Below are 57,671 nucleotides of genomic sequence, written 5' to 3'. Positions count from 1 at the left end.
GATGGCTCAACAGACAGTACCCCAGAAATTGCCCGCGAATATGAAAAGCGCGATCGCCGTGTGCGGGTTGTAGTAGCAGAACATCAGGGGCATGGATTGGCGTTAAAAGCGGCAATAGCCCAAACTACAGCCCCCTATATCGGTTGGGTAGACAGTGACGACTTACTCGCGCCGACAGCACTGGCAGAAACCGCAGCGGTTCTAGATGCACAACCAGAAGTGGGTTGGGTTTACACCGATTATCTAGATATCGACGAACAGGACAACATCCTCAGCTATGGCTATCGTTGTCTCGTCCCCTACAGCCGAGAAGAATTGTTAAACAGGTTTATGACATTTCACTTTCGACTGATCCGTCGGGAAGTATTCGACTTGGTGGGGGGGATTAATGAGTCGCTGAAAATAGCAGAAGATTATGACTTGTGTCTGCGTCTTTCAGAAGTTGCCCAAGTGCAGCATATTTTTAAGCCGCTTTACTACTACCGCACCCATCCAGAAAGCATATCCCGGCAACGACAACAAGAGCAAATTAGACAATCGCATCAAATAATTACCAAAGCACAAAAACGCCGCAAGCTTTGGGTAAGTTCTGTAGCAGCAAGTATTTTACCTTTAATGCTGGGGTTTCTTCCCAATTTCGCTCAAGCACAATCAATTACTCCAGCTAACGATGGTACTGGCACAGTTATCAATACACAAGGTAACAACATTGATATTAGTGGCGGTAGTTTGAGTAGCGATCGCACTAACTTATTTCACAGTTTCTCGCAATTTGGAGTTGATGCCAACCAAACTGCTAACTTCCTTTCTCAGCCATCGATACAAAACATCTTAGGGCGTGTCATCGGTGGCAACGCTTCCTTAATTAACGGACTAATTACAGTCACAGGCGGTAATGCTAACTTATATTTAATTAACCCGGCGGGGATTCTATTTGGGGCGAATTCCAGTTTAAATGTGCCAGCATCTTTTACAGCTACAACAGCCAATGCAATTGGGTTTGATAACCAGCAATGGTTTAATGCTATTGGCGCTAATAACTACAGCAATTTAAATGGCAATCCCACGGAGTTTGCGTTTACAACTAGCCAGCCAGGAAATATCTTCAATGCCGGAAATCTGGGAGTAGGTGAGGGGCAAAACCTGATGTTACTCGGTGGGACAGTCATAAATACGGGGACGGTTTCGGCTGCCAACGGTAAGATCACAATCATGGCAGTGCCGGGAGAAAAACTGGTTCGGCTAGCACCAGCAAATAGTTTATTGAGTTTAGATTTACCGATAGAAACGAAAGCCCAAATTAACCCACAACCATTTTCACCACTCTCTCTGCCTGCATTACTTACAGGTGGTAATCTCAACAGTGCCACAGGGGTAACAGTTGAAAATGGCGAGATCAAGCTGACAAGTACAAATACACCAATTCCTACTGATGCTGGTACAACCATTATTAGTGGTCAGGTGTCTGTCGCCAATCTCAGTAATAGTATCGCTGACAGCACAGGTCAAATTAATATTTTAGGCGATCGCGTTGCCCTCCTCAAAGCTAACCTCAACGCTTCTGGTATCAACGGCGGTACAGTCCTGATTGGGGGTGATTATCAAGGTCAGGGAACAGTCCCCAATGCCAGCCGTACCTTTGTTAGCAGTGATTCTGTGATCAATGCCGATGGGTTGAAAAATGGTAACGGTGGCAAAGTCATTGTCTGGGCAGATGATACCACCCGCTTCTTCGGCACAATTACCGCTAAAGGTGGTAACGGTGGCTTAGTGGAAACCTCTGGGAAAAATTCCCTGGATGTGACGGGTGCTAAGGTAGATGCCAGTGCCATAAATGGACAAGCGGGGACTTGGTTACTCGACCCGACCGATATCAATATTATTAAGGGTGGTAGTGGGACGATACAAGCAGGACTATTTGACCCATCCAATAATAGCGATATTGATCCGGCAACCATTGTATCTGCCTTGGATAGTGGTACGAATGTCACCATCACAACGAATGGTGGGACGGGGGGTAGTGGTGATATTACCCTAACGGATTCGATTAACCAGACGGGAGGTGGGAATGCTTCGTTGACGCTGACAGCACGGCAATTTTTCTTGAATCCCTATGGTCAAATCAATATGACTAGTACGGGTGACCTGACATTTAATCTCAATCAGGTCAATCCAGACTTGACTAATGCGTCTACCAGTTCAATTCAGAATGCGATTAATGCAATTGGCTCCGTAGCAGGAAATACCACAATTAACTTGGGTGCAGGCACTTACACAGGCGACACTATATTGATTAATAAACCTCTAACCTTAAATGGTGTTGGGGCAAGTAACACCAAGGTAGATGGTGAAAATGATCATGGTGTGTTTAATATTTCGGATACGGGAGGGATAGTAACTCTCAATGATTTGGCGATTATTAATGGCAAAGCCGTTGGCAGTAATGGTGGTGGCATTGTCAACTCAGGGGTGACGCTGAATATCAATAACGTTATCTTCAGTAGTAATTCGACAACCTTCGACATAGAAAGTGGTGGTCTCGGTGGCGCTATCTATAACTCATTTGGCGATGTGACCGTGAACAATAGTACCTTCAGTAGCAATTCTGCCAGCAGCAACGGCGGTGCCATCTATAACCAAGGTGGCGAGGGAGGTACAGTGACTGTGAACAATAGTACCTTCAGTGGTAATTCCGCAACCAATAGCGGCGGTGGCATCTACAACTCATTTGGTGATGTGACTGTGAATAACAGTACCTTCGGTGGTAATTCCGCAGCCTTTGGTGCTGGTTTTTATGCTTATGGTGGTGCAGTCAATGTCAACAGCAGCACCTTCAGCCTGAATTCAGCCAGCAGCAACGGCGGCGGCATCTACAGGGATATAGTAGGTGCAAAGGTGACACTGAAGAATACTATTGCGGCAGGCAATACAAGTCCAACGAGTCCCGATATCTTTGGCTTGCTGGATGCAGCTAGTAGCTATAACCTCATCGGAGATGGCACTGGTGTCACAGGCATTAACAATGGAGTCGATGGTAATCAGGTAGGTACGGCGGCTGTGCCGATTGATCCAAAACTCTCAGTTCTAGGCGACTACGGCGGATCTACCCAAACCTTTGCCCTGTTACCAGGTAGTCTAGCAATTGACGCTGGAACACCTGATCGAAACATTACTACGGATCAACGTGGTATCAGCCGACCTCAAGGCACAACACCTGATATTGGTGCGTTTGAGTTGGTGGGTTATAATCTCATACCTACTGCTGGGTCAGGACAAAGTACCACTGTTAACAATAATTTTTCCACAGACTTACAAGCACAAGTAACAGAAACCGGCTTCAATAAACCTGTTTCTGGGATCACAGTTAATTTTAATGCCCCAAGTAGTGGTGCAACTGCCAGCTTCACGGGAAATACTACCCTGACTACCGATAGCAGCGGTATTGTTTCTATTCCCGTGACGGCGAATACAGTGGCAGGTAGTTATAGTGTCAGTGCGAATAGTGGTAGTCTCACCCCGGCTAACTTCAGTTTGACGAATAACCCAGATGTTGCAGCCAGTATCATCGCTACAGGCGGAACACCGCAAACTACTGTTGTTAACACTGCTTTTGCTAATTTGCTGCAAGCCACCGTTAAAGACCAATACGGCAACTTAATCTCCAATGCCACAGTTAATTTTAATGCCCCAAGTAGTGGTGCAACTGCCAACTTCACGGGAAATACTACCCTGACTACCGATAGCAGCGGTATTGTTTCTATTCCCGTGACGGCGAATACAGTGGCAGGTAGTTATAGTGTCAGTGCGAATAGTGGTAGTCTCACCCCGGCTAACTTCAGTTTGACGAATAACCCAGATGTGGCAGCCAGCATCATCGCTACAGGTGGAACACCGCAAGCTACTGTTGTCAACACTGCTTTTGCCAACTCACTGCAAGCGACAGTTAAAGACCAATACGGCAACTTAATCTCCAACGCCACAGTTAATTTTAATGCCCCAAGTAGTGGTGCAACTGCCAACTTCACGGGAAATACTACCCTGACAACCAATAGCAGCGGCGTTGTTTCTATTCCCGTGACGGCGAATACAGTGGCAGGTAGTTATATTGTCAGTGCGAATAGTGGTAGTTTAATTCCTGCTAATTTCAGTTTGACCAATAATAATAATTTAGATAATCTTCCTAATCCAGAGCAGTTGGCACAATTACCCAATACGCAACTACCACTGGTTACCTTACCCATTGCAGCCGACAATGCGGCATTGGGAATTGAGCAAAAGTTCACCAACCAGTTTCAGCAATATTTAGGTATTACTGCCAAAACTGAGATGACAACTGTCAGCCAAGCCAGTGATATCCTGCAAAAAATTGAAAATGCGACTGGCGTTAAACCTGCACTCATATATATTAATTTTGTCCCTGAAACCCTTGCAGGCTCTAATGATCTGTCAAAAAATCAACCAATACCCATAACATCGCCAAGCGATCGCTTGGAACTACTGGTTATTACCGCCAAGGGGAAGCCAATTCGCAAAGTGCTGAAGGTGACGCGATCGCAAATTCTCGCAGTTGCCCAAACCTTCAAAAACCGAGTCACAGATCCGGTATTGCGTCAGGACTACAAAGACTCAGCTAAACAGCTGTATGAGTGGTTAATTACACCGATAGAAACTGAACTGCAAGAGCGAAAAATTAACAATTTAGCATTTCTCATGGATACGGGATTGCGATCGCTTCCGATTGCTGCCCTTTATGATGGGAAACAGTACCTGGTAGAACGCTACAGCGTCGGTTTAATGCCCAGTCTCAGCCTCTCCGATACAAACTATGTTGACATTAAAAAAGCTGAGGTTCTGGGTATGGGTGCATCTAAATTTGCCAACCAAAACCCTTTACCAGCCGTACCTATAGAATTAAAAACCATTACTCCCCGACTATGGCAGGGTAAATCCTTTTTAAACGAAGGCTTCACCCTGAAAAATCTCCAAGCGCAGCGTCAGCAAACACCCTTTGGCATTATTCACCTAGCCACCCACGGCGAATTTAAGCCTGGTGCGCCTAGTAACTCCTACATTCAGTTGTGGGATACGCAATTGAGAATGGATCGAATCCGAGAACTGGGCTGGAATAACCCCCCCGTGCAGCTAGTGGTGCTGAGTGCTTGTCGTTCCGCCTTGGGGGACGAAAACGCAGAGTTGGGCTTTGCTGGTTTTGCCATCCAATCTGGTGCTAAGTCTGCACTCGCAAGTTTATGGTATGTGTCAGATGAAGGCACTTTAGGATTGATGAGTGAATTCTATGAGCAATTGAAAACAGCCCCCATCAAAGCGGAAGCACTCAGGCAAACACAAGTGGCAATGCTAAAAGGGCAAGTGCAACTGGCGGACGGTAAACTAAATACTTCTCGTGGCGATGTAACTTTGCCACCGGTACTGAAGGAACTCGGTGACAAAAACTTGCAACATCCCTATTTCTGGTCTGCTTTTACTCTAATTGGCAACCCGTGGTAGAGCTAAAAAGTCTTTAATTTTGAATTACCATCTGGGCAACTTTCTCCATAACTTTACTGAAGGAATGATCTGGAAAGCGCAGGCAGAAAATATCGCTACTTGCCATTTGGATCATTTCTTCTGAAAGTGGCATAATACCAGCAACAGGTGTATTGTAAAGTTTTTCTACCTGTTGTCGCAAGGCATCAAAATCAAGTACTGGTAATGCTTTGTTAATTAACAGGAGCAATTTTGGCACTTCCAATTTGCGGGCTACCTCAACTGTCACGGCTGTACCTTGAAAGTCTTGGCGATCAGGACGCAAAATCAAAACTAAGATATCAGAGATGGCTATTGAGAGCAAAGTTTCTTCATTAAGTCCTGGATGAGTATCAATAAAAAGATAATCCAAATTTAGAGCATCGATCAGTTCTTGGAAACCTTCGTTTAGCAAATTAAAATCAAATCCTTCCCGCAGTACTCTGGTAATGTCTTTAGCCTTAATACTGGAGGGAATCAGATAAAGCCGACTATTTGGCTTTCCTATTTTCCCCAAAATTGAGCTAACGTCATAGGCCGCTTCTTCAATTGCACAATTTCCCCAAAGATAATCGTTGAGGGCGTACTTAATTTTCTGATCATCAAAACCAAAAAGAACGTGAATCCCTGGAGATTGGATATCAGTGTCAACGATGCCAACTCGATACCCAAAACGTGCCACAATCGCAGCTAGATTAGCGGTTGAGTTTGATTTGCCCGTACCACCCCGAAACGAGTGAATAGACACAATTTTTGACATAACTGCAAAAAAGTAAAATGTTGAAAGGTAAAACGCACTCTGAACAGTCTCAAGTTAATAGACTTCTGGCAAAAGTAAAATATTTTTCCATGTTCGGATATTTTTCCCACCAACGATCAGCTCAACATGAGAGTTTAAGCATTTATGCAAGAAGTCTAATAAGCAAAAGTAAACAACTTTAGAGTTTGTCCCAGATATTTTTAGATAGCTTACTTTTTTGTTTACCGACAAAGCGAGGTTGGTAGTAAACTGAGCCATTATCATTTAATTCTTGAATAAAGCCTTGTGTTATCAAGGTTTGGAGATTCTGCTGGGCATCTGACTCTGCCAAATTTGTGTAAACTGCAACTTCCGCCAAAGTCACTTTTTTCTGATGAGTTATCCAGTTAACAAGTTGCCGTTGGTCTTCAGGCAAATCTATGACATCAGCTATACTTTTTGGTGATGATGGTTCAGAGTCTGGGTTATTCATATTAGATTTTGGTTTGTTGACTAAAAAGGATATTGATTAATGTCTAAAGAACTTAGGCAATATTTATTTTTTACCTTCTCTCATCTTCTTGCCTCGGCGCTGTAATTGTTCTAAATATGCCATTTCTTCTTGATTTTCGGTTTGACTCGGTTCCTGTTTGCCATCTACTATTTCTGCGGGGATTGTTTCCGGGATGCTGGCATCGCTAACCTGTGCTGATGCCTTGAGTTTATTACGCTTGTCGCGCACCTGTTGCAAGTAGTCTACGAATTCTATAGGCTGTGTTGGTTGAACAGTCGGAATAGTGTTAATTATTTCTGTGCTTCTTCTGGATTGTATAGGTTGAGTCGTTGGTGTGGTGTCAATTACTTTTTCTTTAAACTTGCCAGCAAGAGGCGGTTCAACGGTGGCTGAAACTTCGTTTTTATCTCGACTCTTCAGACCTTTGGCCTTTTGCTGCAAGTCTAAAAAATAATCGCTTTCTACAATGGCAGCTACTTCCTCATTCTTTTTTTTTTCATCAATCTCAACGTTGATTTTGAGGAAGCCTTTAACTGTTTTGACAATCGTGGCGGCGTACCTATCTATCAATACGACACTGGTGACACTTGCCAAGAGTCCGATTAATGGTGGTACTAGCGGTATCCACCCAGCCTGGATAAATATTAAATAGCTAGTCCCAACTAAAATAGCGATCGCCACACCGCCACCCAGCACCAACAGCCAAGGAGTACGAATTCGCCACGCTAGAATAGCTCCCAATACTGTCCAACCAAAAATCCAGAGGCTTTCCTGCCAATCATTCCAGTACCAAAGCAGCGGTTTCTGATCTAAAACTGCACTCAATATCTGACTAGCATTCTGGGCGTGAACTACTACCCCAGGCATTTTTTGATTATCTGCGGAACCAGCGCTGTAGGGCGTGTAAAAAGTATCTTTGACAATATCTGCTGTGTAGCCAACCAGGACAATCTTGTCTTTGATGGCAGTTGCGGGCACTTTATCTGCCAGTAAATCTCTCAGAGATACTTGCTTAACTGCATTTTTGGGAGAACGGTAGTTAAGCAGTATTTGGTAAGCTCCGGGATTGAGTTGGCGATAGGCACCTGCCTTGGTTTGTAGGCGATGGAGAATAGTGGACTTGAATTTAATTTCACCAGATTTTATCTGTTCTGGCTCAATATCCTTTGCTTGCAAGTAACGCACAACCATTTGAAAACTCAAGGATGGTAGTTGATTTTCGGGATCGGCGTTATTGCAGATATGTTCGACTGGTAGTGGGATGTTCGATTTCTGAGGAATGGCAAGTATCATACCTTGCCTGATAGTTCCCCCGGCATCTACAGGTAAATCAGCCACTCCCACTCGGTCTTCTGGGATGCCTGGTGCGGCTGGAGTTCCGGGAGCGTCAGCCCTGCTGAGTTCACACACCGCCACGATGCGCTCGCTCTGGGTTAGCAAATCGACTAACTCTTGACGACCGGCGGCGGCACCTTGCTTAACATCCCTTAAAATATCTATGCCAATTACTTCTGCTCCCTGATCTTCCAGTTTCGTCAAAGCCTTGGCCAAGGTGCCATCTTCAATTGGGTACTCTTTGCGTGTCTGGATATCTACATCATCAATGCCAACTACTAAAAAGCGATTGTCTGGCCCTTTGTCGGGAAGCGATCGCATCAGCCCATCAAAAGCACCTAATTCCAGTCCTTCTAACTTGCCTAATTCTCGCAATCCAACTATTAACCCAGTTACTACTAGGCTGGTCAAAACTACAGTACCGCCAAAGGTCAATACTGCTTGGGGTAAATTGCGAAATCTTGAACTGGACTCTTGCATATATATGTCGCTCCTTTCTATAAGTTAGAGAGTGACTAGAATTTATGGATCAATAGCCGATTGAGTTTGAGTTCTGGTTTGAACCCTAACCGCATAAGTTAATTTTAGTTAGCGATTTTTAGCAAAACACTTACTGTTGATTAATCCTGAACCCACCTAATTTCAGGTTTTAGGGGGCTAGGGTAAATTTTGTGCCACTCTCAGGGAATATTATTATTACTTAGGTAAGTTTATAACATTTATCATTTGATTTTTACTAAAGTTAATTAAAACTGCTGTTCATCATGACACCGTAGGCTGTCATGTAAAGTTTTACTAAGTTTAGCCCACGCCTTACGGAAAACACCGAAAACTTGCTGAAATCTAAAATATACTGGTACTGGTGTTTTTTTAAATGTTAAAACACTGAAATCCTAGTTGTATATAAATGTACGTCAACAAAAAATCGGATATTGAGTTAAAGAAAGGTTTAATTCAAGACCCCCACCGCAGCTTTCCGATGGCTGAATTATCACAAACTAGACTAAGTGAAATTTGTAGGTGGATGTATTCGCCAGAAACTAAAAAGTCGTTTTTACGTCAATCAGACAAGATGATTAAGCAAGCTGCCCTATTATCCAAAACTATGCTAAAAAAACCTTTGTTGCTCATAGCACTGAGCTTAACCTTATCCACAGATATGTTGTTTACCTCGTTGGCAGTAACAGCAATGCCGTCAGGCACAACTGTTGCTCAAGTAAATCGCCAACCGGCAAAACCAGCATTTAAACCAAAGCGCCGTTCCTTATTGAGATTTAAAGTACCTGGAGTTAGGAGTGGCCGCAACCTAGAAGCAGGAGCAGCAAGAGGTCAATGCAGCCCTCAAGCGATTAGTGCAGTCTTGTCACCAAAATCTTTAGCGATGGGAAAAACAGAAATTCCTGTGGAATTAACTGTTAGCGATCGCCCAACATTTTTTGTGAATGTGCCCGAAACTTCGGCAAAACAAGCATCGTTTCTGCTGATGAATGAAGCCAAGGATCAGGTGCTGCTAGAGAAAACTTTGTCTTTAACCACCACCAGCGGGATTATAGCCTATACCTTGCCTGCGGATTTCCAGGGATTAGAGGTTGAAAAGAAATATAGTTGGCGCTTGTCACTACTTTGCGATCCGACGGGAAGCGATCGCAGTGGTGATGCTAATGCCAGTGGTTGGATAGAACGAGTCACACCCACCCCGAAAGTAGCCCAAGAGTTAGAGAATGCAACGGACGCCATAGACCGTATAGCCATTTATGCCGAAAACGGTTATTGGCAAGACACTCTGAAAGCTCTAGCTGATTTACGTGCCGCTAATCCCAATGATCCCGATTTAGCAAGTAATTGGTTAAATCTTTTTAAATCAGTGTATTTACCAAAGCTTGCTCAACAACCCATAATTCAGCTAGACACTGTATCTGCCAGCCAATAGACCTATAGTATGTTCTGTCCAATTACTCCAATTCAAACTAAATTTAAAGTTCCTTAACCCTGCTTAAATTTTGAATTTTAAATTTTGAATTGGAGCGCAGCGAAATTCATCGGTAGATCATAACACAATTTCCTGGCCTCGTTCGGTGAAATTCACCTGTTTAATATTCCATTGGGTATTACTGGTGAGAGTTTTGCGGAGACTACCAAACAGAGCAAACTGCTCACAACTAGAAAGAGAAGTTAATTGCCGCTTTGACTCAGGAGATATTCGCAAATCAACAGTAGCAACGCCTTCTTTAACATTGACACGATAACCAGACAAGCTAAAGTCACTGGTGTCTCGTTGCTCTAAAATTTTACCCACTGTACCTTTTATCGGTTCCGCCGCAGGCACCGAAGTTTGTTGTGGAATTAGCTCTTGACATTGGGTATCACTTGTATATATGGTGACATTGATACTTTTGCTAGCAGTAGCTTGAGAAGTTGAGGAAGGCGTATTTTCCCCAACAGCAGATTTAGCTTTTAGTTGAGCTATGGTTGTTTTTTTGGTTGGGCTTGGGCTTGGGGTTGGGCTTGGGCTTGGGCTTGGGGTTGGCGAGGATATCATGTTTGGTGTAGTTATCGGTGCGGGCGCTTCGCTGTCAAGATTACGAGAGGTAGGACTAGAACTACAACTGCCCAAACCAGCAAAAATTGTCACAAGAATAAAGGGTAAGAGATATCTTTTGTTGGTGTTCATAATTTTGCTCATATTACTGTTTATGCTATCAGCTTCAGTGTTGTCATGATTAATTAGGCGTAAAGCTGGCAAATTTAGCCTAATTTTTGCGAAACTTTACTTTTTGTGTTTATTGGCTGTGATCAAAACCAATACATAACGTTGGAGAGTATCTAATTTTCCACTCCGCCTCGGCTTTTGTTGTTGTTTGCTGCCAGTCATTGGGAAATATATAACTACAGTCAACTTCAGATCCTTGGTGGACAAACGACGAAACTATGGCTCGTGATCTCGTCACTCTAGATAAAAGTACTTACGAATCTCTTCAAAAAGAACTGATAGAACTGCGTCAGGTAGTCACCAATTTGGGTCAGACTAAGCCCTCTAGCAGCCTGAAATATAGCCAAGAGCAGATGGCTTTGTTTATGGAATACATGCCAGCTGCGATCGCTATCTTTGACTGTCGAATGCACTACATATTAGCGAGTCGCCGCTGGAGGGAAGATTACGGACTGGGTGATGAGGAAATTATCGGCCGCTCTCATTATGAAGTTTTCCCAGAAATTTCCCAGTATTGGCGGGAAATTCACCAACGCTGTTTAGCGGGAACCATCGAAAAATCTCAAGAAGATGCCTTTCCCCGTACAGATGGAACAACCGATTGGGTGAAATGGGAGATACATCCTTGGTATGAAAACATTGGCAAAGTTGGGGGTATCATCATATTTACTGAGGTGATTACCGCTCGTAAGCAGGCAGAAGCAGCGCTGCGCGATGGGCTACGCCCCGCTGGAAGCGATCGCCAACAAGCAGAGCAACAACTTCAAGAGCAAGTACAATTTTTGCAAAGCATTTGGGAAGGTGTAGACTATGGCATCTTAGTTTTAGATGTCTTGGATGATGGTGCAGAGTTTCGCTACGCCAAATTCAATCCAGTCATGGCAATAACCAGTGTGATTCCAGTCGAAAATATGCTGGGAAAAACCCTAACAGAGATACTACCTGCCGATATGGCAGTTATCTATCGTCAACGCTATAGCGAATGTGTCCAGTCTGGCAAAAGCATATTTTTTGAAGAGTCTTTCTGTATTAATGGTCAAGAAACTTGGTGGTCTTTGAATGTTACACCCCTTTTAGATAGGGCTTCACGCATTTCTCAGCTAGTTGTTACGGCAAATGAAATCACAGAACGTAAACAAGCTGAACAAGAACGGCAAATGTTCGTTTCACTGATTGAAAATAGTAGTGACTTCATTGGTTTCGCCACAATAGAAGGACAACCACTGTTCATTAATGAAGCAGGGCTAAAGTTAGTTGGCATCGAAAGCTTAGAATTTGCTCAAAACCTCAGGATTTTTGATTTCACCTATTCAGAAGACAGAGAAGACACACAGCGGCGCGCTATACCTGCGGTGATGAAGCATGGGCTTTGGCGGAGCGAATCTCGTTTCCAACACTTTCAGACTGGAGAACCAATCCCAGTTGATTTCAACATGTTTATGGTTAAGAATTCTCAAACTGACGAACCTTTGTGTTTAGCGACAATTTCTCGCGATATCCGCGAACGCAAACAAGTAGAAGCTCAACTACAAGAGCAAGCGCAGTTCTTACGCAGTATTTATGATGGTTGCGCTCAAATAATCTGCGTCATCAATGTTCTGGAAAATGGAGATTTTTGCTATTCTAGCTGGAATGCAGCAGCAGAACAAGCAACAGGAATTAGTCAAGCGCAGGTTATTGGTAAAACACCAGAAGATTTGCATGGCACTGTTGATGGTGCAGCAGTACGTCAGCGATATCAAAGCTGCTTAGAAGTCGGGGTCAGCATTTCCTATGAAGAATGTCTGACTTTTAATGGTCAAGAAACTTGGTGGATGACTAAGATAAATCCCCTGAAAAATAGTGAAGGTCGAATTGATCGACTGGTAGGGACAACCTTGAATATTACAGAGCGTAAACAAGCAGAAGAAGCACTAAAACAAAGCCAGCACTTCGTTCAACGTATTGCCGATTCTTCTCCGAATATTCTCTATATCTTCGATATAGAAGAACAGCGCAATGTTTACGCGAATCATGAACTTGGCACTCTTCTCGGTTATTCTAGTGAAGAAATTCAACAGATGGGGTCACAACTTCTTGCCAATATTACTCATCCAGATGATTTGCAAAAAACTGTAATTCACTTGCAAAACTTTATTGCTGCCAAAGATGGTGAGATTTTTGAGCTTGAATTTCGGGTGAGACAAGCAAATGGTGAATGGTGCTGGATTTACTGTCGAGAGACGGTGTTCAGCCGTGCTGATGACGGCAGGATAAAGCAAACTCTTGGTGTAGCAACTGATATTACTGCGCGCAAACAAGCCGAAATTAAATTGCAACAACAAGCCGAAAATTTAGAGCATACTCTGCGTGAACTGCAACAAACCCAAGCCCAACTTATTCACAGTGAAAAAATGTCCTCAGTCGGTAATATGGTTGCAGGTGTTGCTCATGAAATTAATAATCCAGTCAATTTTATTCACGGAAATCTTCTTCCAGCGAGTGAATATACCAAAGATTTGTTGCGAATAGTAGCACTCTATCAAAAATATTATCCTAATCCCCCAGAAGAGATTTCAGCAGAAATTGAAGCTATCGACCTTGAATTTCTCAAAGAGGATTTAACTAAACTTATTCAGTCTATGTGCGTAGGAACCGAGAGAATTCGGGAAATTGTCCTGTCGCTGCGGAATTTCTCCCGTCTAGATGAAGCTGAATTTAAGCAGGTAGATATCCATGAAGGTATCAACAGTACTTTGATGATTCTACAAAATCGCCTGAAAGCGAAACCAGACCATCCAGAAATTTTGGTGATTAAAGACTATGGCAACCTTCCCCCCATTGATTGCTATCCTGGTCAACTAAATCAGGTATTTATGAATCTTCTCAGCAATGCTATTGAAGCTTTAGAAGACCCGTCGCTGGGGGAAACAAGACAAATTTTTATTCACACTGAAGTTCTTAATAGCAACCGGATAGCAATCAAAATCTCAGATAATGGTCTGGGAATTCCTGAAGAAGTACTTTCAAAACTATTTGACCCTTTCTTTACTACCAAAGATGTGGGCAAAGGCACAGGACTGGGGCTTTCTATCAGTTACCAGATTGTCGTAGATAAACATGGGGGAAAATTATCTTGTTATTCGATACCTGGAGAAGGAGCAATGTTTGTGATTGAGATTCCCATTACTCAGACAGCAGCCAGCAAATAATCTAGCGGTTCCCGGTCTAGTGAGGTACAATTGGTGCCTTACCGCAATTGCTATTACTTTTTTAGTCATGAATCTTTCTGCCCGATTATCACGGGTTTTTTGTGTCTTTTTATGGCAATTTTTCAAAACAACATCTTTTTTCAACACTTTCATTAATGAAAGTTATGCCTTGGTAATCGCAGACAACAAAAACTTATCTTTCCCCTGTCTGATTATTTAGTCAATTCTTCTCTTGCCTTGGAATGACTTTTTCAGCAAACCCTAAATAATTTTATTTATGATGTTCGTTAGCGATGGCAACGAGAACACCGCAGGCATCGCTCTCCAGATGGGGTCATCTCACAAAATCGCGTTGCTCCCCAGGCAACTATCGTTTTCTGGCGTACCTCTAATCCAGCACATCGGCGATGAATGACCTTTTTTGAATTCCCCGAAGGGGTGGACTTCCATGTTTCTTCTCCCTCATTCACTTTAGACGAACGGCATGGACACCTGGATGTCAAATTCTGACTTGCGTGCTCTCCTAGGGCAAACGCATCTAAATTACTCTTGATCACAACCAAGGTTAAGAACCAATAAAAAAATCGGTATTTATTGGTTAATTTTCCCAGACTCAAGGCGATGTCTACGACGGGCCACGCCTACGCTAATTTAGTGCCAATAAGCAGTTATTAATGCGACTAATTTTGAGTTATTGAGAATAAAATCCTTTTATTGACATGATGCGTTCGCCCTGCGTGCTCTCCCAATCGGGGGCGACAGTTTGTGGTGCTTGAAGATATCCAGGTCAGACTGTTGGGCAGGCTCTGAGCATCAAATAATTTTTGTAAGTCTCAAACAAAGTAATTTTATTTTTCTCTGAAAACTAAAAGTCTTATAAATCAAGGGTTTTAGATTTTTATTTGACGAAAATATAAAAGACGGTTCACTATCATCAGGATTAATCGCATAATTCGTATCAATACAACTGATATATGAGTAACGTCACTCTGGATTAAGGATTCAAATTTGATGACTTGGACGAAAGAATAAGATTCACACATATTTTTTAGCTTACCTACTAGCGTAAATATACTGACTCTGCTATAGTAAGCCTTAGGTTGATGTAATGTGTTTAAAAGTGCCAGTAAAATTCATAAACCCAGGAGCTATACATATTCGTATTAGGTATAGTTATTGAAAAGCAGTTTTATGAATACTTTCTATATTGCACTGACTGCTTGGGCTTAGAAGTTTCATCAAATACCAGCAACGTATTTTATTGTTTTATTACCTAAGTAAGATGGAGAAGAACAAAAATGCATTTGCTACAACAAGAAAATATATCTTTGATAGAAATCATTAATTATAGAGCCCAATATCAACCTGATAAAAAAGCCTACATCTTTCTGCAAAACGGAGAAGAAGAATCAGCAAGTCTCACCTACGGGGAGTTAGACAGAAGAGCAAGAGCGATCGCATCTCGTCTTCAATCTTGGCGAGGAGAGCGGGCTTTATTGTTATACCCTTCTGGATTAGAGTTTATTACAGCCTTCTTTGGTTGTTTGTACGCTGGGGTAGTGGCGATGCCAGTTTATCCTCCCAAACGTAATCAAAAGTTATCTCGGTTGCTCTCTATCGTTAATGATGCCCAGGCTAACTTAGCACTGACAACCTCATCAATATTGCTTGACATCAGTCAAAAGTGGAAAGAGGAAACAGAGTCATTAACCCATTTGAACTGGGTGCCTACAGATACTATTGAAGCTGATTCTCAAGATTTTGTACCTACATTAGTAACACCTGAGAGTTTGGCGTTTTTGCAATATACTTCCGGTTCTACGGGAACACCCAAAGGGGTGATGGTTACTCATGGTAACCTGATCCACAATTCGGAGTGCATTAAGCAAGCATTTGAACTCACATCAGACAGTGTATCTGTGAGTTGGTTGCCCACTTTTCATGATATGGGACTGATTGATGGAGTACTTCAACCTTTGTATACTGGTTTTACTGGTTATCTAATGCCACCTGTAGCTTTTCTCATGAAACCGGCTTGTTGGTTGCAGGCAATTACCCGATATAAGGCTACTCATTGTGGAGGTCCTAACTTTGCTTATGATTTGTGTGTGAGTAAAGTGACTTCCGAACAACTCAAAACACTTGACCTTAGTAGTTGGTATACAGCTTACAGTGGTTCAGAGCCAGTTCGTAATGAAACTTTGAATCTTTTTGTTGAAAAATTTAGAGATTGTGGTTTTAAAGAGAATTTTTTCTATCCTTGCTATGGAATGGCAGAAGCAACTCTGTTTATTTCTGGAGGTTTCAAACAATCTCCTCCTATCGTTAAATGTCTACAAGCACAAACTTTAAAGGAAAACATAATAGTAGATGTAACTCATCCAACTCCATCTTCTCAAGAAGCAAGTAAAGTGTTAGTCGGATGTGGTCACAGTTGGTTAGATTACAAAATTGTTATTGCTGATCCAGACTCTTTTGAACTTTGTGCAGATGGGCGAGTCGGAGAAATTTGGGTATCTAGTGCTAGTGTTGCTAAAGGATATTGGAATCGTCCACAACAGACTCAAGAAACTTTTGAGGCCTATTTGAAAGATGGTTTAGGTCCATTTTTACGTACAGGTGATCTAGGCTTTTTGCACGATGGTGAGTTGTATGTTACGGGACGACTCAAAGATATTATTATCATCAGGGGGCAAAACCATTATCCCCAAGACATCGAACTGACAGTTCAGAAAAGTTACCCAGCACTGCGGCTTAATTGTGGGGCTGCCTTTACCATAGAGGTCAAGGGGAAAGAGCAATTAATAATTGTTCAAGAGGTAGAACGAACTTATCTAAGAAAGTTGGATGTAAATCATGTATTAGAGATCATTACTCAGGCTGTGGCGACAGAGCATGGTCTACAGGTTTATGCCACGGTCTTGGTTAAGACTGGCAGTATTCCTAAAACTTCTAGCGGGAAAATTCAGCGTCATGCTTGTCGGACTAAATTCTTGAATGCAAGTTTAGATGTAGTTGAAGATTGGAGCGAAAATCCTCAATATAAGTCGGGATTTATCCGTCTTCAGGATGAAGTTGAATCTGTATTCAATACCTTTGCCAAAAAAAGAGAATGAAGAGAGAGGGTCGATGTAATATATTTATTAACTCTCACAACAAAAATGTATTACATGGCTTATGTGAGTTAAATGCTGAAACCATTGTAATACCGTTGATGATTCCAGAATTATCGTTTTAGGCAACTCTAGAAGCCCTGATAGAACAACAAGAATTTTAACTCACATAAGGCGTATTATCTGCTTCTCTATTCTTCAATATGAAGATGTTGAAACCCCAATCGATCATGCCACAACTATTAAAGGGAAAAATGGAAATCGTAAATAGTCAGATTAATTCAATCTCGGTCGATGCAGAAAGCAATCACGCCCGTGGCAAGAAACTACCCACAAAGGTAGAAATTCAAAACTGGCTAGCTAACTACCTAGTGGAACAGCTAGACTTAAATCCAGCCAGAGTAGATGTCTCAATTCCTTTTGAGCGCTACGGGATTGATTCTGCTGCTGCAATAGTATTGGTAGGGGATTTAAAAGATTGGTTGGAAATAGACCTAGAACCAACTTTAATCTACGATTATCCATCTATTGAAGAGTTGGCGCGGCACTTGAATGATTCCATCAGAGCAGAATATTCATGATCAAGTTGTAGGGATAAGCAGTCATCAACCATAAATCTTAGGCATAATATGGTGCTGCTTGAGAGAGAGAATGTTGGAAAAGTTTATATTTTCAAACATCCTCTGGGATGCTTAGTAAAAAACTTCCCTACTCTTGCAGCTCTTCCATCCGCTTGAGAATACCGATAACTGAATTAATTAACGTTCTTTTACGTTACCTGATGGTAATAAATCAACATTTCCCATTATTGACTTTGAGGTAAAACTAACAATGACTAGCGTTAATGTAAGGCTTAAAGACGAGGAATCGTCAACCCTAATAGAGAACAATAAAAAGAAGCATCTAAAAGTCACTGAAATCACTTACAAGAACAACACCGAATCCAACTACACAGAAAAAATAGAGGAGTTGGATAAAAGCTTTAACTACAGTGCCAACAGCAATCATTACTGGAGCGCTCCTGAACTGTCAATTTTTTACGGCACTCCGCTTTATGCAGAAGCCTCACACACACAAAAAATTGCTCTCAATCATCTTTATTGGGTGACGCAGTATAGTCAGATTGCTGCTAGTGAAGCAAACACTATACTTTACAATGATGTGACGAATGGAGTGTTTTTCGCTGTTGGTGGCTATGAAATGCTCTGCAAAGAATTAAATTTGGAGAGCAACCAGGAAAAATCCCACATTCATGCTTTTCATACCATCAGTTATAAAACGAAGAAAGCTCTGCTGGGAAAAGCAGCATTGACCACTCCTGTAGAGTTAAATCAAAGCCAAGCTCTGGAAAATAATTCCCAAGAGAATGCAGCTAGCAAAGCTTTGCAAAAATTATTAGGTTACAAGCCTCTAAGTTCGACAACTTTAGCTTTAGAAGATGCTGCCCTCCGCTTACTAAAAAATATCAGACTCAAAAGCAAAGCAGACTGCTATTCCCCCTATTTGCACGAATTGGAGAAGAAAGATTTATTTCTTCCTGGCCCCAGAACAGGGATATTAAGAGTCTTTCCTAGATATCTGCTGAGGTTGTTTACCTTAAGTTGGGGAAGTTCATCTTTCTTAGCTTCTCAGTATTACTGCTTCCGCTACATAGCCAATATGCTGCTCAAAACAGCTGAATATGAATACACGAGGCATTACAGAGACTTAGAAAAAACAGGAGAATTTATCCCAACTCCAACAGAAGTTTCTCGTTACCATTTGTTGGATGAATCTTACCACACCACAATGTCTAAACTGATTGCTCAAGATGTATACAAGGATTTTGCTAAACCAACAGCATATGAAAGATACATGGGCAATTTGTCAGTCCAAGTAACGCAAAGCCGTCTGCTTGGTGGTCTTTCTGGCGGTTTACCTGCCATATTCCAAGACGATTCGTGGTTCACACTTTCATACTACAAGTTACTCCGCAGTCCTATCTTCAATATGTCTCACGAAGAAACTCTGCACTGGTTGGAGAAATGCTTGTGTCATGAACATGAAGGTTTTCATGTCAATCTCAAGTATCACCATCGCCTGTTAACAGACCTGCGTTACTTTTTCGGCGAATTCGATTATATGTGGCCTGTTAACCGGGAAATGAGCTTGATGGCTGAAGGGGGATCGCTTGAAAAAGCTATCCAAAGAAATATCGAGTCCTTTAGAGATTTTTCTAAATCTTTTACCAAGGGGGCAATTAAATAGCCTTAAAAGCGTTATTAACGCTAAAAACCTAATTTATTAGGGATAAAAGCCAGAAAAATAAGACGTTGCTTGCATAATAGAGGGATAAATTGAAGATATATACTTGCAATGTCCATAATGTGGATCTATGTATATCTACAGTATGAAAATGTACTAAAGCAAATTTATCCCTTTATTAAGCAACGTTAAAAATAAATGTGCTTTTTGCAAAATAAATGCTTGTAGGAAGAGGTCAAGATATGACAATGGAAGCAATAGCTATTATTGGAATAGGTGTTCGCTCCCCTGGCGCTAAAAACCCTGAATCTTTCTGGCATCTCCTACGTGAAGGTGTAGATGCGATTACTGAAGTCCCCCTAGAAAGGTGGAATGTTGATGAATTTTATGACCCGAAACCAGCCATACCAGGCAAAATGATTACTCGCTGTGGTGGTTTTGTGGATGAGGTAGATAGCTTTGATGCTGGTTTTTTTGGCATTTCCCCCCGCGAAGCGGAATGTATAGACCCCCAGCAAAGACTGGTTTTGGAAGTAGCCTGGGAAGCCCTAGAAAACGCAGGTATAGCACCAGACAAGCTAAATGGTAGCCAAACTGGGGTTTTCATCGGGATTGGCAACTACGATTATGGCAGGTTGCAAAGCTGGCATTTCTCTCGCCTCAACGCATACGATGGCACAGGCACCTCCCTCGGCGTTACGGCTAATCGCTTATCCTATGTGCTGAACCTGCATGGGCCAAGTTTAGTTGTGGAAACCTCTTGCTCTTCGTCTTTGGTTGCAGTCCACTATGCCAGCCAAAGCTTACACAGCAAAGAATCCGATCTGTGCTTGGTCGGAGGTGTCAGTTTAATACTGTCGCCGGAATCACATATTATTTTTTCCCAAGCGAGAATGATGGCACCTGATGGTCGCTGTAAAACCTTTGATGCCAGTGCTGACGGTTATGTTCGGGGAGAAGGATGTGGCGTAATTGTTCTCAAACGTCTCTCAGATGCGCTCAGGGATGGAGACAACATTCTGGCAACCATCAGAGGTTCAGCAGTAAATCAAGATGGTCGGAGCAACGGACTCACCGCCCCTAATGGGCCTACTCAACAGGCTGTTATCCGTAAAGCTTTAGAAAACGCTGGAGTTACGGCAGATCAAATTAGCTATGTAGAAGCTCACGGTACGGGAACCTCCCTGGGAGATCCTATAGAATTTAACTCCTTAAAAACTGTATTAATGAAGGGTCGCCAGCCGACTCAAACCTGTTATATTGGCTCAGTCAAAACAAATATTGGTCATTTGGAACCAGCTGCTGGGATTGTTGGCTTAATTAAAGTGGTATTATCGCTGCAAAATAAGCAGATCCCCCCTCACCTGCATTTCAAGCAGTTGAATCCATATATAAAAATTAATAATACTCCCTTGACGATTCCCACAGCACTACAGGAATGGAATGTTGATCAAGGATCGCGTTTAGCTGGTGTCAGTGCTTTTGGTTTTGGTGGTACAAATGCTCACGTCATCCTGGAAGAGGCTCCTGAGTCGCTGGCAGTAGTAAAAAATAAAGAGCGTCCTCAGCAATTACTCACTCTATCCGCCAGAAGTGGTAAGGCTTTGCAAGAGCTAGTACGAAGTTATGAAGCGTATCTTGAGTCCCATCCAGAGCGATCGCTAGAGGATGTGTGTTACACCGCCAATACGGGGCGATCGCATTTTCACCATCGGCTAGCTATTATCACCTCTGACAAACAAGAATTAGCTGATAAATTAGCCAAAATCAGCGCAGGGCAAGAAGCTAATCACGTATTTTTTAGTCAGCATTCTGATAATAGCACATCACCTAAAATTGCCTTCCTGTTCACTGGACAAGGTTCTCAGTACATTAACATGGGAAGACAACTATATGAAACGCAAACCGTCTTCCGTCAAACCTTAGACCAGTGCGAGCAAATTCTCCAATCCTATTCAGAAAAATCTCTTTTAGACGTTCTTTATCCTGAAGATAACCAACAATTAAATAATTCTCTCATTGACCAAACTGCCTATACTCAAACCGCTCTATTTGCCATTGAATATGCCCTAGCCCAACTATGGCAATCCTGGGGCATAAAACCAGATGTAGTGATGGGTCATAGTGTAGGAGAATATGTAGCCGCAACAGTAGCAGGAGTATTTAGTTTAGAAGACGGATTAAAACTGATTGCCAATCGGGGACGCTTAATGCAGAGCTTACCTGAAGGGGGTGAGATGTTAGCTGTGATGGCAACAGAAGAGAAAATAAATCAACTCATCGCCCCATACACAGAAAAAGTGGCAATAGCAGCCATCAATGAGCCTTTCAGCATTGTCATTTCCGGCGCAGGAGAAGTCATCAGGACTCTGAGAGACAGCTTAAACGCAGAAGGAATTAAGACACACCAGCTACAAGTATCCCATGCCTTCCATTCGCCCCTAGTGGAATCGATATTGGCGGAGTTTGAGGCAGTAGCCAATACAATAACCTACAATCAACCTCAGATTCCACTGATATCAAACGTCTCAGGAACTAAAGCACACGAGAATATTGCCACAGCCAGCTACTGGGTAAATCATGCACGCCAACCCGTGCATTTTGCCCAAAGTATAAAAGTCTTGCACCAAGAAGGTTATGAAATCTTTCTAGAAATCGGACCCAAACCAATTTTGTTAGGAATGGGGCGCGAATGCCTCATGGGAAATAAAAAGCTATGGTTGCCAAGTTTACATCCTAGTAGACCAGACTGGCTACAAATGTTGCAAACTTTAGGGCAGTTATACGCACAAGGAGTCAAGGTAGATTGGGCGGGATTTTACAAAGATTATTCCTATCAGAAGGTAGCGTTACCCACATATCCTTGGCAACGAAAAAGGTATTGGATCACAAATATTCAGGAAGGCAAAAATCAAGACAAAATTAGCTTAATCTCTCAAGGAGAAACAACAAAAACTAATGGGAATATACAATCTCAGGAAAGACAAATGAATGAAAACAAAATATTACAGCAAACAAAGCTGACATTATCCAATCCAGAGTTACTATCTTTTCCGAAAGCTCCATTAAAAACAGAAGAAACACCCACAAGGCAGCTAGCTCAGTTGACAGTTCAATCAATTCAGGTAGAACCTGCTGAATCTACTCAACCACAAGTTGAATCGGGAAATATTGCCCAAACACCAAGCATATCAGCATTAAATAACTCCAATGGTAATGTGAATCAAATCAAACAGACCCTCAAGGAAAGTCTAGCCTCAGCCCTGTATACAGATATTAGTGAAATTGAAGAAGATAAAAAATTTATTGATTTAGGCTTAGACTCTATCGTGGGAGTTGAATGGCTCTCCACCATCAATCAAACCTACAATTTAAATATCAAAGCAACCAAGCTCTACGATTACCCAACCTTATTGGATTTAGCGAAATACATCACCCAGGAAATTTTCTCAGAGAAAGCTCAGTTAAAAACAGAAGAAACACCCACAAGGCAGCTAGCTCAGTTGAAAGTTCCATCAATTCAGGCAAAACCTGCTGAATCTACTCAACCACAAGTTGAATCGGTAAATATTGCCCAGACACGAAGCATATCACCATTAACTAACTCTAATGGTAACGTGGCTCAAATCAAACAGACTCTTAAGGAAAGTCTAGCCTCAGCCCTGTATACAGATATTAGTGAAATTGAAGAAGATAAAAAATTTATTGATTTAGGCTTAGACTCTATCGTGGGAGTTGAATGGCTCTCCACCATCAATCAAACCTACAATTTAAATATCAAAGCAACCAAGCTCTACGATTACCCAACCTTATTGGATTTAGCGAAATACATCACCCAGGAAATTTCCTCAATCGGTGGAAGCAGATTAGCCCCAGACAATCAAGAATCTCCACAAAATCAGGATTCATCTGGAGATTCACAAGAAGACTTGAGGCATAAATTACGATCAATACTGAATAAAGTCGCAAATAAAGAATTAACTGTTCAAGAAGCAAATCAAATCATTCAAGAAATCAAACAAAAAGCTGTATCTAGTAGTAAATTTCAGAGTAACGACACAAATAATAATCGAATATTTCAAATCATTAAAAAATCCATTTATGAGGTAGAACCCAAATTAGAAAAAGCCCCCCTTAAAACCACTGATAGCCTAAGAAAATTAGGAATTGATTCAGTCAATCGAGCAGAAATTATGACGATGGTTATGGAAGAGTTAGATTTGCATATCCCACTAATTGAATTAGCTGGAGCGCAGAACATCGGAGAATTAGCTGATTTATTTGCAACTAAGTTGGAAGCGCATCATGGGATATAGCTCCGCACCAATCAGAATAGAGATAACTGGTATGGGGATTGTTACTCCTATTGGTCAAGGGGTAGCAGCTTTTCAAGATGCTCTGTTCGCAGGCGAAACTCAGTTTGGTTATCTCAAACGACCTGGACGTGAAGGAGCTAGGTCATTTATTGGTGCAGAACTTCCAGACATTACTGCTAAATCTTTGCTCCCCGAACATAGCGGATTGCTACGCACAGCTTCATGGAGTAGCCAGATAGCAAGCGTAGCTGTTTCTGAGGCTTGGGAAGATGCACAACTGTCTTCAGGCAAAGTGAACCCCGAACGTATTGGGATTGTAGTGGGCGGTTCAAATTTCCAAGAACGTGATAAACAACAAATCTGGCAGCGTTACCAATCGAACCCTGAGTTTATACGACCAACTTATGGCGTTACCCTTTGGGACACCGATGTAATGAGTTTGCTCTCCCAGTGTTTTCAGATTCAAGGCGAAGGCTATAGCGTAGGTGCAGCTTCTGCTAGTGGAGCAGTTGCTATAATTCATGCTGCCCGGCAAATTTTAATGGGGATCACTGACGTGAGCGTTGCTGTTGGGTCTTTGTTTGATATCTCCCAATGGGAATGCCAGGGATTCACGAATTTAGGAGCTATGGGCAGTGCGCGTTTTGCCGATACTCCTGATCTTGCTTGTCGGCCGTTTGATCGAGATCATGATGGCTTTATTTATGGAGAAGGTTGTGGGGTTTTAGTCCTCGAAAGAACTGACCATGCTCAACAAAGAGGAGTAAGGTCTCATGGGGAACTCATTGGCTGGGGATTAGGTTTAGATGGAAAACGGACTCCTGAGCCATCTCAAAAAGGAGAAGAACAAGCTATGAATGCTGCCCTAGCGATCGCAAACCTGAAGCCAGAGCAGATTGATTATGTGAATACTCACGGCACAGGCTCTCCTTTAGGTGACAAGACAGAAGTAGCTGCGTTGAAATCTGTAGGACTATCTCACTGTTTGCTCAATTCCACAAAGTCTCTGACAGGTCACTGTTTAACAGCAGCAGGAGTGGTGGAGGTCATTGCCACTTTATTGCAAATGAAGTTTGGTTTTTGTCATCCGACCCATAACCTAGTTAATCCCATTGATACCACCCTAAATTGGGTTAAAGAAACGTCTATTAAAGCTGAAATTCAATATGCCATCAGTAACAGTTTTGCTTTTGGGGGAATCAATACAGCTTTATTAATCAAAAAGGAGTAAATCTGTGCAACAAGTAGGAATTGAAGCTTTAAATATATATGGAGGCGCAGCTCAATTAGATGTGCGGATGTTGGCACAAGCACGTCACTTGGACACGAGCCGCTTCGACAATCTGATGATGAAAGAGAAAGCGGTCTCTCTGCCCTATGAAGATCCAGTTTCTTATGCTGTTAATGCCGCCAAGCCAATCATCGATCGCCTGAGTGATTCTGACAAGCAACGGGTAGAAATGGTGATTACCTGTAGTGAGTCTGGCATTGACTTTGGCAAATCTATGAGTACTTATATTCAAGATTACTTAGGGCTTAGTCGTAACTGCCGGATGTTTGAACTCAAGCAAGCTTGCTACTCAGGGACAGCCGGCTTGCAGATGGCAATCAACTTTATTTTGTCCCAAACATCTCCAGGAGCTAAAGCTTTAGTTATAGCCACTGATATATCTCGGTTTACCCTTGCAGAGGGAGGAGAAGCTCTTAGTGAAGATTGGTCTTTTGCGGAACCGAGTAGTGGTGCTGGGGCAGCCGCTATTTTGGTAAGTGATGTTCCTTACATTTTTCAAGTTGATGTGGGATGCAACGGCTACTATGGCTATGAAGTAATGGATACCTGCCGACCCAAGCCAGATTCAGAAGCGGGAGATGCAGACTTATCATTGCTTTCTTACTTAGACTGTTGCGAAAATGCCTACCTGCATTATCAAAAGCGAGTAGAAGGCGTGGACTACCAAAAATCTTTTGATTACTTGAGCTTTCATACCCCCTTTGGAGGCATGGTCAAAGGGGCCCACAGAAATATGATGCGTAAATTGAAAAAGGCTAAACCTGAAGAGATTGAAGCAGACTTTAAAAGAAGGGTGATGCCGGGATTAGTCTATTGCCAACAGGTAGGCAACATTATGGGGGCGACAGTGTTTTTAGCCCTGGCTAGCACGATTGACAATGGGGATTTCAGCCAACCTCGAAGAATAGGTATATTTTCTTATGGCTCTGGTTGTTCCTCAGAATTTTATAGTGGGGTTGTGACTCCAGAAGGAAAGGAAATTCAAGCTCAACAAAGGATTTCATCACAGTTAGCAACGCGCTATTCCTTAAACATCGAAGAATATGAGCAGTTACTACATTACAGTCGCGCAGTTGCCTTTGGCACCAGAAATGTCACCCTAGATTACAAAATCTTTCCTGGTGTGTGGAAACAAATTGAAGGTAAGGGTCGATTAGTACTCAAAAAAATCAAGGAATTTCACCGAGAATATGAATGGGTATAAACATGGACTATCAAACCCTAAAGATCAATCATCAAAGTGCTGTACAAAGGATTCAGATATATCGACCTGAAGCTAACAATAGCATCAATAGTCAACTGATTCAAGAATTGTTGTCAGCCTTGCAAGCTGCCGAAGCAGAAGAAGCAGTGAAAGTGGTGATCCTAGAGGGACTACCTGATGTGTTTTGTACGGGAATGGATTTTCAAGAAATAGCAGACGGAAAACAAGTCGATCAAAAAATGAGTTCTCATGGTTACTACAACATCCTCAAACAAATGTCACAATGTAGCAAAGTGATTGTGTCACTTGTGCGTGGCAAGGTACAAGCAGGGGGAGTGGGTTTGGTAGCAGCCAGCGATATAGTTATTGCAGATGAAACTGTCACATTTGTTTTATCAGAACTATTATTTGGTTTATTACCAGCTTGTGTCTTACCATTTTTGATTCGTCGAATAGGATTTCAAAAAGCTTACCGTTTAGCATTAACAACTCAAGAAATCTCAGCATCAGAGGCTTATAACTTGGGCTTGATTGATGAATATGGCAGCAATACTAATAAGTTAATTAGTCAATACGTTAAACGTTTAAAATATTTACCCTCATCTGGGGTGAGGGAGTTAAAAAACTATATTAATCAATTATGGATTATTCAAGCAGAAACTCAAGATTTAGCTGTTAATAAAATTTCCAGTTTGTTAGATGATCCTACTGTTCAAGAAAAAATTAAGCGCTTTAAAAATGAGGGTATATTTCCATGGCAAGCCTAAATTTTAACCTGGACTCAGCAAAGTGTAATTCCGAAGTAGTACAACTGGTAGAGTTGGGTAATGGTGTTGTTAAAATCACGATGAAAGATGAGGAAAACCATAATACATTCTCTTCAGAAATAATTGATGGGTTATACAAATGTTTTGGTGCAGTTGCTCAAAATAAGAGCTATAAAGTAGTAATTTTGACGGGCTATGGAAATTACTTTTGTTCCGGAGGAACCAAGGAAGAGTTAATCAAAATTTATAAAGGAGAACTGCAATTTAATGAGTTAGATTTTTTTAGAATATTACTAGATTGTGAAATACCAGTAATTGCAGCTATGCAAGGTCATGGTATTGGGGGTGGTTTTGTTTTCGGGTTATATGCAGATTTAGTTGTGTTGAGTCAAGAAAGTATTTACACAACTAATTTTATGAAGTATGGTTTCACCCCTGGGTTGGGAAGTACGTTCATTGTACCTACAAAATTAGGCTCTATATTAGGTCAGGAAATGATGTACACAGCCCAAAACTATCGAGGGGAAGAATTATTCAAGAAGGGTATTCCTTTCCCTGTTGTACCGAGAAAAGAGGTGCTAAACCATGCTCTAATGTTAGGCTGTAAAATAGCCGAAAAACCGAGATTATCTTTAGTAACTTTAAAAGAACATTTAACTTCTGAAATCAAAAAGAAATTGCCAGAAGTGCTAGAAAAAGAACTAAAGATGCACGATATTACCTTCCATCAACTAGAGGTAGCCAATCGGATTGAGACAATTTATGGCGATACCAATATTAGTAGTCAGCCACACAATTTGAGCCAAGAATTGGTCAATGAATCAGCAGATGTTCAAAATCAAGTGCCTCTACTGTCGAGCCAGAAGAATAGACAAGAAATTATTGAAAATTCAATTACTCCTAAACAGGTCCAATTAAAGATATCCAGTTATGGCTTATTAAATAATTTAACTTTAGCACCTTTGCAACGTAGGGTTCTCGGCTGTGCTGAAGTTGAGGTACAAATCAAAGCTGTGGCAGTTAATTTTCGGGATGTAATTAACGCCCTTGGTATGCTCAAAGAGTACAATGAGCAAAAATTTGGCATTAATAGTGTTGAAAATCTCATCTTTGGTTTTGAAGGTGTAGGTACTATCGTGGCTGTCGGGGAAGAGGTGACTCAGTGGCAAGTCGGCGATGAGGTGATGGTAATCGGAATTCATGATGCCTTCAGTAGCTTCATTGTCTGCTCACCAAATAACCTAGTGGCTAAACCTTCTAACCTGAGCATGGTGAGTGCAGCTACTATTCCCATACCCTTTTTTACGGCAGCTCACGGTTTGTATAACTTAGCCAAAATTCAGCCAGGAGAACGAGTCTTAATTCATGCGGCTGCGGGTGGGACTGGACAAGCAGCTGTTCAGTTAGCTCAACTCATGGGAGCGGAAGTATTTGCTACCGCTAGTGCAGGTAAGATGGCTTTTCTCCAGAAACAGGGGATCAAGCATATCATGAATTCTCGGACTACGGAGTTTGCCGATCAGGTTATGGAAATAACTCAGGGTCGCGGGGTGGATGTTATTTTTAATAGCCTGACTCATGGAGAGTACATCCAGAAAAATATAGATATCTTGGCTTTGGGTGGACGATATGTCGAAATTGGTAAGCTGAACATCTGGAGTCATGAGCAGGTTGCTCAGAAGCGTGCGGATGTCAAGTATTTTCCTTTTGATTTAGGGGATGAATTTGCTAAGGATAATCAATTGTTTTCCCGGATCTGGGGCAAGTTGGCACAACCTTTTGAGCGCGATTACCTGAAGCCATTACATTACAAAGAATTTCCGCTTGAAGATGTTGTTGAATCTTTCCGTTACATACAGCACAGTAAGCATATCGGCAGGGTAGTAGTAACCATGCCAGAGTCTTCCTATTGGGGGGAAGACTCGAATGGCGATCGCCTATCTAATCAAAACAAACTGATGAATCAGGAAGATGTACTGCATCAATTACAATCGGGTGCAGTTTCCTTGGAGGAAGCAGAGAAACTGTTGTTAGGCTTTACTGAAGAAGTAGAAGAAACTCTTGAGAAAAAACCAATCGAGAATGGTCACAACAAACTGATGAATCAGGAAGATGTACTGCATCAATTACAATCGGGTGCAGTTTCCTTGGAGGAAGCAGAGAAACTGTTGTTAGACTTTACTGAAGAAGTAGAAGAAACTCTTGAGAAAAAACCAATCGAGAATGGTCACAACAAACTGATTAATCAGGAAGATGTACTGCATCAATTACAATCGGGTGCAGTTTCCTTGGAGGAAGCAGAGAAACTGTTGTTAGGCTTTACTGAAGAAGTAGAAGAAACTCTTGAGAAAAAGCCAATCGAGAATGGTCACAACAAACTGATTAATCAGGAAGATGTGCTGCATCAATTACAATCGGGTGCAGTTTCTTTAGAGGAAGCAGAGAAACTGTTGTTAGGCTTTACTGAAGAAGTAGGAGAAACTCTTGAGAAAAAGCCAATCGAGAATGGTCACAACAAACTGATTACTAAAGGTGACTCGGAGTCAATATTATCTCTACAGAGTGCAGGAGCAATATCTTTAGAAAATGCCGATAAATTCTTATTAGAAGAAGTAGTAGAATCACAAACTAAAATCAATACTGTTTTCTCCAAGCCTGTTAAAAATACGGATATAGCTATAATTGGAATTTCCTGTCGATATCCAGGAGCAAAAAATTGGCAAGAATTTTGGAAAAATTTAAAAAATGGAGTTGACAGCGTAACAGAAGCTCCCCCCGGAAGATGGCAAGAAAAAGAATGGTATCATCCAGACCCAGAACATGTAGGAACTTCCTATTCAAAGTGTGCTGGTTTCTTAGATGAAATTGATAAATTTGATCCTTTATTCTTTCAAATTTCTCCAGTAGAAGCTCAGTTTATTGAGCCTCAGCAAAGAATATTTTTAGAAGAAGCTTACCACGCGATTGAAGATGCTGGATATGCTACTGATTCTCTCAAGGGTAAACAGTGTGGAGTATTTGTAGGAGCAGGAACAAACGGTGATTACAACAAGTTATTGTCAATTGCCGGATTAGATACTCATCGACTGGCTCTAACAGGAAATCTGCTGTCAATGATACCAGCAAGAATAGCTTATTTCCTTGACCTGAGAGGTCCAGTGGTAGCTATTGATACTGCTTGCTCATCTTCATTAGTCGCTGTTCATCAAGCTTGTGAAAGTATTCAACGGGGAGAGAGCGAACTAGCGATCGCAGGGGGAATTGCCATTATGGCAACAGCAGACTTCCAAGTATTATCAAGCCAGTTTCAAATGTTATCGGCTGCTGGTCGATGCAAGACTTTTGATGCTGAAGCATCGGGGACAGTTTGGAGCGAAGGTTGCGGTGTTGTCCTCCTCAAAAGCTATGAGCAAGCCATTCGTGATAACGACCATATTTATGCAGTTATCAAGGGTACAGGCGTTAATTATGATGGCAATACTAACGGAATTAGCGCTCCCAGTGGTCAGTCTCAAACACGCTTAGAAGAAGGGGTTTATCAGAAGTTTGGCATTAATCCAGAAACCATTAGTTATGTAGAAGCTCATGGGACAGCCACACCACTAGGAGATCCTATCGAGGTTGAAGGTTTAACAGAGGCTTTTTCTAAATGGACAACTAAGAAACAGTTTTGTGCGATCGGCTCGGTAAAGACTAATATTGGTCATGCAGCAACCTCTGCCGGAATTTCTGGTTTAATTAAGACAATTTTGTGCCTCAAGAACCAGAAATTAGTTCCTTCGTTACATTTTAATCAACCCAACCCACATATTGACTTTGAGAATAGTCCCTTCTATGTCAATACAGAATTTAAAGATTGGCAAGTAACAGATCGCAACCCCAGACGAGCCACAGTGAGTTCCTTTGGTTTTAGTGGCACAAATGCTCATTTAGTCATAGAAGAAGCACCTTTACAAGTCAATAGTCAAAATTTAAGATTTCCAGGTGATGAGTTTAGTCAGCGATCGCACCATCTATTGACTCTATCTGCTAAGTGTGAAAAAGGTTTGCAAGAGCTAGTACAAGATTATCAGGAATTTTTAGAGACTAATTCCACAGCCGCGATCTCAGATGTTTGTTTCAGTGCCAATACGGGACGCTCACATTTTGACTATCGCCTTGCCTTCGTAGCTGAATCTACAGAAAACTTACTTCAACAGTTAAAGGCGTTTGCAACTGGGGAGGAAACAACTAAACTGTTAAGAGGTCAAGCTACCAGCAAAGAGCGTCCAAAAATCGCGTTTTTATTCACAGGTCAGGGTTCGCAGTATGTGGACATGGGAAGGGAACTGTACTTTACCCAACCTGTATTCCGCAAAACCTTAGAGGAATGCGATCGCATTTTGCGCCTTTATCTAGACAAACCCCTGCTCAACATTTTATATCCAGCATCAGGGGATACTTCAGTAATAAATGAAACTGCTTATACTCAACCAGCCCTATTTGCCATTGAATATGCCCTAGTTCAATTATGGAAATCTTGGGGGATTCAACCCGATGTGGTCATGGGTCACAGTGCAGGAGAATATGTGGCTGCTTGTGTGGCAGGAGTTTTCAGTTTAGAAGATGCACTGAAGCTGATTGCCCATAGGGGAAAGCTTATGCAAGCATTACCTGCTAATGGCAAAATGGTGTCCGTGATGGCAGATGAAGCAACCGTAACAGCAGCGATTTCCTCTTGTAGATGGGAAGTAGCGATCGCAGCTTACAATGGCCCTGAGAGTATAGTGATTTCTGACCAACAAGACAAAGTAGACGTAGTCAAGGCGCTATTAGAGGACAAAGGAATCAAAACCAAAGAATTAAATGCTTTCCACGCCTTCCACTCTCCTTTGATGGAGCCGATGCTGGCAGAATATGAAACCATAGCCACACAAGTCAGCTACAAAACCCCTCAAATCCCCTTAATTTCTAACGTCACGGGTAAGAGGGTAGATGAAAGCATAGCTTGTGCAAAATACTGGGTGCGTCATGTCAAAGAACCAGTCAAGTTTGCCCAGAGTATGGAAACCTTGAACGCACAAGGAAACTTCATATTTTTAGAAATTGGGCCGAAACCAATCTTATTAGGCATGGGTCGTCAATGTCTACCGTCAGATGTGGGAGTGTGGCTACCGTCTCTCAGACAAAGAGTAAAAGATTGGCAACAAATATTAAATAGTCTGGGACAATTGTATGTGCAGGGAATAGAGGTAGATTGGTCAGAATTTGACCGTGACTATGCTCGTTGCAAAGTTACATTACCCACTTATCCATTCCAACGGCAGCGATATTGGGTAGAACCGGCTGAGCATGGAGATGGACAACAAAAATTAGAATCTCTAAAGCAAGAGAATACATCCAGTCCAATTTATCATCTCTTGTGTAAAGGGGAAGCAGAACTTGTCAGCAACGAGTTAGAAAAATTAGGAGTACTTTCGCAAGACGAAATTAAGTTATTACCTAAGCTACTGAAACTATTAGTTGAGCAACATCAACAACAGTTGAAAATAGAATCTAATGCTCATCAAAATGAATCTGCTAAAACCGATGAAAAAATTGTTTCCCCGTCGGCATCAGAACCCAGTAGTAAATGTGATGAAATCCTGGCAGCAGATTCAGAAACGCGCCAGCAACTATTAAGGACTTATATTGGTCAAATATTAGCTAAGGTGGTAGGAATATCTCCTGCTGCTCTGAACTGGCAAAAGCGCCTTTCTGAACTAGGATTTGACTCTTTAATGGCTGCTGATTTAAGAAAAACTATTGATAGTAACTTAAAGGTGTCTGTTCCTGTAGAATATTTGGCAGAGCTAAATATTGAACAGTTCTTAACCCAGATACTTTACCTGATTGAACAGAAGTTTCCCAAGGAACATCTGCAAAAAGCCAATTCAACGATTGATGAACAAAAAAGTTCCATCAATCTAGTTGAAAAAGTTGTAGATGAAACCCAAAAGTGGTTCAAACTCTCACCGAGAAATTCCCAACCTCTGTTTCGTCTTTTCTGCTTCCCTCATGCAGGAGCTAGCTCTTATATTTTTAATTCCTGGCCAGAAAAATTTGCCTCAAAGATAGAAGTTTGCCCAATACAATTACCAGGAAGAGGAAATCGAGTTAAGGAACCTGCCTTTACTAAAATAAAGCCTCTAGTTCAAACTTTAGCACCGCTTCTCAAGCCATATCTAGACGTTCCATTTGCATTTTTTGGTCATAGTATGGGAGCGCTACTAAGTTTTGAATTAGCTCGTGAACTTCGTAGACAAAATTACCCAAATCCAGATTACTTATTTGTTGGCGGATATCGCGCTCCCCACATACCAGATGTAAACTTACCAATTTATAAACTTCCTGAACCGCAGTTTATTCAAGCAATTTCTGGTTACGGGGGAATACCTGAAAATATGCTGCAAGACCCGTTTTTCTTGCAAACGTTTCTTCCTACTTTTAGATCTGATTTTGAGCTTTTAGACACATACTTTCACACAAAGGAAGAACCCCTTGAATCTCCCATATATACATTTGGCGGTCTCGAAGATCATACAGTTGGCATAAAAGAACTTTCTAGTTGGGAGGAACAAACTAAAGCTAACTTTAAGCTGAAAATGTTTAATGGAGATCATTTCTTTTTGCGTGGAGTAGAGGATGAAATTATCAATATTATTGAAGAGACTATTTTCTGTACAATCAATTAAGGAAGGCAGAAGGCAAATAGGGATTTAGTCCCCAGCTAATTAAAGACCACCCTCATCAGACATTTTGCAAGTAAAACAAGTAAAATTTGCCATGACTTATATAGTTTCTACATCAACAGCATTTCCAGAAAATTACTACCCTCAAACAGTTTTAGCTGCTGCTTTACGCAGGTTTTTTACTGTAATGGAGTTAGATTTCGATCTAGAACAGATTGATCGTTTTTTCACAAACGTCAAAATCGACGGTCGTTACTTCGCTCTACCACTAGATTCCTTACTCGATCCGCCCACATGGGGAGTAAGTATCAGTAGAGGTTTGGAAAATTCTTTGAACTTGGCTGAAACCGCTATCACCAAATTGCTGGAAAAAACTAATGTCCAACCCCAAGATATATCTCTGCTTGCGTCTGTTTCTATGACTCCAGCAATTCCCTCTTTAGATGGGCGGTTGATGAATCGGATTCCATTTTCTTCCACCCTGAAGAGATTGCCCATGAATGGAGTAGGTTGTATGGGTGGAGCTTTTGGCATTTCTCGCGTTGCTGATTACCTTAAAGCACATCCAAAGGAAGCAGCAATTTTATTTGCCGTGGAAATTTCTTCCGCTCTATGGCAAGGGTCTTTGCAAGCAAATTTAACTTCATTGATTCGTCGCCTTCCAGAAAATCCCTCTTTATATAGTGAGATTATTATGGATATTATCACTGCTGCTTTGTTTGCAGATGGTTGCGGCGCAGTGTTAATGGTAGGAAAAGAGCATCCTTTAGCTAAATCGGGACTACCTCAAGTCATTGATAATCGTTCCTTTTTAGTTCCTAACACAGTAGAACTAATGGGACTGGACGTAGTTGATAATGGTTTTAGAAATATTCTCAGACCGGAAGTATCCGATGCTCTTAAACAAGGATTGCGACCGTTAATTAACGGTTTGCTTGCTGATAACAACATTGAAAGTGAGAACTTGTATCGCTGGATCGTACATCCAGGGGGTCCTAAAGTAATCGATACAGTTGAAGCAGAATTTGGATTAGATAGTCAAACTTTACAATTAAGTCGCGATACCTTAGCAGAGGTGGGTAATATCTCTTCTGCAACAGTTCTTTATATGCTCGATAAGGTGCTATCAGAAGAACAGTCTCCTCCTGACTCCTATGGACTGATAGTAGCAATGGGGCCTGGTTTTGCTCAGGAAGCAATTTTACTCAAATGGTAGGACGGAATTATATGTTAACCAGGTATATCTTCATTGGGATTATTTTTGTAGTTTTCTGGCAACGAATGTTTGAACTGCGTATCAGCAGAAACAACGAAGCAGATATGCTAGCTCAAGGAGCAAAAAAGCATAGCGATAATTTACTAGGTGCCGTGAAAGTGCTACAAATTAGTTGGGTGATAGCAGCGATCAGTGAAGTTTGGTACTTTAATCGTCCTTTTAGCTTCGCTTTGGCCACTGTCGCTTTATCTCTAACAATAGCAGGACAAGTCTTACGTTACTTATCTATGCAAGCTTTAGGGGAACGCTGGACTCTGTCAATTATGACCTTACCGGATATGCCTGTAGTGGATAAAGGAATTTATCTTTATCTGCGTCATCCTAATTGGTTGGGAGTCATCCTGGAAATTGCCGCACTACCATTAATTCACGGAGCTTATCTAAGCGCGATTATTTTTTCTCTTGCTAATGTTTTCTTAATGAGTAAGCGAATTCAAACAGAAGAGGAAGCTTTAGCCAAAAACAGCAATTACACTTCAGTTTTCTCCAACCGACCTCGTTTTATTCCCAAAATCCCACTTACTTACCAAGCAACTTCTGGAGGTGAATAAACATGAGTTGTAAAAGTTTATCAGCACTCAATTTTAAGTATGTTTCATGAGAAATTAAGCTTTTGAAGTGCTGAAAACTTCTTACTTCTATCGGTCAAGTTAAGAAAAATATTTAAATGACAAATAAATTACCTGTTTACCCAACTTCTCGATGCAAGAAGCACAACCTATCTCAAAACCTCATACAACTGGCAAAAATCTTGGTGACATATCTTATTTATTGTAATATTTAAGTTGTCACGAATAATCTCAACAAATCCTCAACTCAAAAGTATTGCAATCAAATCAATTGTTTTTAATACCATGAAAAAAAACAAAAAAACAACAAAAGCCTTACACTCAGTCGACGAAAAAATAACAGAGTCCTTACGCTCAACATTGAGTGACGTTCTTCCAGACCAGCTTCAAACATATATCAGAACTGTCTTACAATTCTCTGGTAGCCCGGAGGGGGCCAATCTCTTAACAGGCCCCAATACTGAGATAGAATTTTTCAGTCAAGATACCAATAAGAATTTTCCCAACATTTTTACCAAGTATAGTAATGTCCTGACAGTTTCCAGCGAGCCTAATTTCATAACATCAGAAGATCAAGAGGTCAAAATCATTTGGGGCCGTCATGGAAGTGATAGCTTAATTGGTTTTGACCCTGGCGCTGATCTTGTTGGTAAACGTAGAATTGATACTTTCGTCGGTGATTTTATCGATGAAAAATTAAGTTTACCATCTGGCGCATTGAACACAGGTAAGTCGTGGTCAGACAGATTTATTCTGGGTGATTGGCGAAAACCCTTCTATGTTGAGGATGACCAAACTTTAGGTTTAAACCAATCAGCTCTAATTTTAGACTTCAACCCCACTGAAGATGTCATTCAGCTCCACGGCAATCGCCAAGACTATGAACTGGTAAATATTAGCTTGGGAACAGCAATATTTTGGCGGGAGAAAAAAGGTTATGACCTCATCGGTGTTGTAGGTGGAGTCTCTGATTTGAGTTTAAAGGGTGACTACTTCGAGTTCAAGGGCAACACCGCACCAAAAACAGTCCTAGAGAAGGCTGAACATATCGGGACTGCCGCGAATGATTACATATTTAGTTCCACCGTAGATGCTAAGGGCAATTTTTTTGTTGGAGGAGGAACCGGTGGTTCTTTGGGAGGAAGCAACATAGGAGCTAGGGACGCTTGGGTGGCCAAATACGATAGCAATGGCAACCAGCAATGGAGTAGACAATTTGGCTCAACCGGCACTGAAAGCGCATGGGGTATGGCTAGTGACGGGAGAAATATTTACGTTGCGGGAAATATCATAGGCCAGCTAGAAAATAACACCGTTAAAGGCGGCAACGATGCCTATTTAGCTAAATACGATAGTGACGGCAACCAAGTGTGGATTAAACAGTATGGGACTTACACACTTGAGGAATCTTATAAAATTACCGTCGATACCAGTGGCAATATTTACACTGCTGGTCACACTTTTGGCAACTTGGGTGGGCCAAACCAAAACTTGGGACAAGGCGAAGTATTCGAGTTACCATCGACTGATAGCTACGTGGCCAAGTTTGACAGCAATGGTAATCAGTTGTGGGTTGCACAGTTTGGTACGATCACACTTGATGACAATTGGGGTGTCGCAACCGACAACAATGGCAATGTCTTCGCTGGAGGAAATACAAAAGGCAGTTTCGGAGGAAAAAATGCCGGGCCTGCAGGAGAATATGATGCCTGGCTAGTTAAGTTGAACAAAGACGGTCAGACTGATTGGGTTAGACAGTTTGGCACTCCCAATTATGACTTTATGTGGGACATTGAAACGGATAGTCTAGGCGATATCTATGCGACCGGATGGACTCTGGGAGACTTGGGGGGAAAAAATGCTGGCTCTTATGATGTCTGGCTGGCCAAGTACAACACTAATGGCAACCAGTTGTGGATCAAACAGTTTGGCACTAGTGAAGATGATGCACCCTTTTTAGATGGGATAGATATAGACTCAAATGACAATATCTTCCTGACGGGATATACAAACGGCAACTTGGGAGGAGCTAATGCTGGATCTTTTGATGCCTGGGCGGCGAAGTTTGACAAGAATGGCAACCAGTTATGGCTCAAACAGTTTGGTACGCCAGATTATGACACGGCTACCACGGTAACTGCCGATAATTACGGTAGACTTTACGTTTCGGGAATTACTGAGGGAAGTTTGGGAGCTACCAATGCTGGGTCTTATGACTCTTGGGCGCTCAAACTAGACGCTGATACCGGAAAAACACAAGATTTTACTTCTTCTTGGCTGACTGGCTCCGCACTTGTTGCTGGTAGTTTACACACAACTGGAATAATTTAAATGATTTCTTCCAGACTGAACTTTCCTCAATTCTCACGTTGTAGCTCATCTGTAAGTATCGAGACCATCTTTATGACCAACGTTTGATTATCGATTCCTTTTGATTCTACTTGCTCCATTGTCAGCGATGCTAACTGGCGACGGTTAGGGCAGATAGCGGCTAGCAAGGTAACATTAATCCGGCTTTCAACTGGTTTATTTGTGGTTAGCTAGTGAAGAGTAAAGCCGTCCTTCCCTTCGCTAAAGCGTCGGATTTCAAACCTATTTTTCTGATGAATTGCTATTACATCGGTTTAGCCAATACCTGTCACGATCCAGCGATCGCGATCGTTGATTCTACAGGTAACGTATTGTTTGCGGAAGCCTTAGAACGTCAGGGTAAGCGCATCTCAAACCCCATTGACACGGTAGTTTTGGCGTTTTCCGTTCATTAGACAGAGAGCAAAAACTGGACACCGCGCCTAAAAAAGGACTTGACATTAAGGCTCTTGCATGGTTGTGGGGTGAGACTAAAGGTTTAAACCTCAATTTATCTAATTTTTTCGGCAATTAACCCCAATTTAGACCGAATTTTAACATTTATTTCACCATGCCTTAGCATTATTGTCTGTACTTTGTGCTACAAAATTAGATGCGCTTACCCTGCTTAGAACGTTACCTGCAAAACAAAAGAGCCTGGGATGTTCAACCCGATAACTTCAATCAAATTGTGCAGTTGATTGAAACTTACTGCGACCCCAAAGCGAAGTTTGTAGTGTCCACTAGTTGGAAATAAGGGACTTCCAGATAAAAAATATCCCAAATGTAGGGTGCGTCAGTACAAGAAACCCTAGCCATACCTAGAAAATACTGATACTGACGCACCCTACAAATAGTCATTTACTTTCCCGTCTGACTCCTAACAAGCACATTTTCAAACCCTTATACAGTAAGGCTATTGGAAATATCATGAAAATGTGCTTGTTTCATATTGTGATAGCGTTAATTGCGTCCGTGGCAGGCTCTCAAGAAAATGGTAAATTAGTTTTTTTGTAAAAAACTATTTGGAAAAACCTTAATTTATGCTTTAATAAAAACATAATCAATTAACAGGTTATTTACTGCTTATATAGCTTAAATCGATCAATTCCGGCTTAATTTATGTTGCAATTTCGAGAGTTTCAGAGTTTTATATCTAAAATAGGTAAGTTAACGAAATATACTACTATTGATGAAGTCAGAAACATTTCTCGTTCAAGTTAATAACCATAATCGACAATTGATAACCTGTTCTTTTACGGATCAGTTAATTAGAAACATTTATGTTTCCCTTATTTTTTTTTACAGAACAAGTGTCGATAGTGATTTACTAATAGATGCTCTCCAGCAAACCCTGAGTGATTTTCCCATTTTTGCCGGAGTATTAATCAATACTGATAATAACCTGTATATAGATTGTAACAACAAAGGAGTTCTATTCTCCATTAGAAAAGATGATTTTACATTGGATCGAGTTATTAAGGAACTGCCAAAAGTCAACCAAAAAAGACTTGTTAATATAATTGACCCCAAAAAGGCAATATTAACTCAAAGCCCAGTAATGACTATTCAACTCACCTATTTTGCTTGCGGAGGAATGACGCTTGGTGTTTGTTGGCATCATTCAATTGGAGATATGCAGTCATTTATGTGTTTCATGAAAGCTTGGGCAAATAAATTCAGAAAGGAAGAATACCCTTTACCTCTGATTGTTAAAGACAGAGATAAATACTCCGAAACCAACCTAAAAAAGAATAGCAATTCCATTCCTGGTGTGAGATATTTGAATAGGATAGAATTGTTAAAGACAGTATTTTGTATACTATTAGGTGCTTGTAGTAGAACTAATTTACAGTTTTATTTCTCCGAGAATGAACTGAAAAATATGAAGCAGGACTTCTTGGAAAAAACTAATCAAAATATATCTAAAAACGATGTGTTGTGTGCATACATTTTCAAGATGATTTCCGATTTAGATGTCTACAAGGAAAAAAGATATTTATCTATAGTGGTTGATTATAGAAGGAGAGTAAAAATTCCCCTAAACATTTTAGGAAATTATGTTACAAATCTAAATACAATGATCCATCAAAAGGTGGATCCTTATAAATTAGCTCAAACATTAAGAGAGTCACTTGACAATTTTCAAAAACAACATCTGGATTTCTTTTCTACAAAAGAATATATTGAGCGAAACGGGGGAATTGAAAAAATTGCCCAGTTTGTTCCCATACCTATCGACCCCCTAAGAAGAAACTTGTTGATTTCTAACTGGACTAATTTTGGTGTGTACAATGTAAGATTCGATGAGTCATATCCATTCTTTTTTACTTCTTTTGGAGATGATAAAATACCTTGGTTATCGAAAATAATTAATGGATTTTCAAATAATGGCTTCATCTACTCTGTTTCTTTGCCAAACAAGTTAGCTAAGAAACTAATAGAGGAAGATAATCTACGTAAAATACACAAATATCGGCATCAAGAAGAGATTATGCCAGAGTTAGTAGAAAAATTAGAATGGTTATTGTAGGAGATATTTTTAAACATTTAGCTACGTAGCCAAGCTTTTTAGTTCGGTACAAATTGATAGGATATACATAAATATTTTTTTGAAAATAGGACAAATTAGCCTGATTTTTTGATTTTCCCAAACTCTACCAAATTAACTTAATACAAAGGACAATTATGAGCGATAATATGACTTCACAAAGTGCTGTTAACATCGAGTCAACAAAGGTGAACGAAACAGAAGAAAAATTTCAGTGGACAAAGCAGTGGTATCCTGTTGCCATAGGAGAGTGTTTAGATCCTTCCAAACCCCAACCTATAGAGTTATTGGGAAAGAATTTTGTCTTATGGCGGGATAAGCAAGGCAAATGGAACTGTTTTGAGGATCTTTGTCCCCACAGACTTGTTCGTCTTTCAGAAGGTCGGGTTGAGTCTGACGGAACTTTATTATGTGCCTATCACGCTTGGCGCTTTAACTCCGTAGGAAAATGCGTCAGTATGCCTCAATCTAAAGACGAGGAAACTGAGGCACGAAATTGTGCTAGTAGTAGGTCGTGCGTTACAGTTTATCCTCTTCAAGAAAGACAAGGACTGCTTTGGCTGTGGCCTGAGTCTGGTTCACAAGCTTTAATCGAAAGTAAATTGAAAGAACCGCGAGTTATCCCTGAACTCGAAGAAACGCCAGAGAGAATTGTTAATAGAAGCGCGTGGAACATCCGCGATCTTCCTTACGGTTGGGATTATTTTATAGAAAATATTGCAGATCCCGCACACGTTCCCGTTTCGCATCACAACATCATGGGCAGCCGATACAAAGATGCAAACTATTTTGATATGGTTAGTGTGCGAAAGTTATCTACTCAAGAAGGATTTTCTTTTGAAACTAAGCCTACTCCTCCTGATATCGAAACATTAATTAATGATTTTCAGCCTCCTTGCTTGATGCGGGTTTATTCTGTTGATAAGAGTGGATGCAAATATATCTTGACTTTGTATGGTGTTCCTATCCGTCCTGGCTGGACTCGTTTGATTGGTAATCAGATATTCGTTAAAAATGAAAAAGGGGAGGTTCCCAAAAAAGGGCTAGGTTTTTTTGCTTTACCTATGCCAATTTGGTTAACTCATATTCTGTCCTCTATGTTGCTGCACCAAGATTCAGTTTTTCTACATTACCAAGAAAAACTTATGGCGCAGTCCCCGCAAGAGAAATGGTTGGCTAAAGTTTATACTCCCAATCCTTCAGATAAAATGGTCATCACTTTTCGTCAATGGTGGGAAAAAAGAGCTGGTGGGGAAATACCGTGGGACAAAAACTGCAATCAGCAACTTCCCCCTCCTGAGCAAGACAAACGGAAGCTATTCGATGTTTGGAATACTCACACCAAAGATTGTTATAGCTGTCAAAAAGCATTGAAGAATATTAATCGTCTTTCTCTAGCTGCTTATCTTGTTTCAATTGTTTGCGTATCTTGGGGAATAATTGCTGATGTTCGTTATATAGCTTTTAAAGCAATACAATTGTCTGTCTCTCCAGAAATGTTCTCATCGGTTTTAAGTTGGGTTCCACCTCAGAGTTTTTGGCTAGCTGTAATTGGCGCGGCGTTATTCGCTTTAACTGGCTATTTACTTAAAAAACTCACGCGCCTGTTTTATGTTTATGAATTTGAGCATTTTCACAATGATTAATTTTGCTTCTTCATTACTTACAGCACTTTTCTTGTTGTATTACCACACCTAAATATCCAAAAGGTTTACGGGGCATGGGTTATAGGATTTAATTTTGTACCTGACTGTTGAGCAAAGTGCTGTATTATCCTAAACACCTCTGTAAATAAGCTTAAAAAATACTTCAAATCTGGCACGTTTCATATTGGCAGGTGAGAGTAGGTGATTCAACTCTAGTGCTTCTGCCAATTGGGGACGTGTATTCTATCAGACCTCCTTTTTTTACTTTATTTCGCTCATTTAGTCTAAACTCCAGTTATTAGTTTTTGTTAGGAAATAAGATGCGTTCGCCCTGCAGGGGAAACACATCTTATCAGTAAGGGTAATTTAATCTCAATAATGACCAAACTATTCGCATTAATGACCACCTATTGACAATACTTTAGTCCATCACTATGACTTTGAAAAAATCAATCAAACGATAAATGGGATTTCTTGGCTTATACATTAAAACAGTATTTTGTCAATAAAATTTAGATGCGTTTCCCCTGGTTCGTCCTGGTAGACGGAAAAGTTCTGCGATCACTCTCTTCGTAGCGACTTTTTGATCTACTGACTGTTGCTTTGAGTCCCCCTTTTGGGTTTATCGGAAACGAATCGTACTGTGGATTAATGCGCCCTTCAAGTCATCGGTAGCTAGCTCCACGTTTTTCCATATCCTGTAGGATCGCTACTGCGCGGGCTATTCCATCCTCAGCTTGGATTTTCGACCCTAGATTGGCCGCACGCTGACGCATAGTTTGATCTGTTATAGCCTTGTGAACCGCTTCCGTAAGTCGCTTAATCGTTAGTTTCTTACGGGGAATAGGTTCTGGCCCAACCCCTAATTCCGCTACACGCTCTCCCCAAAAAAACTGATCGACACCGAAAGGAATAATGATAGAAGGAACACCTGCCCTGAGACCTGCGGCTGTTGTTCCAGCACCACCGTGATGTACAATAGCCCCGACACGCGGGAAGAGCCACGAATGGGGGATTGAGTCCGCCATAAAAACTGTATCTGGTAAATTCGCTTTATGTAAACCGCCCCAACCAGAGAGCATTATGCCACGTTGTTGAGTTCGTGCAAGAGTTTCTAAACAGAGATCGGCGGTTTCTTCTGGATCTTGATTACTCATACTCCCAAACCCAATATACACAGGGGGTGGACCGTTCTCCAGGAACTCGATCAAAGCTGAGGGCGGAGTCCAATCAGATACTGAATCCAAGAACCAATAACCAGTGACATGAATATTGTTATCCCAATCAGATGGTTTGGGAATCACTGACGGACTGAAACCATAGAGAATTGGATACTGATGAAGGAGATCGGCATTGTATGATCCCCAAAACGGGGCTGCGGGCAACTCAAGAACTTGCTGTCGCGCCTGCGTATCGCCTGACCGCACTGGCTGCCATACAAACTGTCGGGTTAAATTATGTGACAAGCGATTAAAAAAACCTCCAAGTCTGGATAGGGATTGGGGAAGAAGAACACTGGGAAAGGCTTCTGTAGGAGTAAAGGGAACTACATAGGCCTGAACAAATGGAAGCCCCAACTTTTCTGCAAGGGAGAGACCAAGATACAGTCCCCCCATCCCTGCAAGCACTATATCCATTCCCTTACAAGCTGCCAAACCTTGCTTCGCCCCATCAATAGCTAGTTGTGGCCCTTGTTTGATCATCTTCAATGTAACGGTGAGAAAATTCCCTTTCTCTATAGCCTCACGCATTTCTTTGCTTTGAATGACATCCTGTACATTACCTTTGATAGGCCAAAACTCTAACCCATGAGAATTGACTAGAACTTCAAAGTTTTCATGGGTCACCAATCGTACAAGGTTGCCGGCTTCTTTTAAGCCCTTTCCCAAAGCAATATAGGGTTGAACATCCCCTTGAGTTCCTAAAGCGATAATAGCAATGCGCATAAGTACAACCGAAATAATTTTGGCTCTTCATTACTTATTACTGTACTCTATCAGGGCGAACGCATCTTAATTACTAAGAATATTTGGTAATTAAATTAAACTATCCAGAATAAAGCAAATTCTCCTATTTAGATAATGAAGGTAAATCAAAGGATAAAATCAGATATTAAATAGTTATAATCCAGGGCTATTTCATTCTAAATGTAAACGCAATATGCTGAAATGCAGCACAAATTATAGCTTTTTGCATCTACTAGGAGAACGATTTCGGGGGAGATGGGGGATATGCAATGCGGTAATAACCCTCTTCTGTCACTTTCCGAGGATAATGAATATAAGAGTTAAAAAAGAAATCTCTACAAGGTAGGTAGAGCAATGGATGTAGAATTACAAATCCGGAAACGTTTGGCGAGAGATGCCCAGTCAACAGTGGGAATCATAGACGAATATTGTGAGGAGTATAGAGACATATTCAAAGAAGTAAGAAATTACGAGTGCTTCAAATGTTTACACTTGCGGGTAAGACTTCATAATCCTTACTTAATCGCCGACACCAGTTAAACCTACCCTATGTTCGCTCAACTAACCAACGTTTAGGAAGTACAACAAAACCTTTCTGTTCCTCATGACGGGTAACAACACTTAAAATCCATCGGTAGACATCCATGACCCCATGCTGAAAATCCTTGCCTCGGTAGCCGCCATCAACCCAGATAGTGATTAATCGTTTGGGAGCATTCGCCACGCACAACCTGCACACAAACCGTCAGCTGCAATGAAATTATCCTGTTAGTCCTTATATTTGCCAGTCTTCTCGACGTGGCCCGTTGGCAAATGATACGATAGCTGGCATTGTTGAGCGGGCTGGTGAATTAGCCGGTTTGCCTTTAAGAGTTTATGCTCACATGCTGCGGCATGGAACAGGTCATCCCAAGGCGAATCGAAGTATTGATACCCGAACAATTCATAGTTACTTGGGGCATAAAAATATTCAGCACACAGTTCGTTACACCGAACTTGCATCTACCAAATTTCAGGGGCTTTGGGATGATTAATGTTGAAACCCCTTGGTTAATTCTTGCCCATCTCCCTCGACAGACATCCCTCTGCTCTCCTTCGTAAGGAGAGGGATATCTGTCGGGACTGTTTGAGGTTTTGGAGGACTTTTGGGTAATCGGATAACTTGTGTGTACACCGTAGCTTAAACAGGGGGGTATTTTAGTGGCTTCAACAGCATATAATGTAGTTTATGTCAATAAAATAACGGGGAAAATACGGTAAAACAGAAGAAACGGATTTTGTGGAAAATCTTAAAAAGTAGATAGGAAAATAGATATAGATGGTTCAACCGCGTAAGCAATTTGCTCAACATTGGCTTAAAAGTGAAAAGGCACTTGATGCAATTATTAAGGCAGCAGAGTGTACAAAAGATGATGGTGTTTTGGAAATTGGCCCTGGTACTGGCATTCTGACTCGTCGTTTACTACCAGCGGTGAAATCGCTGGTAGCTGTGGAAATTGACTATGATTTGTGCAAACTATTAGCCAAGCAACTAGGTAAGACAGAAAATTTTTTACTGCTGCAAGGGGACTTTCTCACCCTAGATTTAGCTTCCCACTTAGCAGCGTTCCCCAATTTCCAAAAGCAAAATAAAGTTGTTGCGAATATTCCTTACAATATCACTGGGCCAATTATCGAGAAACTGCTGGGTACGATCGCTAATCCTAACCCAGAACCTTATGACTCTATCGTGCTGCTGGTGCAAAAAGAAGTAGCCGAAAGGTTGTATGCTAACCCAGGGTCAAGAAGCTTTGGGGCGCTGTCGGTGCGGGTGCAATATTTGGCAAAATGCGAGTTCATTTGCACAGTCCCAGCCTCTGCATTCCAGCCACCGCCAAAAGTTGATTCCGCAGTTGTGCGCTTGCGTCCCCAAACAATCGAAATTCCCGCCCATGACCCTAAAAAATTCGAGAATTTAGTTAAATTGGGGTTTGGGGCTAAACGGAAAATGTTAAGAAATAATCTGCAAGGAGTTGTGGATCGCGATCGCCTGACTCAATTACTGGAACAATTAGAAATCAATCCCCAGGTACGCGCTGAAGACCTCAGCGTTAACCAATGGGTAACCCTTGCTAATTTACTCACCACTGAGTAACTAACACCCAGCACTGAAAATGCGTTCTTACAGTTTAATTGCCCCTGCCAAAATCAACTTGTATCTAGAAATCATTGGCGATCGCCCCGATGGCTATCATGAGTTAGCCATGATACTCCAAAGCATCGACCTTGCAGACCAAATTGAAGTGCGTTCCCTTAGCACTGATAATATCCGTGTTCACTGCCACCACCCCCAAGTACCGACAGATAAAAGTAATCTGGCATACCGAGCAGCCGAACTGATGGCGACGCAATTTCCTGACGCCTTTAGCAATTATGGCGGTGTAGAAATTACGATCAAAAAGCAAATTCCGGTTGCTGCTGGGTTGGCTGGAGGTTCGACGAATGCCGCAGCAGTATTGGTGGGGATAGATTTACTCTGGCATCTGGGGTTAACTCAGTCAGAATTAGAGGAACTGGGTGCTACTCTCGGTTCAGATGTGCCCTTTTGTATTGCTGGGGGAACAGCGATCGCTACAGGTAGAGGTGAACAACTTGCTCCCCTGCCAAATTTAGCGCCCATACATCTAGTATTGGCGAAATACCGCAGCTTGGAAGTTTCCACACCATGGGCGTACAAAACCTATCGGCAGCAGTTTGGTAGTACTTATATTAGAGATAGCGACAATTTGGCAGCCCGTGCCAGTGCAGTCCATTCAGGCGCGATTGTCAAAGCAATCCTCAATCAAGATGCGGCAGAAATCTCCCAAAAACTACACAATGATTTAGAGCGGGTGGTGTTGCCAGCTTATCCCCAAGTCTTGCAACTACGGGAATTATTTGCCACTCAACCAGGGGTTTTGGGAACAATGATGTCTGGTTCTGGTCCGACAGTATTTGCGATCGCCCAATCTCTACAACTTGCAGAAGCAATTAAGCTAAACGTGCGACAGGCAATTCCTGACGAGGATTTAGAATTGTTTGTGACGCGGACGACTACACATGGAATTCAAATAGTACCAATCTAAAATCCTATGAGTGAACCGAATATCACCCCACAAACAGATACTTCCGGACAAGTACCACCAACTCCATTACGCTGTGTAACTGGGGCAGCATTTTCCGGAGGGCTAGGATATGCCATGTATACTCTAATGATTGCGATCGCCACGACTTTTGCCACCAAACCAATCCGTTCAGATAACCCAATGGTGGTGAATATTGGCTCGGCGGTGCGTACCCTAGTTGTAGGCGTAGTCGCCTTAGGAACTGGCATATTTGGTCTAGTGGCTGTTGGTTTGTTAGCCTTGGCGGTGCAATTGTTAGTGCAACAGTTACAAAAGCCTAAGAGTAGCGAAAATTAACCTTGGCTTAAAGGTACAGGGTTGACTATTGGAGGGCGACTTTTGAGCAATTGCAGCCTGGGACTATTGGCAGCCTGAAGCAATTGTTGTTGCTTTCGCCAAATTTTTGGAGATAGCCCGTGGTGTTGACGAAACTGGCGGGAGAAATGACAGGCATTTTGATAACCTAGTTTTGTCGCAATTTGCTCAATGGTCTTGTTAGTATCTTTGAGTAAGGGGCGTGCTGCTGCCATCCGGCGCTTAACAATCCAGTTATTCACCGTATTTCCCGTTAGCTTGGCTACTTGGGTAGTCAAGTAAGCCGATGAATAACCCACAGCCTCAGCCACATCAGACAAAGTTATTCCTTGGTGAAAATGAGCTTCAATGAAGTCGAAAACTTCTTTGAGGTGAGCAACTGATGGAAAGATTAACTCCGGTGTTACCGATGAGGGTAGTGATTCCGAGGCTGGATGAGAATTAGTCGCGTACAAGTACCTGATCAGAGATTGCTTTTCTAATCGGATAGCGATCGCTCTGAGCAACTCATCTACAGTAGCGGGTTTGGTAAGATAGTCATCTGCTCCCAACTCCATACCTTTGCGAATAGCTGCCTTATCATAGCTGCCAGTGAGGAAAATAAAAGGAATAATTGCTGTTAGAGGATCTTGGCGCAGTATATTCAGAACGCTGTAACCATCCAAATCCGGCATCAGAATATCGCAAATCACCAAATCAGGTAAGTGCACCTGTGCTTGCTGTATACCAACCAGACCATTTTCGGCGCTTATTGTGTCAAAACCTTCAGCCTCAAGACCGTCTAAGAAGAGATTGCGGGTAACAGCATCATCTTCAATTACGAGAATTTTTTTCGACGATTCGTGCATCATTTTTCTACCACTATAGTTTTTGGCTTTTAATGATTACCAAAGTCTGTGCCGAGTATTAATTAGAAACATCACTTAATGCCCAGATTTTGGATGTGAGGATTTTTTCATATGTGAAACTAGGGGCTAGGATCATTTTTAGAATTTATCTTCTTAATCCAAAATCCAAAATCCAAAATCTAAAATCTAAAATCTAAAATCTAAAATCTAAAATCTAAAATCTAAAATTCGATAATGAGCATGGCCATAGTTGTGACAACTCAAGTCTCAGAACCAGTAAAAGGTAATTTGACTGATGGCAGCATTACAGTAAACGTAGTGCCGACACCAACTTCACTGACCACCATAATTTGACCACCATGTAAGTCGACAAGATTTTTGACAATTGATAGTCCTAGTCCAGTACCGGGGATATGAGCAATATTGCTGCCCCGATAAAATGGCTCAAATAGTCTTTGTTGATCTACTGGGGGAATGCCAATACCCGTATCTTTCACCTGGAAAATTATTTTCCCATCCTCACAAGCAAGTTTTAACTCAATCACACTGCCTAGGGGAGAATACTTAATTGCATTGTCGAGTAAGTTATTCAAAATCGGCTCCAGCAGTTTTTTATCGATCGAGGCTATTAAACAGTTACCTAGATTGACAAATTTGATAAAGTTATGGCTAGTGCTCATCCGCATTTGTGCCAATAAATCATCACAGAACTGCACCAAATCGAGCGGTTTTGGCTCAAAGTTGAGTTTTATTGCTTCTGCCTTCGCCAAAAATAGAATATCATCTAACATCTGACTGAGTTGTTCAACAGCAGTTTGAATGTGGTCTAGTAATGGTTTTATTTTATCCTCAGTCCATTCATCGATATGCCGTTTAAGTAAGCTATTAGAAAAGGAAACAATATTTAGCGGCGTGCGGAATTGATGGCAGACCGTAGAAACAAAATTGGCTCTGAGTTCACTATCACTTTTGTCTCGCGCAAAAGCACAGCTAAACTCTCTACCTTGGTCTTTTACATAGGTAATGGCTATTTCCACCAAAAATATTCGCCCTCCCTTTGTTCGACAGCGAGATTTAAAGGTGAGAGAATTTCGTGTTTTACTGGTTACTAGAACTCTCCATTTCTCTGACCAATCCTGTAGCGAAAAGTCTATATCTATGTCAGCCAAGGTCATAGAAAGTAATTCTTCACGGGAGTATTTTGTCATCTGACAAGTAGCATCATTGACATAAATAAACCGCGCATTTTCTTCTAAGCAGAAGGCAGAATCTACAGCTTGATTGATCAGAAAATCAGCAAATGTCAACTCTACGTCTGGCTGCTGTGCCAATTGAGAGTTGGATTGAACTAACGTATAGTCGCCAGAATTCATATCCCTACTCACTCCTGATAATTATTGGGCACTATAGCCATTATTGAGATGATAATCACAACTGCTTAAAATCATTATTGTGCTATTACATAAAAAATCTAAGTAGATTTAATCGGATTTCAATAAAACTGATTCTACCAATAAAGAATGAATAGTTTCACTTTGGTTGCATAGAAAAAGAATTGGTATTACTTTCTCGATTTAAGCAGTTTTTATAGATATAAAAATCTAGCATAAACCAATTTAATCTTTGAGACAATAAGGGTTTACCCCTAAGTTTTTAGGCAGGTGATATATTTTCTTGAACCCACTTTCACACCAGTATTATTAACACTTTGATAACTTGAGAAAATATGCCAATTTTAGCTGTGATTTATTTTCTACTAGGAAGTTATCTCCGTATATTTACTGCCTAGTCTTATCTAGCTTCTGTTCCAGTACATTGCTAATAAGCTTTTAAAGCTAATACAGTCAAGAGAATCGATATTCTTCAAACTCAAATACACATTTAAATCATTTTGTCAATTCTAATTTAGATGCATTATCCCGCTGATTCCTGGCTGATATGGGCAAATTGTGTTTCATCAACTTAACTTCGCTGAATTTCCTCATTCAGGGATTTAACTATAGAAGGATATGCAGAGGCATCCGTCAAAAGAAATACAAATTTTTAGGTAATAACTTGCATAAAACTAAACAATCTGCCAAAAGAAATAGAAAATGTTAAGAACCTATGTATCCAGTAACACCAAAGCTTGAATTTAGGAATATTTGGACTCAAAGCCAATACTGGCAGAATTAAGTATTTTATGTCACCTTTACTTAGATGATTTATCCCAGACAATTTCTCACTTTTTTCTCAAGCAACTGTCCCTAGATAGAGATTTATCCGTTAAACTCAATGAGTTGCGTAATTAGTGCGACAAAAGTAATAAAAATTACAATTATGATCCAGAATTTGTTATTGCCAATGTGGCATCATCTTCTATAGGTTCTATAGGTTGTTTGCTTGAAGCAAACACTTAATTATTTTCTGCTATCCAAAAATATCTGCGTTACCCTAAAGATTTTTCTTAGTAGGATGTCACGCTTCACTGGCTACAACATCGGGGGAGGCTCTGGGAGTGTAAGCGTTCAGCCGGAAAAGTCTAACAGCGAAAGAATAGGCATATCTATCAAAAAATAGTTCATGTATCCGCTGCTGAAGTTTGAGTAGGCTTAACGAAGAAGCTGCTTCTGCAATACGGTTAATCTGTATGGGTGGGCTTAACTAGATCTCTATTAGGCAGACGAAAATGCTGCACTAGCTAGTTAAACCTGCCCCTACTTTCAAGATAAACAAACATAAACCAGGAATAATTCTTTAAGAAAGTCTATGTACAAGCAGATGTTTGTCTAAGCAGTGTCTTGTGCTTATTGAGCTGTGCCATAGTACAAAACTTTTCTTTTGGTTAAATCAAAGAAAGGGGAAACTCTGCGAGACATCAACTGATTTTAATTTACTAGAGAGGAGTGCATGCTATGAATCAAAACATTACTGGTTATAATCCACAAATCGGTAAAAAAATTAATACTGAACAAATAGAACAGATTGTCAAAGCAATTATCGCTGGTAAGTACTCCTGGGCATGTGTTTTAATCCTTCGTTTTGGTGGTTATAACCCTATGGACTATATACCATATCGCACCTACATCCGAGTTATCAAAAGTAACTGCCTAGTTGATAGTTCAAAGTTAAATAAAACTGATACCAAAAATATCGAAATGTTTGACATCGAATCAAACTGGATTCGTTTCTAATAATCTGATTAGTTGATGCTATCTCCTGGCAAGTTGCTCACAAAGTTCCATGAGGAAAGAATGAAGGATGAAGTTTCATAATTCATAATTCATAATTCATAATTCATAATTCGTCCCCATCCCTAGTAGCTTATGACTTACCCAGTTACTATCCCTAATGCCAGTCTGCAACCCCTTTTTAAAGAGATTTTGTGGCAGAAAAAGCAAGAAGTTGCACAAATACAGCAAGAGATGTCTTTGGCTTCTTTGCAACGCCAGTTAACTGCTGCCCCGACTGTAAGAGATTTCTTCACCGCTTTGCAGCAGAGTCCTAATAAACCCAGCCTGATTGCAGAGGTCAAAAAAGCATCACCAAATCAAGGAATTATTAGGGCTGACTTTGACCCAATAGCGATCGCACAAGCTTATGATCGTGGTGGCGCGACTTGTATATCTGTAGTTACTGACCAGAAATTCTTTCAGGGTGGTTTTGAGCATCTGCGTGCTATTCGCCATCGGGTGGCATTACCCCTACTATGCAAAGATTTTATCCTTGATCCGTGCCAAATTTATTTAGCACGGGCTGCGGGGGCAGATGCGGTGTTGCTAATCGCCGCTATTCTCACAGACCGGGAGATCCAGAACTTTTTGCGTGTGATTCACTATTTGGGGATGAATGCGCTGATAGAAGTTCATAGCTTGGCTGAAATGGATCGGTTGTTCAAAATGGATGATGTACGCTTAATATCAATTAATAATCGCAATCTTGGAGACTTTAGCATTGATATTAGCATCACTCAGCAATTGATGGCAGCTAGGCGATCGCAACTAAAAAACTTGGGTATTCTCGTCACCACTGAATCAGGGCTGTATACACCTACTGATTTATCGCTAATGGCAGAAGCTGGTATTAATGCAGTGCTGATGGGAGAACCTTTACTGCAACAACAGGATTTAGCACAGGCTGTGCGTAGTTTGCTAAAACCTGATTCCCCAGAGTTTTTAAAGAACGGAATCAAGGCAATTTAGTTCTGGATAGGGAATGTAGGGTACCTTTGTCCTCAAACTGATCCCACCTCTTCCAAGGGTGGGATTTCCTCTTGGGTAGACTTAAAATTTGAGGATTTCGCGGTCATAATTTTCGGGTAGGGGTTCTATTTCCCAGACTATGCCTTCCCCAGGTTCTAAAGCAACTTCGATAAAAAGTGCTTCTACGGCTGTGGTGGCTATAGCTTCGTTGTTAGGGAAGGGTTGTAAATCTTCGGTGAGTAGTCTGAGTTTAAAACCACCAGGAATCGCTGCACCTACGGTGACGTGACGCAATTCAAAGCGCCAAACTCCCGCTTCTGGTTCTGCTTGTGGTGTAATCAGCATTTCGTACAATTGACCTGCGATCTCAATTTGGCGAAACAGGGGATGTTGTATTTGCACTTCGGATACACTCCGCGCCCCAGCAGCGGTTTGTTGCAAATTTAAACGTCCCCAACCGACAGTTTCTGCAACTAGAGAAACACCGCTTTGCAACCATTGCATCACTGACCATTGTTCTGGGAGTCCTAAGCGTCGTTGATATAAGCTTTGTCGCCAACCGCCATGTGCGACTAAACCGAACCATAATGCCCAAGGGATCTCTAGACGAGGTGTGATGATTTCTGGATTTCCCAGACGGGTAATTAGGTTTTCTGCTTGTGGTTGTAGTAGGGGTGGTAATTGTTCAATAGTGCTACGTGTGGCGGCGTCTGGGCAAAGTTGTAAGGACACGGTTAACACATTAATGTCGTTGATCATGTCACTAGCATCTAGGGAATAAGTGCGATCGCTAGGATCATAACTACCTTGTGTCTTTAGTTGTGCATGGGTGCAGTAACCCCAAACCCTGACATAGCCCTCATCAGGTTCTACTTGCACCGCTAAATAATAATCACCCGCCCAACTGGGAATATCTACCCATTCTTGGGGTACGCGCAATTCGCTCAAGTCAATGTCCTCACTAGGAACCAAGATCAATCGAGTTGCATCCAATATCAGAGCCGTTCCATTTACCAGTTCCCAAAAACTGGCTAAAGCAGTAGTACTTGGCCAGACCTGTACTTGCGGCGCTAACTCCTCTTGCAACCACGGCAAAACCGCACCCAGGCAAAGTTGATTAATATAAGCTTGATAGCGAGAATGTGGCTGAGAAAAAGCTTGATTTTGGCTGATGGTGGGGATTTCTAAAATTAGATCAGTAGGGTTAGCAAAAGTAAATAAGGTCATGGCAGGAAAGGAAGGGGAACATTTAAAATTCAAAATTCAAAATTCAAAACTGTTTCCTACGGATATTGAAACTCCGACTGAAACAGTTTTGTACATATAGAGGTACCTGGGGTTCCTGTGGGGTAGGGGTATTTGACCCTAATATCCTGATGAAAATCTGTTTTCCCATAGTCCTAGCGAGGAGATAGACTATAGTAACTTTTCAGCCATTCCTCCATCACTGTACTAATGCTTTTGAGTAGGTCTGAGGTGACGGAAATATGCAGCGTGTCTCGACTCCAGTTGGCCAAAGACCGGAGTAATGTTTCTTGAGCCTTTTTCAAGCGCCGGGAGACAGTATACTGCTGCATCTGTAGTTGTTTGGCGATTTTGTCTTGAGTTAGCTCCTGAGAGTAGTATAGTTGCAAAATTTGCTGTAATTGCGGCTCTAGTTGGGCGATCGCCGCCATTAAAATTTGGTTAATCTCAGTTTGCTGAGAAGTTCTAGTTTGTGCTTCTTCTTGGGCAATGATTTCATTAACTAGGGATTCCTCTGTTCCCGGTAGATTATCCATCCACTCTAAGGAATCATCCGCGCCAATGTGGGTATTGAGAGAAGCTTGGGTGGGATAAAGATACTTGCGTACAGCTTTGGCAGCATTTAGCAGCCACTTTTCTAAAATTTGGGGGTTGACTTGCTGACTGCTTTGTGTGTTATGAGCTTTAGCGATCGCCTCCCAAATCTGATGATCTGGGCGCGAAAGTTGGCGAGAAGTACCAGTTGACGTTGGGATATAAAGGGTTTTAAAGCAGTTCCAAGCAAGGACGTAAGCATTAATTTCCCCTGGAGATAAACCCACAGTTTGCAAAGACTCTACCAACCGCTTTTTTGTGATCTTTCGCAACAGTCCCCAATCTGTACAGATATCAACTTCGTGGCGTTGTCGCAAAGTTTCGCGAATCACACCACCAAAGATGGCGCTAGCGTAGCTTTTCAGGCTAAACCCTTGATTGGGGTTAAAGTTTTTGAGGATTTTTTCAACTTTAGCGATCGCCATCTGAAAACAGTCTGATAATTGGTATTGAGTACTAGCGAAACTAATAACAGTTTTTTGTGATACCCAATAGCAGGTTTCTTGTAAGTAAGCAGTCAGATGTTCCTGAGCCAGGCACTGAGTTTCTGCCACCTGCCAAAACTTATACCAATATAACACCCAAAAGTATTCAGAAGTTTCTTGTGGGGTGCGGTTCATACAACTTTGGATACTACGACGCAATCTAGATTCCGTCGCCCAATTACTGAAGCGATCTCCAGCAAATTGTACAAAAGTTGAAAAGATTTCAATGATAGTTTGCCGGGGGTGCATAAAAAATTAACAGCCTATCTATAGAAGAAGAGAAGGCATTTATGACGCCTCCACAAACTTTACTACATAGAAAGATTATTATGTTTCGCCTAACAATCAAATCTCTGGCAATTGGTAGTATGCTTACCCTAACTGCTGCCACTAGTGTTTTTGCCCAAGTCCCAAAATTCCAAAATTTGCAACTAGTTCAAGCACCAAGCTTTAGTTGTGGAACTCATGTTCGTACCTACATTGTTAAACCCCTAGATAAGCGTGCTGGATTGGGGATTCGCTGCGTTAAATTTAGTGAAGGTAAACCAGGAACTACCATTCCTCGACTAGCATGGTATGGTGAAGGCAATTGGGGTGGTGCAACTTATCGCCACATAGGCCAGGCTATATACAGAGGTTCTAATCTTGTTGGTTTCGCCTCCGATATTCATGGAAATGGCGAAAACATCAACAACAATTTTCCGGGAAATCTCCGGGTAGAAATCCTGAATTCATCAACTATTCGTGTCACTGGCGCTTGGAACGAAGAATGGCAATTAGTTAAAGCTACCAATTACAATCCTTTGCCCAGACCACAGACTTGTGGTGGATATTTTGATCAATACAAAGTTTCTGACCTGACAGGCAGTCGCCAAGGCTATGGCTTACGTTGTGTTCTCCGTGTCGGTCCTCAGAATACCACTTGGTTTGGTAACGGTAACTGGGGTGGTTCAACCTATTCCCACATAGGAACTCGTGCCTTTAATGGTTACGGTGGTAGTGATATTTGCGCTGCTGGTTTTGGCCCAATTTGCAACACATTTGGCTATGGTTCCTTGAAATTAACTCCTGTTGCCGGTGGTTTTAATGTTACAGGCGCTTGGAGTGAAAAATGGCGTTAATGGATTTTAAATACTCCTAAACAGGCGGTTCGGATGAAGCAGGTGGGGCAAATAAAGCGTCATAAATTTAACGCTACTGGGGTGGTTGTAGAAACTGACCCCTATTTCTTTGAAGGGTGGGTAGTTGATATTGCTCAAGCTACGAGAAAGTAGAGCAGGGTAGAGACCTTGCAGGCAAAGTCTCTACAAAGGTTTGAATATAAAAGTCTGTATTCCATTCACCTGAAAGCTATTGTAAATGATTCTGGGAACCCACCACTCAACAGAATCTGTAGAAAAGTTATGTTCTTAGTTTTGGGATACTCAAGGGATAAACGGGATTGAGAGTGGAAGAATTAGCTGTGAAACATTTATAATAATTTGGCGAGCACATTCAGGTTAAATTTATTCTTTCTTTGTAGAATTCCAGATGCGGAAAAGACCCACAATCATCTGCCTAACCAAAATTTATCACTGCACCGGCAAGTGAATCCACACATGAATTACTTGTCAGGCACCAGTCAAGAAGAGGGAATAGTGCTGCAACTGGCTGATGGCAGAATTCAAGCTTATAATGCTGCTGCTGAGAGAATTCTGGGACAATCTGTGCTTGCTTCTCCCTGGCAACTCATTGATGAAACCGGTTTTCCTTTTTCTAGTGAAACTCATCCAGCTATGATTGCATTCAGAACAGGTAAGCCTTGTGTGAATGTTGTGGGTGGCATCTATAAGCCCAATGGGGAGCTAGTCTGGCTAGTGATCAACTCACAACCTCTACAGACGCCAGGAGGAACCACGCCTGAAACTGTCATCACAAGTTTCACTGACATCACCAAAACTAAGTGCCAGCAGGTTAACCAAAGGTACAACAGTGCTGAAGATGAAGAAGCTTGGGAAGTAGCACTGCGGCAGAGTCCGTACTTAATTCAACAAATTGCTGACACTATACCAGGTACGCTGTATCTCTATGACTTAGTTGGGCAGGAAAATTTTTACGTTAATCACAAAATTGCTCAACTTTGGGGCTACACCCCAGAACAGATTAAGGCAATGGGAATTGAGTTGTTTAACCAACTGATGCACCCTGATGACCTAGTTCGACTACCTAGCCATTTTGAACAATTTAAAAGATCTGGTAGTGGCGAAGTTCTGACCTTGGAGTACCGAATTCAACACGCCAATGGTGAGTGGCGCTGGTTCTGTAGCTATGAAACTGTATTTCGTAGAACAGCTGATGGACTACCGCAACAGATTCTGGGCATTGTTTTTGATATTACAGAACGCCGAGGCACAGAAGTTGCTCTGCGGCAGAGTAATGAAAGGTTTGAACTAGCAGCGGCAGCAGTTAATTGCCTGATTTACGACTGGAATGTACACGACAATACTGTAGAAAGAACTCAGGGACTAACCGAGGTTTGTGGCTATACGCTAGCAGAATCTGAGCCTACTTATCAATGGTGGCAGGAGCGCGTTCATCCTGATGATCTTCAAAAGCTTGAAGACCAGTTCATGGCTAGTATGGTGGCAGGAAATCGTTATAGTGTTGAATACCGAGTGCTTCACAAAGATGGCAGGTATGTGTGGGTAGAAGATCGGGGCTTTGCAGTGCGGGATGGCGATGGTCGGATAGTCAGGGTAGTCGGTAGTAGTCATGATATTAGCGAACGGCAAGCCGCGTTGCACGATCGCAAGCAAGCTGAAGCCGACCTAAGAGAGAGTGAAGAGCGGATTCGGCTGGCAAC

The 57,671-nt window shown here is 41.5% G+C and carries 35 protein-coding genes and 2 pseudogenes (2 of these 37 cut by a window edge); 27 read left to right on the top strand and 10 right to left on the bottom strand.

The window, feature by feature from the left end:
- Nucleotides 1-5,508, top strand: the 3' portion of a protein-coding gene (locus tag CYLST_RS09055; RefSeq protein ID WP_015207411.1) for a CHAT domain-containing protein. It extends 117 nt beyond the left edge of the window; 5,508 of the gene's 5,625 nt are visible here — the last part of the coding sequence; its start codon lies off the left edge, out of view; the stop codon is at nucleotides 5,506-5,508.
- A 13-nt stretch (nucleotides 5,509-5,521) separates the two neighbouring features.
- On the opposite strand, the gene CYLST_RS09050 is transcribed toward CYLST_RS09055, so the two are convergent.
- The 3 genes from CYLST_RS09050 to CYLST_RS09040 form a co-directional block, all read right to left on the bottom strand.
- On the bottom strand, nucleotides 5,522-6,286 hold the full coding sequence (locus CYLST_RS09050) for a MinD/ParA family ATP-binding protein (protein ID WP_015207410.1): 765 nt from the start codon (nucleotides 6,284-6,286) through the stop codon (nucleotides 5,522-5,524).
- A gap of 178 nt (nucleotides 6,287-6,464) precedes the next feature.
- The gene (locus CYLST_RS09045) at nucleotides 6,465-6,758 is read right to left on the bottom strand and encodes a hypothetical protein (RefSeq protein WP_015207409.1); all 294 of its coding nucleotides are present in this window, start codon (nucleotides 6,756-6,758) and stop codon (nucleotides 6,465-6,467) included.
- A gap of 63 nt (nucleotides 6,759-6,821) precedes the next feature.
- Entirely contained in the window at nucleotides 6,822-8,594 is a 1,773-nt protein-coding gene (locus CYLST_RS09040; RefSeq protein ID WP_015207408.1) for a CHASE2 domain-containing protein, read from the bottom strand.
- A 427-nt stretch (nucleotides 8,595-9,021) separates the two neighbouring features.
- Between CYLST_RS09040 and CYLST_RS09035 the strand changes: the two genes are divergently transcribed.
- On the top strand, nucleotides 9,022-10,044 hold the full coding sequence (locus tag CYLST_RS09035; RefSeq protein WP_015207407.1) for a DUF928 domain-containing protein: 1,023 nt from the start codon (nucleotides 9,022-9,024) through the stop codon (nucleotides 10,042-10,044).
- A gap of 117 nt (nucleotides 10,045-10,161) precedes the next feature.
- On the opposite strand, the gene CYLST_RS09030 is transcribed toward CYLST_RS09035, so the two are convergent.
- A complete protein-coding gene (locus CYLST_RS09030; RefSeq protein ID WP_015207406.1) occupies nucleotides 10,162-10,785 on the bottom strand; it encodes a sporulation/spore germination protein in 624 nt (207 codons plus the stop codon).
- Nucleotides 10,786-11,042: 257 nt separating this feature from the next.
- Here CYLST_RS09030 and CYLST_RS09025 point away from each other — a divergent pair, with 257 nt between their 5' ends.
- From CYLST_RS09025 to CYLST_RS08960, 16 genes and pseudogenes are all read left to right on the top strand, one after another.
- Nucleotides 11,043-14,015, top strand: a complete 2,973-nt coding sequence (locus tag CYLST_RS09025) for a PAS domain S-box protein (protein WP_015207405.1) — start codon at nucleotides 11,043-11,045, stop codon at nucleotides 14,013-14,015.
- A gap of 37 nt (nucleotides 14,016-14,052) precedes the next feature.
- Nucleotides 14,053-14,235, top strand: a pseudogene (locus CYLST_RS35830) (hypothetical protein); the annotation flags it as partial.
- A gap of 1,078 nt (nucleotides 14,236-15,313) precedes the next feature.
- Nucleotides 15,314-17,131: a fatty acyl-AMP ligase gene (locus tag CYLST_RS09020; RefSeq protein ID WP_015207404.1), complete on the top strand. Its 1,818-nt coding sequence runs from the start codon at nucleotides 15,314-15,316 to the stop codon at nucleotides 17,129-17,131.
- A gap of 251 nt (nucleotides 17,132-17,382) precedes the next feature.
- The gene (locus CYLST_RS09015) at nucleotides 17,383-17,709 is read left to right on the top strand and encodes an acyl carrier protein (protein ID WP_041233534.1); all 327 of its coding nucleotides are present in this window, start codon (nucleotides 17,383-17,385) and stop codon (nucleotides 17,707-17,709) included.
- A gap of 250 nt (nucleotides 17,710-17,959) precedes the next feature.
- Nucleotides 17,960-19,375: a hypothetical protein gene (locus tag CYLST_RS09010; protein ID WP_015207402.1), complete on the top strand. Its 1,416-nt coding sequence runs from the start codon at nucleotides 17,960-17,962 to the stop codon at nucleotides 19,373-19,375.
- Between the two features lie 215 nt (nucleotides 19,376-19,590).
- On the top strand, nucleotides 19,591-23,688 hold the full coding sequence (locus CYLST_RS32230) for a type I polyketide synthase (protein WP_051056110.1): 4,098 nt from the start codon (nucleotides 19,591-19,593) through the stop codon (nucleotides 23,686-23,688).
- Entirely contained in the window at nucleotides 23,678-24,919 is a 1,242-nt protein-coding gene (locus CYLST_RS09000) for a beta-ketoacyl synthase N-terminal-like domain-containing protein (RefSeq protein ID WP_015207400.1), read from the top strand. Before CYLST_RS32230 ends, CYLST_RS09000 begins: the two co-directional genes overlap by 11 nt.
- A gap of 4 nt (nucleotides 24,920-24,923) precedes the next feature.
- Nucleotides 24,924-26,183 carry a hydroxymethylglutaryl-CoA synthase family protein gene (locus CYLST_RS08995; protein ID WP_015207399.1) on the top strand — a complete coding sequence of 420 codons (1,260 nt, stop codon included), beginning with the start codon at nucleotides 24,924-24,926 and terminating at the stop codon, nucleotides 26,181-26,183.
- Nucleotides 26,174-26,950: an enoyl-CoA hydratase/isomerase gene (locus tag CYLST_RS08990; RefSeq protein ID WP_015207398.1), complete on the top strand. Its 777-nt coding sequence runs from the start codon at nucleotides 26,174-26,176 to the stop codon at nucleotides 26,948-26,950. The genes CYLST_RS08995 and CYLST_RS08990 overlap by 10 nt, the downstream gene beginning before the upstream one ends.
- Nucleotides 26,938-33,663 carry a polyketide synthase gene (locus CYLST_RS33235; RefSeq protein WP_015207397.1) on the top strand — a complete coding sequence of 2,242 codons (6,726 nt, stop codon included), beginning with the start codon at nucleotides 26,938-26,940 and terminating at the stop codon, nucleotides 33,661-33,663. Before CYLST_RS08990 ends, CYLST_RS33235 begins: the two co-directional genes overlap by 13 nt.
- A gap of 91 nt (nucleotides 33,664-33,754) precedes the next feature.
- Complete coding sequence (locus CYLST_RS08980) at nucleotides 33,755-34,876, top strand: type III polyketide synthase (protein WP_015207396.1); 1,122 nt, start codon at nucleotides 33,755-33,757, stop codon at nucleotides 34,874-34,876.
- An 11-nt stretch (nucleotides 34,877-34,887) separates the two neighbouring features.
- Nucleotides 34,888-35,487, top strand: a complete 600-nt coding sequence (locus tag CYLST_RS08975; RefSeq protein WP_015207395.1) for an isoprenylcysteine carboxyl methyltransferase family protein — start codon at nucleotides 34,888-34,890, stop codon at nucleotides 35,485-35,487.
- A gap of 303 nt (nucleotides 35,488-35,790) precedes the next feature.
- Nucleotides 35,791-37,836 carry an SBBP repeat-containing protein gene (locus tag CYLST_RS08970; RefSeq protein WP_015207394.1) on the top strand — a complete coding sequence of 682 codons (2,046 nt, stop codon included), beginning with the start codon at nucleotides 35,791-35,793 and terminating at the stop codon, nucleotides 37,834-37,836.
- Between the two features lie 212 nt (nucleotides 37,837-38,048).
- Nucleotides 38,049-38,270, top strand: a complete 222-nt coding sequence (locus tag CYLST_RS34320) for a hypothetical protein (protein ID WP_015207393.1) — start codon at nucleotides 38,049-38,051, stop codon at nucleotides 38,268-38,270.
- A 776-nt stretch (nucleotides 38,271-39,046) separates the two neighbouring features.
- The gene (locus tag CYLST_RS08965; protein ID WP_015207392.1) at nucleotides 39,047-40,387 is read left to right on the top strand and encodes an acyltransferase; all 1,341 of its coding nucleotides are present in this window, start codon (nucleotides 39,047-39,049) and stop codon (nucleotides 40,385-40,387) included.
- 155 nt (nucleotides 40,388-40,542) lie between these two features.
- On the top strand, nucleotides 40,543-42,051 hold the full coding sequence (locus CYLST_RS08960) for an aromatic ring-hydroxylating dioxygenase subunit alpha (RefSeq protein ID WP_015207391.1): 1,509 nt from the start codon (nucleotides 40,543-40,545) through the stop codon (nucleotides 42,049-42,051).
- A 665-nt stretch (nucleotides 42,052-42,716) separates the two neighbouring features.
- On the opposite strand, the gene CYLST_RS08955 is transcribed toward CYLST_RS08960, so the two are convergent.
- Nucleotides 42,717-43,997 carry a glycosyltransferase gene (locus tag CYLST_RS08955; RefSeq protein ID WP_015207390.1) on the bottom strand — a complete coding sequence of 427 codons (1,281 nt, stop codon included), beginning with the start codon at nucleotides 43,995-43,997 and terminating at the stop codon, nucleotides 42,717-42,719.
- 375 nt (nucleotides 43,998-44,372) lie between these two features.
- Here CYLST_RS08955 and CYLST_RS34315 point away from each other — a divergent pair.
- A pseudogene (locus tag CYLST_RS34315) lies at nucleotides 44,373-44,519 on the top strand (barstar family protein); the annotation flags it as partial.
- A gap of 46 nt (nucleotides 44,520-44,565) precedes the next feature.
- Here CYLST_RS34315 and CYLST_RS36745 read toward each other — a convergent pair.
- A complete protein-coding gene (locus CYLST_RS36745) occupies nucleotides 44,566-44,742 on the bottom strand; it encodes a hypothetical protein (RefSeq protein WP_157162550.1) in 177 nt (58 codons plus the stop codon).
- A 55-nt stretch (nucleotides 44,743-44,797) separates the two neighbouring features.
- On the opposite strand from CYLST_RS36745, the gene CYLST_RS08950 reads away from it, so the two are divergent.
- The 4 genes from CYLST_RS08950 to CYLST_RS08935 all read left to right on the top strand — a co-directional run bounded on the left by CYLST_RS08950 (nucleotide 44,798) and on the right by CYLST_RS08935 (nucleotide 47,458).
- A complete protein-coding gene (locus CYLST_RS08950) occupies nucleotides 44,798-45,052 on the top strand; it encodes a tyrosine-type recombinase/integrase (protein ID WP_281172822.1) in 255 nt (84 codons plus the stop codon).
- A 284-nt stretch (nucleotides 45,053-45,336) separates the two neighbouring features.
- Nucleotides 45,337-46,152 (top strand): 16S rRNA (adenine(1518)-N(6)/adenine(1519)-N(6))-dimethyltransferase RsmA, encoded by an 816-nt coding sequence (rsmA, locus tag CYLST_RS08945; protein WP_015207388.1) that lies wholly within the window; start codon nucleotides 45,337-45,339, stop codon nucleotides 46,150-46,152.
- A gap of 19 nt (nucleotides 46,153-46,171) precedes the next feature.
- The gene (gene ispE, locus CYLST_RS08940; RefSeq protein WP_015207387.1) at nucleotides 46,172-47,122 is read left to right on the top strand and encodes a 4-(cytidine 5'-diphospho)-2-C-methyl-D-erythritol kinase; all 951 of its coding nucleotides are present in this window, start codon (nucleotides 46,172-46,174) and stop codon (nucleotides 47,120-47,122) included.
- A gap of 6 nt (nucleotides 47,123-47,128) precedes the next feature.
- Entirely contained in the window at nucleotides 47,129-47,458 is a 330-nt protein-coding gene (locus tag CYLST_RS08935; RefSeq protein ID WP_015207386.1) for a DUF3082 domain-containing protein, read from the top strand.
- On the opposite strand, the gene CYLST_RS08930 is transcribed toward CYLST_RS08935, so the two are convergent.
- Nucleotides 47,455-48,327, bottom strand: a complete 873-nt coding sequence (locus tag CYLST_RS08930; protein ID WP_041233030.1) for a response regulator transcription factor — start codon at nucleotides 48,325-48,327, stop codon at nucleotides 47,455-47,457. The genes CYLST_RS08935 and CYLST_RS08930 overlap by 4 nt on opposite strands.
- A 257-nt stretch (nucleotides 48,328-48,584) precedes the next feature.
- Complete coding sequence (locus tag CYLST_RS08925; protein WP_015207384.1) at nucleotides 48,585-49,697, bottom strand: sensor histidine kinase; 1,113 nt, start codon at nucleotides 49,695-49,697, stop codon at nucleotides 48,585-48,587.
- A 1,521-nt stretch (nucleotides 49,698-51,218) separates the two neighbouring features.
- On the opposite strand from CYLST_RS08925, the gene CYLST_RS08920 reads away from it, so the two are divergent.
- Nucleotides 51,219-51,497, top strand: coding sequence for a HetP family heterocyst commitment protein (locus CYLST_RS08920; protein WP_015207383.1), 279 nt, complete (start codon nucleotides 51,219-51,221; stop codon nucleotides 51,495-51,497).
- A 132-nt stretch (nucleotides 51,498-51,629) separates the two neighbouring features.
- Nucleotides 51,630-52,505: an indole-3-glycerol phosphate synthase TrpC gene (gene trpC / locus CYLST_RS08915; protein WP_015207382.1), complete on the top strand. Its 876-nt coding sequence runs from the start codon at nucleotides 51,630-51,632 to the stop codon at nucleotides 52,503-52,505.
- 81 nt (nucleotides 52,506-52,586) lie between these two features.
- On the opposite strand, the gene CYLST_RS08910 is transcribed toward trpC, so the two are convergent.
- Nucleotides 52,587-53,732 (bottom strand): DUF1822 family protein, encoded by a 1,146-nt coding sequence (locus CYLST_RS08910; protein WP_015207381.1) that lies wholly within the window; start codon nucleotides 53,730-53,732, stop codon nucleotides 52,587-52,589.
- A 173-nt stretch (nucleotides 53,733-53,905) separates the two neighbouring features.
- Nucleotides 53,906-55,078 carry a sigma-70 family RNA polymerase sigma factor gene (locus CYLST_RS08905; RefSeq protein ID WP_015207380.1) on the bottom strand — a complete coding sequence of 391 codons (1,173 nt, stop codon included), beginning with the start codon at nucleotides 55,076-55,078 and terminating at the stop codon, nucleotides 53,906-53,908.
- A gap of 41 nt (nucleotides 55,079-55,119) precedes the next feature.
- On the opposite strand from CYLST_RS08905, the gene CYLST_RS08900 reads away from it, so the two are divergent.
- Both CYLST_RS08900 and CYLST_RS08895 read left to right on the top strand, forming a co-directional pair.
- Nucleotides 55,120-55,950, top strand: coding sequence for a hypothetical protein (locus CYLST_RS08900; protein ID WP_015207379.1), 831 nt, complete (start codon nucleotides 55,120-55,122; stop codon nucleotides 55,948-55,950).
- 477 nt (nucleotides 55,951-56,427) lie between these two features.
- Nucleotides 56,428-57,671, top strand: partial view of a PAS domain-containing protein gene (locus tag CYLST_RS08895; RefSeq protein ID WP_015207377.1) — the 5' end (the start) only. The gene runs 1,894 nt beyond the window's last position; the window shows 1,244 of its 3,138 coding nt (coding positions 1-1,244); its start codon is at nucleotides 56,428-56,430; the stop codon falls past the right edge of the window.

It is taken from the genome of Cylindrospermum stagnale PCC 7417 (assembly GCF_000317535.1).
Classification (GTDB): Bacteria; Cyanobacteriota; Cyanobacteriia; order Cyanobacteriales; family Nostocaceae; genus Cylindrospermum; species Cylindrospermum stagnale.
The sequence above is the reverse complement of the archived record's forward strand: the minus strand, read 5'-3'. Positions and strand labels throughout refer to the sequence as shown.

What these genes read in the sequence shown, in the direction of transcription:
- CYLST_RS08960 (WP_015207391.1), top strand. Translation starts at nt 40,543, where the DNA reads ATGAGCGATAATATGACTTCACAAAGTGCTGTTAACATCGAGTCAACA.
- CYLST_RS08900 (WP_015207379.1), top strand. Translation starts at nt 55,120, where the DNA reads ATGACGCCTCCACAAACTTTACTACATAGAAAGATTATTATGTTTCGC.
- CYLST_RS08970 (WP_015207394.1), top strand. Translation starts at nt 35,791, where the DNA reads ATGAAAAAAAACAAAAAAACAACAAAAGCCTTACACTCAGTCGACGAA.
- CYLST_RS08980 (WP_015207396.1), top strand. Translation starts at nt 33,755, where the DNA reads ATGACTTATATAGTTTCTACATCAACAGCATTTCCAGAAAATTACTAC.
- CYLST_RS08955 (WP_015207390.1), bottom strand. Translation starts at nt 43,997, where the DNA reads ATGCGCATTGCTATTATCGCTTTAGGAACTCAAGGGGATGTTCAACCC.
- trpC (WP_015207382.1), top strand. Translation starts at nt 51,630, where the DNA reads ATGACTTACCCAGTTACTATCCCTAATGCCAGTCTGCAACCCCTTTTT.
- CYLST_RS09030 (WP_015207406.1), bottom strand. Translation starts at nt 10,785, where the DNA reads ATGAACACCAACAAAAGATATCTCTTACCCTTTATTCTTGTGACAATT.
- CYLST_RS08990 (WP_015207398.1), top strand. Translation starts at nt 26,174, where the DNA reads ATGGGTATAAACATGGACTATCAAACCCTAAAGATCAATCATCAAAGT.
- CYLST_RS09010 (WP_015207402.1), top strand. Translation starts at nt 17,960, where the DNA reads ATGACTAGCGTTAATGTAAGGCTTAAAGACGAGGAATCGTCAACCCTA.
- CYLST_RS09035 (WP_015207407.1), top strand. Translation starts at nt 9,022, where the DNA reads ATGTACGTCAACAAAAAATCGGATATTGAGTTAAAGAAAGGTTTAATT.
- CYLST_RS08965 (WP_015207392.1), top strand. Translation starts at nt 39,047, where the DNA reads ATGAAGTCAGAAACATTTCTCGTTCAAGTTAATAACCATAATCGACAA.
- CYLST_RS09025 (WP_015207405.1), top strand. Translation starts at nt 11,043, where the DNA reads ATGGCTCGTGATCTCGTCACTCTAGATAAAAGTACTTACGAATCTCTT.
- CYLST_RS08920 (WP_015207383.1), top strand. Translation starts at nt 51,219, where the DNA reads ATGAATCAAAACATTACTGGTTATAATCCACAAATCGGTAAAAAAATT.
- CYLST_RS08975 (WP_015207395.1), top strand. Translation starts at nt 34,888, where the DNA reads ATGTTAACCAGGTATATCTTCATTGGGATTATTTTTGTAGTTTTCTGG.
- ispE (WP_015207387.1), top strand. Translation starts at nt 46,172, where the DNA reads ATGCGTTCTTACAGTTTAATTGCCCCTGCCAAAATCAACTTGTATCTA.
- CYLST_RS09050 (WP_015207410.1), bottom strand. Translation starts at nt 6,286, where the DNA reads ATGTCAAAAATTGTGTCTATTCACTCGTTTCGGGGTGGTACGGGCAAA.
- CYLST_RS09015 (WP_041233534.1), top strand. Translation starts at nt 17,383, where the DNA reads ATGGAAATCGTAAATAGTCAGATTAATTCAATCTCGGTCGATGCAGAA.
- CYLST_RS08925 (WP_015207384.1), bottom strand. Translation starts at nt 49,697, where the DNA reads ATGAATTCTGGCGACTATACGTTAGTTCAATCCAACTCTCAATTGGCA.
- CYLST_RS08930 (WP_041233030.1), bottom strand. Translation starts at nt 48,327, where the DNA reads ATGATGCACGAATCGTCGAAAAAAATTCTCGTAATTGAAGATGATGCT.
- CYLST_RS08935 (WP_015207386.1), top strand. Translation starts at nt 47,129, where the DNA reads ATGAGTGAACCGAATATCACCCCACAAACAGATACTTCCGGACAAGTA.
- CYLST_RS32230 (WP_051056110.1), top strand. Translation starts at nt 19,591, where the DNA reads ATGCTTGTAGGAAGAGGTCAAGATATGACAATGGAAGCAATAGCTATT.
- CYLST_RS09020 (WP_015207404.1), top strand. Translation starts at nt 15,314, where the DNA reads ATGCATTTGCTACAACAAGAAAATATATCTTTGATAGAAATCATTAAT.
- rsmA (WP_015207388.1), top strand. Translation starts at nt 45,337, where the DNA reads ATGGTTCAACCGCGTAAGCAATTTGCTCAACATTGGCTTAAAAGTGAA.
- CYLST_RS08905 (WP_015207380.1), bottom strand. Translation starts at nt 55,078, where the DNA reads ATGCACCCCCGGCAAACTATCATTGAAATCTTTTCAACTTTTGTACAA.
- CYLST_RS09045 (WP_015207409.1), bottom strand. Translation starts at nt 6,758, where the DNA reads ATGAATAACCCAGACTCTGAACCATCATCACCAAAAAGTATAGCTGAT.
- CYLST_RS09000 (WP_015207400.1), top strand. Translation starts at nt 23,678, where the DNA reads ATGGGATATAGCTCCGCACCAATCAGAATAGAGATAACTGGTATGGGG.
- CYLST_RS08910 (WP_015207381.1), bottom strand. Translation starts at nt 53,732, where the DNA reads ATGACCTTATTTACTTTTGCTAACCCTACTGATCTAATTTTAGAAATC.
- CYLST_RS09040 (WP_015207408.1), bottom strand. Translation starts at nt 8,594, where the DNA reads ATGCAAGAGTCCAGTTCAAGATTTCGCAATTTACCCCAAGCAGTATTG.
- CYLST_RS33235 (WP_015207397.1), top strand. Translation starts at nt 26,938, where the DNA reads ATGGCAAGCCTAAATTTTAACCTGGACTCAGCAAAGTGTAATTCCGAA.